Here is a 57,671-nt window from a genome sequence, read left to right as displayed (position 1 = left end):
TTCTGAATCATTGAGCACAAACTGCGTATGCATCGAAACAATAATCAGGATATCCCCCTGCCACAACTACCCATGATTTTGAATTTAGCGGCCTGGATACATCTGGCGAGTTTGTGCCTCCAGACTTAATTTGATTGGCAAGTTGGAAGCCACCCCCTACTAATGTGGTGCCATCAGGACATGAAGCTACCGCCTGAGTTTGAATGCACGTTCGGCCACCTGCAACGGTAATCGCTCTGGTTGGCCGCTGCCCCTTCCAAGTACCGGATTGGCAATTGCCAATCCGGTACGTGGAGGAAACCATGGAATGACGAGGCTGATATCGGGACTGACGGAAAGATAGTGTTCCCGAGCGGCGTGATTATGCAATGGGGTAGGCGTTATATCAGACCTGATTCTGCAATGGGGGAGTTCGTGCCATTCAAACATAAGTACCCACATTCCTGTCTAAATATCAACGTCTCGGCTGATGCTGGGAATAGTCCGTTACCAGATGTTGCTGACAGTTCCGCTTGCACATCTCAAGGATTTAATGGATGGGTTTCGAGTTCCTCTACAGGCAAGGTTGCAGAAGGATGGATTAATTTTTTTTCAGTCGGATGGTGATGTTTACTCACAAGTAAAACGGCGATCCACGCACATGCTGTGATCGCCACTACCAAGGTGGTTGGCACCAGCCATTGCATACAACTGAATTTGAAGCGTATCCAAGAAATGTTCGACTACCATCGCCATTTACCCTGAATTTACCTAACCACAACTGGCCCATGTAGCCATTGCTGCCGCCGCTACGGTTCGTGTAATAAATTTGGTATTCAGTATCATCTTTAACGGAACTATGCCAACTACCGGATTGGCAATTGCCAATCCGGTAGCTGGAGTGGGGCGTCAAAACCAAACCTATACCGGTATACTTTCACAGCTTCCGGTCAATGGGTCGTACCAAAAGGTGTGAAGTCTGGTTTTCTATCAATTGTTGGCGGAGGCGGCGGGGGCTACGACTCCGGCTCCGATGTTCAACCAGGACGGATGATTAGCGGATCAAGTGGGGGGTATTTATTATCATACCCTGTCAATTTCACAGAAAATGAAACAATAAAAATAACAATTGGAAAAGGTGGAGCAGCCAACAATCCTGGGGGGATAACAAGATTTGGAGACTATGTTTGGTGCGATGGGGGGCGTAGTAGTCACACAGGCTCACCTAACTATGGGGAATGTTCAACTTCTGGCTCCAGTGGCCAAGGCGGTAACTACATAGCTGTAGGCCCTGATGAAGGCGGTAATGCCCCCATTGGAGTATCCCCGTTAGGGTATGGTTCAGGTGGCAATTCCAGTAGATGCCAAGGGTGTTATTCTAGTTTTGGGTGGTATGATAAGACTCATGGTTCGTCTGGAAGAGATGGCTTTATTTCTATTGATGTAATGTATTAGCCTCTTCAATTACCTGTTGTATTAATAACTATTTACAATAGGCTCATGTTAAGCATGAGCCTCATTCTAGGGTTAATTTTCTTTCTTCCCAGTTGCCAACCATCCAAACCGGCTAATTGCCACACTGCTCCCTGCAATACCACAACCGGAACCTCCGGGGCTAGAACCACCGTACAGTCGGAATCCATTCTTTGTAATGTCAGATACTCTATATCCAAACCAATCTAAAACATTTTGGGAACATGTGGTTGCTGGGAATGGAAGCGAAAGTGATGCGGTTATATTTGGCGGTTCAGAAAAACTTTCATCAAAATAAATGTCCACATAGGGTTCGATTTTGCAAATGCCCTGTGAGGCATCAAGCCAGCTAACACAATTCGTCGTTGCAAACCCAGTGAGGACAAGACTTTTCTCAACTCCCCGCCACATACCGGATTGGCAAGGGGATCTTGTCCAGCGGACCGGTAGTGAGAGTGCTAAGGGTGAGGCTCTTTTTTTTGGGGCTTGCAAAAAGGCATCCTCATAACGTGGTTACTTTTTTTGATTCGCGCCGATCTGATACACTCACGCTCTCGTAAATGATCACTATTGACATCACTATGAATAAATTGCGTCAGCGACTAACACTGGAGTCTGCACTTCACCGATATCTCGAAAAAGTCTCGATACACAAAAAGGGTCACGTACAAGAAAAGTATCGTATGGCACCAATTTTTTCACATCCCATTGCAAAAATGTATTTGGATGATATCACTTCGGTTGACATTGCTGGATATCGAGATGATCGGCTTTCTGTCTACTCAGTTAGGACCAAGAGACCTTTATCGCCAAATACAATAAGGTTGGAATTGGCATTGCTTTCAGATTTATTTTCAATTGCAAAAATTGAATGGGGGGCTTGCACAGATAATCCTTTGTTATTGGTAAGAAAACCACGACTTCCTGATGGTCGCGACCGCCGTTTAAGGCCTAGAGAAGAAAGCAAATTGCTACGAGCTGCACAAAGTAAAAAAAACCCTCAGGTATATTCAATAATAGTAATTGCTATTGAGACGGGTATGCGGCAAGGAGAAATACTAGGTATGAGGTGGGAAAATTTAGATCTCAGACAAGGTGTCGCACATCTTTTGCAAACGAAGAATGGGAGCAAGCGAGATGTACCGCTTACCACTAGAGCGAGAGAAGCTTTCTCCAGGCTTGGGGTGCAGCATGAGGGAGCGATATTTAGTTATACAGCGTCCGGTTTTAAATCTATTTGGAAAACGATGATAAGAAGGGTCGGCATAAACGATTTACACTTTCACGACCTTCGTCATGAGGCGATCAGTAGAATGTTTGAGCTGGGGACCCTGGACATGGTGGAAATTGCATCAATCTCAGGTCATCGATCACTTCAGATGCTCAAACGGTATACGCATTTAAGAGCGCATAAACTTGTCGCGAAGCTAGAAAAAAACAGAAAAAAAATACGCCGCCAATTGCTAGGTTTCCCAGCATATCCGGCCTACGTCTTGAAGTGTGAGCAAAGCAAATCTTTCCAGGTTGAATTTGTAGATTTTGATGATTTGATTTTGGAGATGGACTCAAGGACGCTTGTGTTGCAAAATGCAAAAGATATTCTTTTAAGAGAGATTGCCAATACAATCCAAAGCGGAAAGTCATTGCCAGTGCCAAGTGATTTAGATGATGTAAAAGAGTTTTTATCACTTAGTGTCAAGCATGAAGTTGTTTTGATTAACCCACTTTAATTGCATTTAAATTGGTGTTTTTAATGTTAGTGCCGTTGTTATTTTTTCGCGGTTTTGCGCAATTGCAAAATTGTTTTTAACATGCTATGTTCATAGTAACGACATTTTTGGTGGTGGTGGCGATATGAAAGTTGAGGGTGTTGATATGGACTTGTTCGACCAGGTTGTATTGGTCAAAGAATTTCGTTCATATGTTTCAATGTCTGGGTTGAGTGGGTATCAAATACGCAAGTTGTTCAAATTGACAGTTGAGGACCTTGTTGAACTACTCAAACTCAAGGATGACGGTGCGGAGATCGACTTGTTGCACGTGCAACATCTCTTCCGTCTTTATCAAAAATTCCCGAAACTGATTCCTTATTTGCCGACTTATGAAGAAGATGCATTGGATCATGATTCGTTGGTTATGCAAATTCCCGCCACGCGGCCAGTAAGAGGGGGGGATGTCACGAAGTGGAGAACAATCCATCAGCTGACTGTTGACCAAGCTCGTTCTTACTATCGGATGTCGCCAAACTCATATGCGACTATGACGGGTAAGGCCGCGTTGGCTGCAGTTCTAAACCCGACAATTGCTCTGCTGACTAGGGCTTGGTCACAAAATCCTCTGTTGGTTCCTCACGAGCGAGATTGGACTTTTGAAGAACTTTGTAAAATCATACCAGATACTGCTAGGAACTGTGGGATCGCGCTGGGTAAACAGCAAAGTTCCGCAACTCGTTGGGGGCATGATGTGAGCATGACTCCTGTTGCTAAAGTTTGTGCGAATGTCATGGTTCAAATGACTATAGATCGTTCATACGATCACTGGCTTGAGTTTGTAAATCAAGAAGCGCTCAGTCGGGGTGTTGAGAACGTTTTTGCAAAGGGTCATTGGAATAAAGAACAGATCAAGGATGATCATCAAAATCAGGTTAAAAAGCTGAATCGCTGAACCGTAGTAACGTAGACTGCGTTTTGATAGTTTAAAAGGGGCCCGCTCGGGCCCCTTTTCCATTGTGGCTTTTATCATTGCACCACCATTCAAGTTACTTGATGGTGGTACGGGCAAAGGCTATGATGTGTTTAAACACTACTAAATAAAGATTGCGATATGAAGGTGTTCTTCGGCGAAGTAGAGAAGCTAAAAGAGTTTTTAGGTAGCAAGGCTGGCGTAATCGGCGGGTCAGTAATACCTATAACTGACGACAATGAAAAGTTGGCCAAGTATGGAGTTTTTCTGCCTGACGATCTGCTTGGGCCAGAGCTTAGTAGCTGGGTTGACACCTTCAATCACGACCTGGCGAAGTTTGGCCCAATACTGTTAAATAAGTGCTGGCCAGATAGCTACCCGATCGGTCCATGGGCGATGACTCATAAAGTGAGTGATGATCGACGCTATGGTATTGCTCTCAAGCAGCTTCGGTCCGGGCTTTCAGATTTCGATATGGGCGCTACTATTGCCAGATATCTACCAGAGCACGAAGCTGCGAGGGTTAAGCCTGTACGTGTACGTGCGATGTATAATAATCGATACCGTTCTTGGGAGGGGGCCCTCCTTGATTGGGCAGGAGGACGACGCTTGCCCTTCAGTCGCACGTTAGTCGAATTGCTTATGTTCCCCAATGCGGCGTTGCCAGACAGCCCATTATCAAGAACTCACAATGAAAAAGCACAGACAGGTACTGATGCAGATCCGCTTTCAATGCTTAATCCTCTATACCAAGAGCGCGTAGTGTCGTGGTTGATGCAAAACAAGCTTTTTGATTGGGCTGCGAGCAATTCAATAAGTGGAATTTTAGCAAGAATTGAACATAACGAACCGGACCTCGGGTGGAGTAGGCTCAAGGGGGCTTATGATACGGCAATAGGACTAGATGCAGTCTATAGGGCCATTCTTGACGATCAGCACCACATTAAGCTGTTTTGGTTTGATCAGCCAGTTGCCTATACGGCCAGGCTGGGTTCCCGAAGCTTCTACCCAGAGGGGCCAGGCAATTACTTGAATGACCTAATTTTGCGTTTGAACCATAGTGGAATAATCCACCCTTTGTTTGATGGTCTACTTCCTGAACGTCGACACGATATAAAGTTCGACATCCAAAATGAAATTGAAAAAATGGTAAAGACGGGGATGGTGACTGCTGATGGGCTCGGTCATCTCCGCGTGGTGTATCGACAGGATGCCGATGAGTTCTTGGATAATTATCAGCAAGCTACGATCCCGTATCCACTTGAAAAGCTTGATGATGACATACTTAAGAATGTGGTTTTAACCCGCATGCTCGATATTACAGAAGAGGTGAATAATCATCGTAAGTTATTGAGCTCTGGTATCGAGGTTAGTGCTATCACTATGCCAAATGTGTCTGGCATGCAAACTAAGTTTGCGGCCTCATTGCAAGCTGCGAACGATGGAAGTGTCAGAGTCATCCCGGCCTCTGGAAGTGACCCATTTAGCCACATTGTCAAACCCGGCATGGCTCTAAATATTAGCGGTGATGACCTCATGCCATTTGCAGAATGGTTGGGTATGAGGGCCTCTAAAGCTGCTGGTTTACGTACATCGAAGTTTGCATTAGCGTTGCTTTCAAAAGTTGAGATCGATGGCGTCAATCAGGAAGTATCTCAAGCGTTGGCTGATGCTTTTCTTGATGCGAAAGATTTATCTTCAAGTCGTACTGAAATGGAAGCCAAAGTATTGGCTCAGGTGTGGACATCTGGTTTACATGGCATGTTCATTAGCGAGCGATTTGATATCCCAGCACCTGGATCAAATACCAAGTCGATTGGTCTTGATATGGCGCAGATCCTTGGCGTGGATGTATTGGCCTCAGTCAACAATAAATACAGGTCATCATACGAAGAGGTCGCTGCAACAGTCAAAAAAGAAATGGAGAAGGTTAATGCTGATTGGGAGAGTGAGAAGTACGAATTGCTACGCCAGTTACTGCTGTCATGGATGATTGCGGATTCTGATTTGCACCTGAAAAACATTTCATTGCTCTATGTTCAACAGCTCGACCCGAAAGGGCATTTTATCAGTGAAACTCTGCAGATGGCTCCGGCATATGACCGCGTAACGGTCTTTGGTTTGCGACAAAACTTGAGCCGGGCACTTGCAATGCCGGTGTGTGGCACGATTGAAGCAAAGCTAGAGCACTGGCTTAGCTTTGCGCAGTCACAGTTGGGCATTCCTCCGCATGAGTCAAAAGACCTCATTTTTCAGATGGGGGCTGATGTGATGAATAGCTTCTATGAAGATTTGGTCACTCTTAGCTCCGGGCCTCTTCATTTTCTGATCAAGGACAGATGCACTCAGATTTACGATGAGTTGGTTGGTCATTTTGAAAATATCAACTTGCACATTCCTGGGTTAGAGGAACACAAGCGGAAAGCGAAGGCCGTTCGTGAGTCGATGAGTTTCGAATTTCCGCTGGAGCGGCCTGAGCAACGGGTGTCGTTATCTTCAATTCTTGATGCAGACCTTGAAAGGCGAAATAAGTTAGTTGCTGCGAGGCAAGTAAGGGAGGCTGAGCAAGATCAGTTGTCGAAACATGCAAAGGAAAGCCAAAGTGAGTTGGGGCTAAGTGATGATGTTGTTACTGCTAAGCCGATACGAAGAAATTATCGAGTCTAAGGGAAGGTTGTAAAATATGACTTTTGAGAACAAGTTGGCAGATGTCATTTCAAAAAATGCACGGTCATTGGATGAGCTTAATGCTGCAATTGCTACCTGTGAGCTACTGACTTTGCCTGACAAAGGGCGGTTTGTATTGGCAAAGACAGCGGAGAACCAACTCCGGTTTGGACGTTTACTGGTACTCATTCAAACGGAGGGTGGTCTACAAGATGTTGCCGGGCGAGCCATAACTGAAGAGGTTGTCGCAGCTGCAGATGAGGCTTCAGATAATGTTTTTGAAGCGCTTAAAAAATTCCGTGCTGACCTGGTTAAGGAGTGATCATGAAGCTTGAACCCACGCTTGAGGAGGTATTGGATGACCTCTACGAAAAAAATGTCGCCTTGCTGAATGGAGTGACGTTGCGGCTGGATGCGCAAACTCAACGCTACATCCTTCCTGCAGTCGCGACAGCAGCTATCGTTATGCTGACCGGATATTTGACTGCGGCCACGGTCGGACTGGCAGGGACGCCGCAAGAGGAGTTACAACATGCTTTTGAGGCGTATGCCAAAGTCAAAGATATACCAATCGAACAAGTGACTTTTGGCGCGGTTGTCAAAGCTGCAATAAGTGGTGATCTCAATAGTCTCGTAATAGCTGCGCCAGCGGGCGTTATTCTTGCGTCTGCAAGCGCAGGCGTTATGTTGGCAGCTCGGGGGGCATTGGCATCGGCAGACAAGCTTTTAGAGCGTATATCGGGTAGTTATCACGACGCCAAGGTAGAGCGCCTGGCAAATCTCTACGCAATTCTGAAAGAGGAGTTTCGTAGCTATCGAAATATGGAAGAAACTCAACATTTCCCAAAAAACACCCACGTCCCAGATCCTCAAGGGATGTTGAAGCATATCTTGCTTAATCGCGAAGGCTCTTTGCGCAATTATGATGAGGCAATAGCTAAGGGTGATATAATGCACAAAAAACTAAAAATGTAATTGAAGTGCAATTGTTTATGTTTCACAATTTGGTAATTGAATGTGTAATCCAATGCTGTGCAAGGCAACTGTTTTGTGCGGCATTTCAATTTTATGATAATGAGGTTTATTGAATGAATTTAGGACGTGTTTTGACTGAAGAGCAACGTGTTGGTGTAATTGCAAAGATCCATGATGAGCTGTCTGGGATTAAGCTGAAATTGCCAGAGCTTCGGGCTACAATTCGTGGCGGTGAAATTTATTCTGATGAATCCATGGTTGCAAGCAAGCATGAAGAAAACGCTAATGCTATGATGGAAATCAATCGACTGGTACACCGTCAGAGCCTGCTTGTCCACGCACTTAAGATGTCTGATGACATCGGTTTTTGTGAGGACTGTGGTAATGATGTGCCGTATCAACGTTACGTAAGCAATCCTGCTGCAACATGTTGTATGTCTTGCCAGGAAATAAGAGAGTTTAAAGCCAAACATGTCCGACAAGCCGCTTGATTTTGTTCCGTTCCCTCTTTTCAATGGGGATGCTGGTGAGCCGGTGTCCCTGAGTGACCAAGACTTCTTCCAACAAGCTGTATCTGGGCTTAATTTCGATTGGGAGCCCGAGTACCGGGTCGCATGCCAATTACTCAATAGCCTGCTGATTAGGCCAAACACTTTCCGCACTTACCGTCGAGACCTTGATAGATTTTTTCTATGGCGTTGGTTTAAGGTCGGTGAAAGTTGCCTCACCATGAGAAGCGCGGAAATGACGGCATTCGTGATGTTTGTTGACTCACCACCAGCCTCATGGCAAGGCGCTATTTGTCGTGGGCGATTGCAAAAAACAAAGCCTCTAAAAGATGGGAGTGCTGGAGAGATCATTGAAGGGCCTAATCCGGATTGGCGCCCTTTCATTATGGAGAGGCGGCAAGCAACTGGACTTGCTAAGTCCTCGAAAGTATCGATGTTCGGAGGGTTAAGCGCCCTATATGGCTCATTGATTGAGGCAGAGTTAATTGAACACAACCCGGTACTCACATCACGAAAGCGCAGCCTTGGAAAGGTTGGAAAGTTAGGTAAGGTTAAAGAGCGGATAATGTCAGATGCTCAACTGGAAGCGATCTTTCGTGCATCGGATAGGATTGCTGGTTTTAAAGGAGCTCGGTCTAGATACATTGTATCGATGCTCTATTACCTGGGGGTTCGAGTGTCAGAACTATGCGACAAAGTTGTGCCTGCCGGGGTTATTCCTTGCCTTACCAATCGTTTCCTTTGCCTGCCTGAAGGCTGGGTTTTTCATATTGATGATTCAGTGGGGAAGGGGGATAAGGGGCGGTACATTCCAGTCACAAATACGCTCCTGAGTGAGGTTAAGCGTTTCCGTGCGGCGTTTTCAGTTGAACTAGGCCGTAAGTTGACTACTCTGCCTAGCCAGGCGGAGCGATTGCCTCTCGTTCCACATAGCCACCGGGGCACAATGGAACATGAAGGGTTGGACTCCAACTCGATCAGGAATGAGATCAAAAGCGTGTTGGAAGTTGCCCGAAAAATGTTGGAAGAAGACTCAAATCAGCTGAAAGCTGCTGGCGATACGGATGGGGCTGATGCAATATCGCGCGAAGCGGAGGGGTTGATGGCCATTAGCCCTCACTGGTTTAGACATAAGTACGCAACCGACGATATCGCTGATGGTGGAAACATCGCTCATACCCAGGCCAACTTGGGCCACAGTGACCTTGCTACTACTTCCATCTATGTTCATGCGGACCTCAATACGCGTTTGGAATCCAGTGAAAAAAAACGTCGTGTAGATTAGCAGTGGTTTGTTTTCGTTGGCCAGCGCTATGCTTATTAGAGCATTAAACGCCAATTTATAGTGTGAGGTTTTTTGAAGGTATCGTATTGGAAATATGACCCTGAATTCATTGCTGAGTTGGCGGGGTTTCTACGTGGTAAAAAGGTGCTCGAGGTGTTTGCCGGGAATGGTCTTTTGTCTCATTACTTGCATGAGATGGGAGTTGATATTAAGCCGACAACACTTTTTGCCACACATGATGGACACCAGAGCTGGTGTAACCCTGCTGTAGAAGAGCTTAGTGCCACTGATGCCATACTCCGATTTGGAGAAAATAGTGATGTACTGCTGATGTCATGGCCTGAGGTATCACAAGATGCATTAAGAGCCGCCTTGGATTTCTTTAGCACAGAGAATGCCTCGCTTAAAAAGCTAATTTTTATCGGGGAGCGAACCCGTCTCGAAAGCGGTATTTTGGGTGGGTGTGCTACGGATGAGTTTTTTGCGTGTTTTCCTGAAGGTGTTGTTTATCAGCGATTGAGATACAAGGGAAACTTGATTGAGGTTGCCGAGGTTTTGTCTTGTCCGTCAAAAGAGAGTATCAGCCATTTCCGGAAGGTTGTTGAACGTAAAGGCAGCTCGAGGTTTGGCATGGATTTTCTCAGGCCTCGATAATTTATGTACTGCTTGAAAGTTGTTGTGGGTGGGTTTAGCGGTAATATATTGTTTTGCTGTGATTAATTCTGCACAATGCACAAGTGTAAGTTATCAACACCAAGGTGCTAGATGGGTGAAGGTGATGAATTTTCCAACTATTGTCTGCGAATTTGTGGGCTTGAAGCAACCGATGTCGCCATTCAATCTAAGGTGCCTCGCCGCACTCTGAATGATTGGTGGCACACTCGTAATCGAGTTGTTTCACTCATCGTTTTAGGCCTCGCAGCGGAGCGATCGCGTAAGCGACGCAAGCGTAACGGCGTGGATTTCGAAGAAGAGATGCTATCTAATTACTGCAAGCAAAAGTGCGGGTTTGATGCATCAGAGGTGGCTGTCCTGGTCAAAGTGCCGCGCAGAACCTTTTATGATTGGTGGGATAATAGGCGTTGCGCAGTTAAGTTGATGATCGTCGGTCTTGATTCGGAACTCATGAAAACAGGGGGGCGGTGAATTCATTCATTGATCCCCTGCTGTGGTTATATCTAGGTAGATTCACATTGTATTTATAAAGATAGATTATTTCGCCTCTCATTGGCGGTGCTACTTATTTCAAATCTACGGTTGTCAATTTTTATCGAAAGCTCCACTGATTGAATGGTTTGATAAACATCGAATAGGTTTTCATTTAAAAGCTTATCACCTAACGTGCTTGTATTCCCATCACACTCAAAACTTGTATCTAATGACAGTCCATTGAGTACGTTTGCCTGCCAGTAGTCTGAGGTTTTGTTGTTAAGGTTTTCTTTTGCGAAATTGGAAATAATGGGTTTCGTGTCCTTACATAAAATAATTAACGTCAGCAAAATATCAATTGAAGCTGTAGGGTTCATCGCTACATTAATTTGTACTTGCGGCGTGTCATTTACTAATTTCCTCATAACTTCTTGTGGCGTGCTTGAATTGGTAGCCACTTGAGCTCTGATGGTTTCACTTGCGGATGATGCTAGTGATCCCAGAGTTTCAGGGGGAGTCGAAAGGTGTTCTGCAACATATTTGCGAATCAACTCGGATTCATCTTGGGCTAAGTATGACAATGTAGGCCCGTCGGTAGCTTGATGTATTGATACCCCGATCCGTATTGAGTCTTCTGTGGCTCTGGCCAATAAAGCCAAACCTTTTGACGTCGTGTTGCCATGTCTTGTGATGCGAAGTTGCACAGCAGAATTATGAACGGTGGCCAAATAATCTAGTGTCGTAGGTAAACAGTTCGGATGCTCGGCGACATACATCCTCACATCTATAGATTCGTCACGCGAGAGGGCATCCAGAGTGCGCCCGGAACAACTTGGATTGACAGAGAGAGAGCGGCGCACATCTTCATGTGGATCACTTACTAACGCTTCCTGGGCTTCTTGAGGGGTATTGCTATTGAGTGCCGCCTTTTTCCTAACCAACCAATGAGCATCTGTGGCCAACACACTTAAAACGTGAGATGGCGTAAGTTGATTCCCGGCGACGACCGCCCGAACAGAGTGTTCGTTGTCCTTACTGAGCTGCTCTAATATGGATTCCGGGGTGGATGGGTGGCCTGCTGCTTCGGTTCGCACCCACACTACATCGTCTGATGCTAGGGCGGAAAGGATTGATGACGGCACACGGCTATGGGCCGCAACGCTGCTACGAACGGCCCATTCAGGGTCCTTAGCTAATTCGATAAAAGCATTTTCTGATACGTCTATTTTAGATAGTAGGTTTATTCGTCCCTGGACATTGAGCTGTTGCATGTTCACATCCTCAAGCTACGTGGAGTTAAATCAGGATTTTGTTCTTGAGTGGTATCTGAATGGTTTGCTTTATGTTCGGAAACCTTATTCTGAAGCTCCATTGCCAGGAGTTTCTGGTAAATCGATGTGAACCCCAGTTGTAGAAGCGCATCGCCAAAAGTTGTCGAACGAAAGGGCTGTTTGAGCTGCATACCGGTGGCAAACCAATCGTTATCACTTTTTCTGCGAAGTGAAAGATGTGCATCATTACGGACCATGTCTACATCATCATTGAGAGCCAAGGCTAAAAGTGTGTCGATGCTCGTTGATGAGTTAGCTGCGACTTCAGAGCGAACCTTATCATTCGTTGAGTTTGACAATTTCGTGAGGGTCGCAGGGGGGGTGTTGTCGTTGTGTGCAACAGCTTGCGGTATGTACCGATCCTGGATCTCCGATAACTGTTCAAGAACCGTTGGCGGTGTTCGAGGATTGTCAGCAACGGTCTCAAGCACTCGCATATCTTGATGCGTGGCTAAGTGGCATAACTGTGCATAGGGTAATGCCGGGTTTTTGGCTAGAGCGATGACTACATTGGTATCCGAATCTGCCACCAGCTCAAGTAATGATGCGGTAGGCGTGGTTTTATTGCCAGCAACAGCTTGGCGCACTCGCCAGCTTATATCTTCTGCGAGCAGGGCGAGGCTTGAAGAGGGGGTTGAGCCATTGCGGCCAACTTGAGTCCGAACCGTCTCATCAGCACTGCAAGCCAGTTTTTCGAGGTCTTGAAGTGGTGTTTTAATGTCTGATGCTTGCCGTAAGGCCTCTTCACGAGAGTGGTATTCAGCTAGCGTAAGAAATGTGGGTGACGACATATTAGAGCCTCAAGCTAGATGAGCGCGAAGCTCTATCAGTTTGTGCGTGTGTCAGGGGGATCCCGGCGCAGATCTTGTGTTCAAGCTCAATGGCTTGTATCCGCTGATAGAGCTCCGTCAACTGGAGAGACAGCAAGCTGTCGCCCACTGTTTTGCTGCGTGAGCTAGGGCCGATCTTGCTGCTTAATTGCAAGGAGCCGGTTGCGATCGCTTGATATAAGTCGTGGTCATTTAGCTGAGCCAGGGTTTTTATCGCTAAATCCTTAACCTGCTTGGCTGGATCTCGAGTCGCCAATTTTATCAATGTAGTTACTGGTGTCAGTGTGCATTCCGCAACAAACTTGCGGTAGTCGGCAGTATCATTTAAGTATGCTGCCCTGAGCTCGTCCTGCATTTGGCTTGGTGCATTAGGGTTCTTTAGAATACCTTCAATGATGGGGCGGCCCTCTCGCTTCCCATCTGCGGTGTAGTAAATGGAGTTACGATGTCTGCTCAACAAAGACTGTAGGCAGTCATGTGGTGTGGCGGGATGTTCCGCTACAAGAAAATGGACGCTTGAATATTGGCTTTCGGCTAAAGTGCTAAGAACGTCACCAGGGGTGTTTGGATTTCTAGCGACGTTTAACAACACTGCTTCAGCCTGATGTGTTGAGACCACCAGCTTCAGCATCTCACCGGTCAGATCTGGATTTTTGGCCATCGACATAATGACTGCAACATCCTGTACTGAACGCAGATTGGACCGAATGATAAGGTCGCATAACTCGAGTGTGATGTTTTTGCGTGATGCCAGAGATCTCAGAACATGAACGTTGTTTAGTTCGACGAGTTCAAGGAGTAGTGCTGGGGGCGAGTTAGGGTTCGCTGCAATATGGCCCATTAACTCACTACTGCTAGGCTCATTTGTCGCTCTAGCCATTCGACACAATGTTTCCTCGTTTATGCTGTGGTTTTTTGCTAGAGATTCGAGAACAGAAACATCATCTTGGCTAAGTATGCTTTGGACGGACAAGGGTAAATCGTTTCTTGCACAAATCTTTTCGCGAACAAATCGATTTTCGTCGATGGCCATTGAGGTAATTTGATCCGCCGTCAAGTTGGGGTGAGACGCTAGTCGGAGTCGCAGAAAGCGGTTAGGGTGTGTCAGATAGGGGGTCAATTCATCCGGGAGGGCATCCTTAAGACTGAGATAAATTTCATTAGCGCTTTGGCGGGGATCTTGGTCAGGTGACATTGGAGTGGTCTCTTGCTGTTGTGTTTAAATGATATCTTATAAGCGTTCCATGGCCAATGAGCTGTGATCGAAAGATGGGTTCGAGGGCATGACCGATTCAAGAATGATCTGCCGGTTGTCTGTATTATAAAATTAGTGCAGATAAAAATTAGGCATCCAGCATGTGTGACATGGCAGATGCCATTTATGTTAATTAACATTATTAGCAATGTGATTCGCCACAATTCAGACAGCAGCTACAGTTGTCACGGCGAACGACAGCCTTGTAGTGACATTTACTGCATAAGGTAGCGCTTTCTGGGAAGCTGGCTTGTGTACCATTAAGTGATGTCGGTGTTTCTCCTAAGAACTCAGCTCGTTTGGTTGCAATGAACGACTGTTGATGTGGGTCCATCTTTGGGGCATCGATCATTCCGATAGAAATCAAATGTGTTTCGATGACGTTACCAATTTCAGCGATAAGAGAGTGAATGTATTTACCTTTATTCCAATAGCCGCCTTTTGGATCGAACACAGACCTTAACTCCTCAACCAGAAAATTAATGTCCCCCCCTTTGCGAAACACGGCAGATAAAATCCGGGTTAAGGCGACAATCCATTGGAAGTGCTCCATGCTTTTTGAGTTGATGAAGATCTCAAATGGTCGACGAACCTCATTTTCAGTCCCTTCATTCAGAACGATATCATTGATCGTGATGTACAAAGAATGTTCAGATATATGTTCAGGTGTTTTTACTTTGTATGTTGCCCCAATCAATCGTTCTGGCCGAGCAACGGTTTCATGCATATGAACTACCGGAGTTGCTGACACGCAATGTTCTTCACCTGCAGTTGATGTCTTGACCTTGTAGCCAATAATTGGGCTATCAATTTTGAGTACCAATGCACTCCGTGCTTGATCAGAACTTCCCATAGTAACCTTCCTTCAATGCGTCATAGAGATTGGCGGCGGTATGAGTCTCACCGTCATATTCAATTTCATCGTTACCTTTGGCGGTGATCACCGTGCCATCTTGTAGGGTGAATTCATAAAGGGTGTTCTCCAGATCCTTCTCCTTCACCAGCACGCCCTGGAAGGCCTCCGGGTTGAAGCGGAAGGTGGTGCAGCCCTTAAGGCCGGAGTCCGAGGCATACATGTAGATGTCCTTGAACTGCTCGAACGGGAAATCGGTCGGCACGTTGGCAGTCTTGGAGATGGAGGAGTCGATCCAGCGCTGGGCCGCCGCCTGAATGTCCACATGCTGCGCCGGGGTGATGTCATCAGCAGTAATGAAGTAGTCCGGCAGACGACTCGCCTCATCATCGGCATAGGGCATGGCGGACGGATTCACCAGCTCGCGATAGGCCAGCAGCTCGAAGGAGTAGACATCCACGCTCTCCTTGCTCTTCTTGCCCGGCTTGATGACGTTGCGGCTGTAGTGGTGAGCAAAGCTCGGCTCGATGCCGTTGCTGGCGTTGTTGGCCAGTGACAGCGAGATGGTGCCGGTGGGCGCGATGCTGCTGTGATGGGTGAAGCGGCCACCGGCTTCGGCCAACTCGACGACCAGCGCAGGATCCACTTCGGCAACCTGTTGCATATAGCGGCTATAGCGTGCGTGCAGCACCTTGCCCTTCACCTTGTCACCCATCTTGATGCCATCAGCCGCCATTTCAGGGCGCAGACGCAGCATCTTGCCGGTCACTTCAAACTCCTGCTCCATGATGGGCGCCGGGCCCTTCTCCTTGGCCAGCCGCAGGGACTCCTTCCAGCCGGTCATGGCGATCTCTTGGGATACCTGTTCTGTGAATGTCACTGACTTGGGTGAGCCGTACTTGATCTGCAGCATGGTGAGAGTCGAGCCCAAGCCGAGGAATCCCATGCCGTGACGACGCTTGGCTGTGATCTCCTCGCGCTGCTTGGCCAGCGGCAGCTGGTTGATCTCCACCACGTTGTCGAGCATGCGGGTGAAGATGGCCACCACCTTGCGAAACGCCTGCCAATCGAACGCCGCGTTTTCAGTAAAAGGGTCGCGCACAAACTTGGTCAGATTGATCGAGCCAAGCAGACAGGCACCGTAAGGTGGCAACGGCTGCTCGCCACAGGGGTTGGTCGCGCGGATCTCTTCACAGAACCAGTTGTTGTTCATCTGATTGACCTTGTCGATCAGGATGAAGCCGGGCTCTGCATAGTCGTAGGTGGAGGTCATGATGACATTCCACAGCTTGCGGGCTGGCATGGTCTTGTAGATCTTGCAGGCGACCTGCCCCAGCTCGTTGAACACCACCCCTTCCTTGTTGGGCCAGTCGGCCCAGAGCACCTGAGCGGGATCGTCCAACGCAATGCCATCCTGCTCCACCTCTTTGGCGGTGTAAGGGAAGATCAGCGACCAGGGCGCATCCTCTTTCACCGCCTTGACGAAATCTTCGGTGATCAGCAGGGAGAGGTTGAACTGGCGCAGACGGCCATCTTCACGCTTGGCCTGAATAAACTCGATCACATCGGGATGGCGGATATCCATGGTGCCCATCTGGGCGCCGCGACGGCCACCAGCGGATGAAATGGTAAAACACATTTTATCGAACACATCCATGAAGCTAATGGGCCCTGATGTGTGAGCCCCAGCTCCCGCGACGAAGGCTCCTCGAGGGCGCAGGGTCGAGAAGTCATAGCCGATACCGCAACCTGCTTTCAGGGTCAGACCAGCTTCGTGCACCTTACCGAGGATATCGTCCATCGAATCTTCGATGAGTCCGGAGACAGTGCAGTTGATGGTTGAAGTGGCAGGTTTGTGCTCAAAAGCCCCCGCATTGGAGGTGATGCGGCCAGCCGGAATGGCACCATTGCGCAGCGCCCACAGGAACGGCTCATACCAGGCTTCCGGCTGCAGTTCCTGCTCTGCCAACGCACGGGCTACCCGCTGGTAAGTCTCGTCGATAGAGCTGTCGATGGGAGTGCCATCCTTGCTCTTGAGACGATACTTGCTATTCCAGATCTCGAGGGACGTTTCTTGTAACGGCATCAAATCTTGGGAGCTTTCAAGATCCGGAGTGTACGTTATATCAGTAGTCATTTAGTTCTCCTTACTTCATTGCAAAGCAGTGTTGTTGCTAAATAGATGTGATTTACAGGAACCTTCGTTTAGACCGAAAACCATCATGGCGCTGATTGATGCATTCGGCTGGTGGCGTTTGGTGTGGTGGGACCGCATGAGTGCAGATCTTTCGCTCAAGTTCTGCAGCTTGAATTGCCTGGTAAGCGCTGTGCATGTCATTGCGCAATAGGATGTCCCCAGTCTGGACATTCTGATTGTCTAATACCCAGTTTTGAGAAAGAGAGATGTTTTCACTGAGCCAGTAATCAAGAGGTTTTCGACGGGCTAGTTCTATTGCTCGAGAGCGAACGCCTTGTACCGGGTCGGCACAAAGTAATGAGAGAAGTGTGCTAGGAGGTAAAACCGCATTTTCCAAGAGCCCATATCTGACCCAACTAAATGTATCTTGGGCTAGGGTCTTAAACACCTTAGTTGAGAGTAATGGATTTGAGGCTAATGTAACGCGGACCTCAGCACTCTCATCATGTGATAGGATTTCAGTATGGTGAGCATTCAAATAACGATTGTTTGCAATTGCTTCTCTAACATCGTCGTCAGCATTAACAATCAGAGCATCAATCACTTCGGTTGATAGCGATTCTCGTTCGATCAGCGCCATTAGCACTTTTTGTGATTGGTCTTGAGCTTGAAGGATTAATGTCTCTGTTGGTGTATGTGGATTTTTGGCGACGGCCATCCTAACTGGGACATCAGGATCAGTGGCTAGAACACTAAGAGTTGATCGAGATGTGTTGTGGTTAGCGGCCACAGCAGCTCGCTCCCAATAAAGACCTTTCGATAGTGCGTCAAGTACAGCTATCGGGGCATTTGGATTCTCAGCCACTCTCACTCTGATTGCTTGTGTGCTGTCGCTTGCAAGCTGCTGGAACGTTTCTAAATTAAGGGATTCATTGCTGGCTAGGGAGGAACGGACGTCGGCATGATCAATTAACAGAAGATGCAGGTGTGAGGCGGTGAGAGTTTGGTATCTAGCCAAGCTACTTCTTACATATAGGCAGCTATCGTTTAACAGCATTGCTTTTACGTTTTCAGATAAATTTGTGTTCTCTGCTAGTGCGATGCGTACCATTTCGGTGTGATTGATCAATGCCATCATAATGGCTGGTGGGGTATCACCATCTCTGGCGATCTCGCATAACTTTGAAACCTGGAGGTTTTTCAAATCATCCGGACTTAAATCCATACACTAGGCCCTTTAAATTGAAGTCGGTGTTGTGAGCGCTCGTTGGATATCTGGGGAGCAAGGTTTGCGACAGATGGCCATTTATGCTTAAATGGTATCATAAAAACATTTCGTCAGGTGGTGGTATGTCACACGATTTGGGAATGTGCTGTGGAACTCTTTGTAACAAAGCTGGCAACCTTGCTTACGTCGATCAGCTTGAGAAGCAAACCAGGTTGATGCGCCAAACCTTGATTGCGATACATCGATCTGTTGGTGATGCAGAATTGAAGCTCAAGCCAACAGAGTTACTGCAGCGGATAGAGAATTCGTACCGGATGCAGTCATCCGAGGTTGCTGCTACGACTAGCAATGGTAGCGAGATCTCCACTGTAATCCATCCAACAACACAACTTTCCCTCCGGAGGATGCCATGAATCTCCTAACTGACGCCGATATTCCGGCTGTGATATCGCTGGCCAAGGAACGCGGCTTTAAGGGGTGGGGTGGACATTGTGCAAGCGCCGCGTTGTCTATCAATAGACAGATCTTCAACGGTAAGGGGCAGTACGTTGTGTCCTGTAATCGTGCATTACTGTCTAAAGGGTGTCTTGTGGGCCATGTTGCGGTTCAATTTGAAGGCTACTTCTATGATGCTGATGGAGAGCCGAAAGACTTTGAGGATATAGAGTCCTGGGGGATGCTTGATGAGCATACTGTGGACTTCACAATGTATTTTGATGAAGCGGACCCGTGGAATGAAGAAAAGGCCTTAGATGTCGCCATGTTCACAATACAGGAGGATGTGGTCACTGACTCGTTGGTAATGAATTTTGATATGAGCCATCTCGAAATTAATGTGACTTCAATGGAAGACGCGATCGATGAGTTCCAGCGGAACAAGAGTGAAGATAATCAGCTTGACGGGTGGGCGAGCACTTTCAATTATGGCTCCGCGCGAATGCGATTTTAGTTTCTCAAGCTGGTGGGTTGAACGAAGTTGATTTTAAAGGCCACACTCTAGTGTGGCCTTTAATTGTGACCAAAAATATTGGACATGAGAGCTAGTTATAGTTCTGAATCTGCGTAATCGAAGTCTAATCTTGTAAAGCCAGCATTGATCAGTTCTGCTTCCCTCAAATCTTCGGCTATACGAATAGCAATTAGAGCTTTTGTGTTTTCTTTGTTTTTGTTAGCTGCCGATCTGGCCATGCGGACTAATGTTTCTGGTTTGCTGGCTCTAGAAAAATGGTTGAGCCAGTGTCCATGAGACTGGGTGTCGAAACCAGGTTCCCCTGAGTTTGGGTGACTATTGTGGGTGTTATTTAAACCAATGCTGCTTTGCATATTCACTCCTTCAGTGAGCTATACATAATAGTTGAGGGTTGTTAATGATGATTTTATTCTTAAGGTGCTATTCTTCTGCTTCTGGGTTGGCTGGCGTCATCAGGATTTTGGGGTGGGGTCAGTTTTGTTTTGATTAGTTGATGTGTTGCTGTGCTAACAGTGCCATCAAATATGATTTCTCGTAGCGCCTGTTGAATTTGTTCCTGGAATGGAGAGTCGGGTGTGTTATGTGAGAGAAGAGTCTCCATTGCTTGCTCTAGTTGTTCTGCATTGTGTTTACGTAGTTTGTCCCGCTCAGATTGGTATTCGGTAATCTCACGCTTTTGCTGTAGCGATAGCTCGCCGAAACGTAGCTTGCTGTCAATATATGAGAATGCTTTAGGGTAATGCTGAGCCAAATGTTCTGGGTCGTCTAAGTAGATGGCAATGGATTCGGTTAAACACTCGTTAGGTGTGAACGTGCCATTTGGACCATGGCTAATTACGCCATCCTCTATGGGGCCAAAGCAGCCTAGATCGCTCATATCGAAAGCGAGCTGAATGCCAAAACTATCACTAATGAAGTGGCATAGTTCATGCACAAGAATATGACGCCGAGATTCCTCATCATACTCAAAGAATTTAGGTCCTAACTCAATCACGCTCTTATTAGTCAGCGCAGTAGCTTCATGCTTAAGTTCATGGTTTATGATCACTCCATCAATAATGGATGCATCATCCATAGATGAAGAAACACATTCTTCAATAGGGAGTTTGAGTGCGTGTGCTGGTAGTAAACGTGAGAGATCTGCAATAGTGGGGCGCTTGGTAATAATTCGATCGTAATTTATCAATTCATCGTAATTATTAAAGTTGGCACAAATTGTTGGGTATGAAGAAAATGATAGTTTATCAAGCCCTGATGGAAATATAGCATACCCCAAGTGCTCAAGGTGGTTGAAAGTATCAGAATTAACTCTGTCATTTATTATTACGCCATCGTAACCGAGTTCATTGGCACGATTGAAAAGCTCTACATTATTATAATCATAGCCAAAATCATCCCCAAGGCGGGCGTCATATAGATTAAGTTTGCTGCTCACCTTTGCTTCCAAGATTGAACCTTTTCTTGCTTCGCTGAACGGGATTATTTGGGTGCCTTTGATATAGCCATAAAATGTGTTTTCTGTGGAAAAATCATATTCATAGTGTGCTACCAATAGGTTTATAACATCGTGGTTTGATATTTCCGTTAAACGTCCATCATAAAAGGACATGTATTTAATACAGTGTGGATTGTGTATGTTTTCTGGCAATCTGAATGTGTAACCATGATTGCGGCATAAATGCATTGCTTCAGGAGAGTTTTCTACTCCTGCAATTTGATAAAATGACAATGGATCATGTAAGGCACTTGGGCACTGAGGGTCATAAAGACACATGCGTGACTGTGCTTGATGCCCGATATAGTGCTGTGCAATTGAAGGGGAGCTTGTGAACCACACGCATGGCACGGAGGATGGTCCTCCCTGCCTACTTCCGATAGGGCGATCAAATGTTGACCTGGTTCCATGGTAAAGGGTTGTGCCTTTGTCCAAAACAATGTTGGTGCTCATGTGTCGTATCTCTTACGGAGCCATTCTTCTAATGCTGTGAAGTTCCTGGTGGATGAACTTCCGGAACTGATCTTCTATCTCCTGGTTGCTTAGCCCGTTGAGAGCATTGATTGGCGGCATTTCGATAACTGGGGTTTCTGGTGCGAACTTCTGAATTAGCTCCAGAAGCTCTTTTCCGAACAGCTCAACCTTGCGAGGGGTAATCCCTGAAATGCTTTGAAGTGCGTCGGCAGAACGTGGTTTGAGCTCGACAATTTTTTTGAGGGCAACTTCAGTGAGAATTGAGAATGTAGGCACTTTATGGAGCTTGTGCATTTTGGTGCGAAAGCGGTTTAGCTCTTCCAGCAAAATCTCTTCTGTCTGTGCCTGAGATGGGCTCTTTGGTAGCCCATCCTGAACGAGCGTTAAGCTATGTTGCTTGCGTAAGCAGCTTGAGCAAGTTTTGCAATCTTGGGCACTTGCTTCGCCATAGTAGCTGGTAAGGAAGTTCGCCTTGCACTCAGGGGTTACTGCGTACTGATAGACCGTATCGAGTAGTTGGTTGGCATGAGCGCGTTGGTGATCAATTTGTACGTAATTGGGTCGACGTGATATGTCTGCGATTGCATACAATTTTGCTTCGTAGTTGAACTCAAGGAAGCCAGCCTCGACTAATCCATCAAGCATGGATTGGATTGTTTGTCGGCTTGCTTTGTCACCCTTGTCATTGTTACCAAGGATTTTTGACATTTGCTCAAGGTCGACAGGGATTGGTGTGTTGCCATTGCTTTGGTAGTAATGAGCAAACATGCGGATGAAGCGCTCGAACTCATCGGAAGTTGGGTGACTACTGTTGATCATCGCGCGACGTATGCGCATGTCTTCATAAGAGAACAGAAGGCTCGCGCTTGACTGTAGTCCGTCACGACCAGCTCGACCTGACTCTTGGTGATAGTCATCTACAGAAGAGGGTAGGGCGTAATGTATTACATGTCGGACATCTGCTTTATCAATCCCCATGCCAAAGGCACCGGTCGCAACCATTACGGTAGTGTCGCCATTCATCCAGGCCTGTTGTTGCTGGTTCCTTTCCCCTGCCTGCATGCTGCCGTGATAGGTTGAAACTTTGTATTGGCACATCCGTAGCCTGTTGGCCACATCCCTGATTTGAGCGACGGTTGCGCAATATATGATGGTTGAACCGCTGACGGCGCGGTCTTTGTTCATGATCTCGACAAGCTTGTCTAGCTTCTGCTTGTCATTGTCGATGGTATGGCAGTTGTAAACCAAGTTCTCACGTTTCGCCGACTGCAGATGCAGCGCAGGGGTACGGCCAGAAAACAATATTTTTATTAAGTCCTCACGGACCTTTTCGCTGGCCGTGGCTGAGAAGGCTGAAATAGGCACATGGACCGCTGTCTTGCTGTGCTTATTCAAGTACGAGATCAAGCCGTTGATAGAGTGAATAGCTTGTAGGTAAGCAGGTCTAAAATCGTGCCCCCAGTTTGAGACGCAGTGTGCCTCATCAAACACAAAACGGTTTATCGGTGTCGTTTTGCTCACGTTAGCCAGTTTCGCTAGGAACTCAGGTTTGCAGAGTCGCTCTGGTGTTACAAATAGGATTGGCAGCTGCCCTTTACTAGCGAGGTTCATGATGTTGTTTTGGGCTGACAAATTTGTCGTCCCATTAATTGCGGCTGCGTTTATGCCTATCGCAAGAAGCTTTTGCACTTGATCTGACATCAAGGCTATGAGTGGGCTGATTACAACTGTGAGTTGGTTAGGGTAAGCCAGGGCCGGTAACTGAAAACATAGAGACTTACCAGACCCAGTAGGCAGGATGGCCATGAGGTCTTTGCCCAAAAGCACGTCATCAATGATCTCTTTCTGTTTCGGGCGAAATTGAGATAACCCAAATCTGGTTTGAAGAATGTGATGCGGTTCCATGACGTTGATTCCCATTGCCTGAATGTTTTAATACTACTATATTTGCAATATACGCGAAACCAATACTGAAGGAAACGGTCATGGCCGATCATCAAGACATATCTGAGAGCCTTTTGGATTTAACAAGAAAGGAGGCTGCTTGGCGTGATCGCGTTAGTCGCAGTGAGGCATTGCTCCAAGATCGCAGGAAGCAGCACGAAGAGGCATCGAATAAAGCCATGGAGCTTTTTGGCACTAAGGACCCTGATGAGCTGCGAGCTATCGCTAAACAACGAGAGCAAGACCTTCACTCGATGATCACAATGTACGATAAGAGCATCACAGTTCTTGATAGCGTACTTGCGTCGTTATCTGCAGGGAAAAAAATTCCACAAGGTGTTTTGGAGGCGCTGCAAAGTCTACACACGGAGAGTGTTCATAACGGCGCAGGGGAACGTGAAGTTATGGCTGAAAGCATGTCAGCAGAGCCACAGGCGCTTCAGGGAGAATCAGACAGTAAGAAATCAAGTCGTTCGGATGACGAAGCATTAGAAGTGGCTCAATCCGTTTCTGCTACGGTAAATAATGAAACAGAATCGGCTGCTACACCTCTAATTGTTGATGCGGCTCCAACTTCTATGGCTCCAAGCACCTTACGCCAACAGCGGCCACAACGATTGATTCATACAAACAATGTTTCTGGCATTGACGATCGTCCTTCGGTCACCAATTCAAACGAATCCGGTCAGGGTCAGGCCGTAAATCGTCGGAAGATGAAAATATGATTGAAGATGCCCGGATCCCTCAGGTAGAAGGTTATGTCAGTGCGCTGGTGGACATGAAATCGCAACTGCTGATTGAGGATGAGGAACTCAAGGAAAGGCAGGCGATGCATGAGCCTATGACGGTTCTGATGGAACATCTTTCTGACAAAGTTGTGTCGCAGTCCAAGGGGATTTACTCTGAGCTGCTAACTGCGATAGTGCTGGATGTTATGGATGACAAAGATCAGCAAATTGAATTAGACGCCACTATGTCAGCCAAAAGCCGCCCAGAAGTGGTGATCAGCTCTATTAAAAAGGGAGTTAAAGAAGACATTGTCAGAGATCGTGGCGGCTCAATAAATAATCTGGTTAGCGCAGGCTTAAGAATCATTGCATTGGCGTTATCAGGCAATCGGAGATTTGTCATACTCGATGAAGCTGATTGTTGGTTGCGGGGGGACTTAGTTCCGAAATTTTCAGAAGTTCTTGGTCGCCTTTCAACGGAAATGGGGATTCAGTGTATTTACATTTCGCATCATGATCCTGATATTTTTAGAGCTCACGGCGATGTAGTCGATTTGTTTAAAAATGGTGGTTCTATATCATATAGGTTATTACCATCACATAATAAAAATGAACCTGAAGTCGTTCATCATCGTCTCAATGGCGATCTTATTGACTCGCACATAGCATCAATCTCTCTTGACAACATTGCAAACTTCAAAAATTTTCATTTGCCAATTGGTCCAGGGCTTACCGTCCTTGCAGGTGAAAATGATCTTGGTAAGTCCACAATTGTTCAAGCGATTGAAGCACTAATTACCGGGAATAATAGCAGTCATCTTATAACTCACGGAGAAAGTATTGGTCATGTTAGTGTCGGCCTAGAAGGCGGGCATCAATTATCGTTTGCGCTAACAGCTCGCAAGGGGGGTAAGCCGCTCTATACGCTTTCTGATATAGATTCCAATGTGGTTAAAACTGAAGAAATCAAGCGAACGGATAGCGCACCTGATTGGGTTCAATCAATCTTGGCTATGCCACTGACTGGAGGGTTGAATCTCCATGTCGGAAGCCAGAAGGATCCGCTTTTCATACTTAACCCAGCATACAGTCCGCAGAAGAGAGCTGAGTTGATAGATTTGGGTGAGAGTTACTATCAATTCTCATTGTTGTCTGAGCAATTTGCTCGAGATCAGCGTGATTGCAAACAACGTCGGGGCCAAATTGCTAAAGAGCTAGATAAGTTGAATGACAAACTGGAATTGTATCGGCCAATTGATATGGCTAAAAATCTTGCTGAAAAGCTTTCAGCTATTGCACAGGGGAAGTTGAAGGCGCAACAGGACGTTGCCTCGATAAATGCATTTGTCGAGGAGATTGAAATAGGTGTAGACCTAATTGATGAAATTGAAGCAATTGATAGGTTATTGAGCGATCGTCATCGCGACTCAGATTCAATATTAACACTTCATGAATTGTCTGAGTTAATTGATGCTGACTTAGAAGATGAGCTACTGAATGCAATCTGTTTGCATAAAATGAGACAACCTGAAGGCTCGAGTGCGGAGTTGTTAAAATCAGCAACTCAAATTGGAGAGTTGCGGCGTTATGCCGCTGCGCTGGAGCCAGATTTCGCTCAAGAAGATGTACTACATCTATTGGTGGACAAGGCAGCCGTGCTGGCCAGTCAGATTTGTGGTCTCGGTTCGATTGAAAAAGAGGTTCGTGATGTTTTGATGATGGCGAATCTGCTTGAAGATGGTGAGATCTACAAAAAACTTCATACTCAAATAAAAGAGCTTAGTAATTCTTCGGGAGCGATGTATCAAAATGATCCATTGGCAGTTGCCACCAACCTTGTAGCGTTAACTGCCGAAATTGAGGAGTACAGGACAGGTCTTGTTCAAGATCATCATGAGCTGGAGCATTTATCTGAGCATAAAGCTGCTTTGCTTGATGAGAATGATGGTGTCTGCCCGGTTTGTCAAACTATGGCATTAGGGAGAGTATTTTAATGAGCAAGATTTTGGTTGCAGCCAATTTGTTGGTTAGTAGTGAGACTCCTCCTCATCGTATGGATCATGATTATTTCTCATCATCAATTCAGTCTCTAACTGATTTTTTAGATGCCGCCAAACGGTTAGGTGCGATACCAGTAATGGTTGGCCGGGCTTTTGAAAAATTGAAAGTTAATGATGCCATTCAGGTGGCGATATTGCTGGCGAGACAGAGTCTGCCAGTTGTTGTTTGCGCGGAAAAATCGAACAGGGTCCTCGATACCTTGTCAGACTTTGCAGCCATCAAGATGCTAGGTGAAAAGGCTATGGTTTATAATGATGACCTAGTGTTTACATCTGATGATGCCAATATTTCACAGCTTGGTCTGTTAGACCCAATTGTGGTAGGAGTCGGAAGCGCACCGTGTAATATCCACCTCTGTTGGGGGGGGGCGTCCTATGTCCCCCTAAGAGACGACATCCAAAGATCTATCGCTCTCCCATATTCGATGCGTTGGTTGCCTGGGCAAGAAAATTCGCCAGCATTCGGTTTGCTCGACCTTGATAGTGGAGATTTCTCTCCTGTCTCGGCAAGTTACGATCATGAGGATATGCTTCGTGTAGATGTAGTACCATTGGTTGAGGTGCAGCCAAATGGGATGAACTCGGAATTTATCAACAGACTTAAGAGTCAGTTCGGTGATGAGCAGAAGCCCCAGGTTGATTTAATGCATGCCATAGATGAAGTTGTTGAAGAGCAGCGATTACCATCCAGTGTCGCTAACTATGCGAAAACACTGTTGATGAGGTGAGAGACCTTGTACCAAAAGCGAGCGATAGCTGATGCCGATGTTCCACGCTTCAATGTCAGTGATGACGCATTGCGCAAAAGTATAATTGAACACATTGAGAACAATAAGAGTCTTGATTCTATACCTGAGGGAGTTACTCCTTCTAGAATGCTCTCACTATCCCTTCAAGATTTACATCTGCCAATACACAATCAGATAGCGGATGATGACTATGTCCACCATAGTCATAAAATCCAGAAAGAGCTATTGCCTGTATTGCGTAAGTTAAGGGGGGGGCGGCTTGATCTTACAAATACCGAGACAGTTGAGCATCTTGGATATCGAGATAGCGGCATAGTCCATCCTCAAGAAAGCGTAGTTGAAAGTATTGCGATCTCATTGGCAAGCAATTCTGCTGTCCGCAAAAATATTGCAGCAAGACAGGGCGAGGTGATTGGCTTGCTTGAGAAGTACATGATTGAAGAAAATTGGTCAACAAATGACTTGTGTTATCAATCACGTAGAGATGAGCTGCTGATTCATAATGATCCATTACAAACCATCTATGAGCTACTTCAGCTAGCTCCTGAACCCCTGTTGCGCGACAACACTCCCCTTAGCGAATTGCTTGTGACACTGCATCGGAATGAGGAGCCTCGTATTTCCTCATTGGGTAATGCAGAAGATTCATTTAGGTTTCCACACTCATTTTGCCTATCTGGCGTAAATCTACTCAATGGAAATATCAATTGGGCTGTAAGGCACTTCAATGATCATGTCGGTAAAGCTCATTCATCTACCTTTGGTGATGCCTTCCTGACCGGGTTAAGCAAGCTTAGTGATGCTGGAGTGGTGGATTGGTATGTTGAACACATTCAGTTGGCAGCTAAAGTTGGCATGATTGCAAATACAACTCTAGTAACTGTTACGCCTGGAATTTTAGCAAAGGTCAATAATTTAGACGTCCTTACTGATGTTCAATGCCCTGGTGTCAGTTTTTTTACACTCGGCGATATACTTTTAAGTACCCATATAAACATATATCAATGTATTATGTCTGGTGAGCTTGAGCGGCGAGTTGCGTGCGAGATTGACGCTCAACACGACTCCACGATGACAAATGCCGCTATGGTGACCCCAAGAAAAGGCTTGCGCTTGTAAAGAGGGTTATCACAAACCAATCAGATAAGTAAGGAGTAAATGAGATGGGGATGAAAAGTGCGCTTATATCCACGTTCACACTTTGCCGAGTGAGTAATGTTCCGCCACACGACAAATTGGCCATTGCGTTAAGTAAGGCAGAGTTTAGTCCTTGTTTGGCAACTCAACTAGGACCAGTTTATGGCTGGGCCCCAGCTTTGCATGAAGAAGCCGATGAGCTAGTGCATTACCAAGATGGTTGTTTGTTGATTTGTCTCCAAAGTGAGAAAAAATCTTGCCCTTCAAGTTATTTAAAGGCCGCTGAAAAGCGCGAGCTGGCGGCCATGAAGGAGAAAGGTCTGGAAATCACAAAGGAGGCAAAATCTGCTGTCAAAGACCGTGTTAACACAGAGGCTGCAAAGTCCGCATTCCCTGTGAGCTCTCGGACCTTGGTCTGGATCGATACAAAAGCCAACCTTATGCTCGTAGGCTCAACAAATGAGAAGGTTGTGAAGAAAGTGCTCGATATGTTTGGGGTGGCGGCACCATCAGCATCTGTGAGCTTTTTGTCTGCAGATGAACGTCAAGTCTCGAATTTGATGACTGAATGGATCCAGTACGACCGGCTCCCCATGACCATGTCATTTGATGAATCGAATGAGAGCTGTTTTCGCAGCCGTACTGGTTTTTGTCCCCAAGCCAAGTTCAAACATGAATCTCTCAGGTCTGAAGCAGTAAAAAATGTCCTTCAAGATCAAGAGAAAAAGGCGGTGATGTTGCCGCTTCTGTGGGAGGAGAAAATAGCTTTTCGGATTAACGATAAACTTCAAATTAGCGCTATCAAATTTGATGTTGACACTAAAGAGCAAGAGTCAGACCTGGGTAGCACATCTAATAAGACTGGAGCTGAGGCTGATCCACGTGGGCCAAGTAAGGCGCTTCTGATGTCGGCTGCAAACTATGTCATTTTTACAGGTATGATGAAGATGTTCCTGCCTGATCTTATTAAGGCACTGGGTTCTGTTGTTACAGAAGAGAGTGCGCAAGAGCGGTATGCTGAGCAAGCCCGCAAAGAGGCCGAGAAAAAGTCAGGTAAAGGTAAAAGTGGTGGCGCGGCGGAACCCGCACCTGGACCGGCTACGGCAGACTAACTTGGATGCAAACTAACAAGAGTCGGGGACGCTAGATGGCGAAAATCTCTATCTTTGAAGATGGGGTGGCGTTAATGGACGCCACCTCGCTGCGTCAATTCAGTGCCTTCGAGTTGTATCCATGGACAAAAGGGACTGCAGCTGGCTTTGAGCGTTTGGTGCTACGAATGCTTGAGTCGCGGGATACGATAGCTCCAGGTCGATTCACGGATGATCTAGACGATGGCAGTCTAGATAATTCGGCCTGTTCATTCGAAGATCATGCTCGTCGTGTCGCCTGGTTTGTTCTTCATGGTCATGAACAGTTTCATTGTTGCGCATGTCTGCACCCCCAAACTCAAGTGAATCAACCTGTGGCTATCTATCCTCAGGACGGTAACCATAGATTGGCTGCAGCAGTTATTTCAAGCAGGCCGATCATCGTAAATTTTAGTTACGGTTCAATTGGGGACGTGGAGAGACTTGACGGTTTTATTCAGTGGGAGTCGAAACCGACCCCGGCACTGAGATTTGGCAGATCTACCATTTCGAATGAGAAACAGTGTTGGGAAGTAAGGTTTGATGAGTTTACTAAGCGAATGTATGTCAATGACATATATGGTCGTTGTCGTGTAAAACTGCAGTTGTCGTTCGGCAGCTCGATGATCCTATGGGATGATTGGAAGAACTCTTTGGAGCAGGAGACTTCGCTGATGTTAAGGGGGGCACAGTTGACACCTCAGTCGGTGATGGAATTGCTAAGCACTAGAGTGAGCACGATATTTTCTGAGGGCGATTTTCATACGTGGTTTGAACGGGTAGTCATGAAACATTTCAAGGTGAAGGCTGAGCCATTGAACCCTATGACTCTTTCTTAATGGTTGATATTCAGTAGGGCAACGCGAGTTAGCATGCGCGTTGCTTTTTTATCGTGATATTACTCACCCACGCTTTTAATTATTAATTGTAAGCTGCTTGAATTATTGAACCTATTTTCTGATAGCTCATAATTCATGATATATGTACGATCCTGAACTACAGGAATTACATCATCCTCAGTAGATAGAGCTGAGAACCAAATTCCAGCGTATTGAATGCCATGCTTATCTTGGATAATCAGTTTGAGATGGTTCTTTTTTGTTTTACCAACCGGGACGGATTGTATGATTTTGAAGCGAGATGTGAATATAGGGCTTTCAAATTCACGACCAAAAGGGCTCAGTTGAGAGATCTCGTAATAGCTGCTTAAAGATATTGGCCCGAGTTGTGTTATATCACCGTCGCTAATGACTGTTTGCTCGAGCTTGTCATTACCTAGCTGGTGCCTGACGGCGGAATCAAATAATTGCTTAAACTCTCCCAGTTTGGACGCATAGATGTGTGCGCCGCATGAAGCTTTGTGCCCACCATAACGGTTAAAAATGGAGGGGTCTCGATCATCTATGTATTGGAGAGCATCTCGGAGATTGATGCGGGCTACGGTGCGACCGCTGGCTGATAGTAGGCCATCCCGTGATGGTGAAAACACAAATGAAGGCTTCCCTGTTTGTTCAACGATACGGCTTGCAACAATGCCTTGTACTCCAGGGTGGAAACTTGGGTCATATGCGACAATAGATACGCAGTCAGGATCTTGTACCATGCAGTCCGAAATAAGTTTTTTGCAAACTAGGGTCATTTCGGATTCTTTTTCTTTACGATCTTCATTGGCTTTGGTCAGTTGTGCGTAATAGAACTCTGCTTCTTCAATATTACACGCCATCAAAAAATCAATACCGAGGTATGGACTATTCATTCTGCTACATGCATTGATACGAGGTCCGATTTGAAATCCGAGGGTCCCCTCATCAATAGAGGTTTGTTTATCTTGCTGGGCCAATTGGACTGCATGCCAGCATGGCCTGATGCCTGAGTTAATCATTTTCAACCCATGTCTGACAAATAGTCGATTTGTTTGGCTTGCAATGGATACGCAGTCTGCCACAGTGCCAAGTGCCACGAAATCCCATAATGATGTTGGGTTATGAAGGTCGGTCCATTTTTTCTTATATGAATAATCATATGCTGCCCACATAACCAACCAGGCCGTTGCTACTCCAGCAATAGACTTATCCTGATATTGGCAACCTTTTTGCCAAGGATTTACTACAGTTAGTGCGGAGCAAGGGACTCCTGATTTTGGTATGGCATGATGATCAGTCACAATGACCGAAATCCCATGCTTAGCCAGCAATTGGATCCGTTCTTCGTCAGATGAACCACAGTCCGCTGTGATAATTAACTCCGGTCTCTCGGGCTGAGGGATTGCAAGAATTTTCCCCGCCAAGCTATCACTGATGCCATAGGAATCGTGGATGCGATGGCCAACAAGGATGTATAAGAGGTCTGGAGGATAATGCATCATGTCACATAAGGCGTGCTGCATCATTGCGTTTGAGGTAATCCCATCTACGTCATAGTCTGTTAGCAACCCTATGCGTTTGCGGGATCTGACTGCTTCCGCGATCACTTCACCTGCATATGTTGCATTTAAGAGCTGTGAGTACGGCTCGATTGCCGACAAATCATTTGAGGCCATTTCTTTGGCAATTAATGGATTGTCAATTCTATTGGCTATTATGGTCGCCTGCACTGGCGTGTAGTTTGCAGTTAAGCAAGCTTTGAAAGACAATTCGTTGCGCGACCTATAGATGTTCATTGATGCAATTCCAAGTGGTATTGGATGGATTGTAATTGCACGATTGGCAATTGGCAACTATTGTCGTGAGGTTGTTTTGTGACATTTAATTGAAAACGCTTGCGGTTGTAGGTATATTGTTTTTATGCACCCTACAAACCATTGTCGAAGATTAACTATGCAAAAAGATAACCGCGCGCTGGCTGGAAAGCCAATCAAGACAACGATTATACAACCTATTGCAGATTTGGTCAGGCGGACCGGCGGAGGAGTTGACATCGAGGATGCGCTGACAAAAGCCCTTAGACGACATGGTAAATTGCAATATCTGCAATCGAGGTTGTTAACTCCGATTGGGATGTGGTCGATGATGGCCTTTGCTACATCTTTTGGAGTGGCCTTAACGTTAGCCGCCAATGCGTTTGCAACTGGAGGGAGCCTTTCTGATCAAGTTGAGCGGGGAAAAGAGAAGGCACCCATTCTTTCTAGCCAGGAGTCTGCTGGATTCCCGGTTGACGGAGCTACAGCAATTAAAAACGAACTGCTGGCTCGATTTGCCATCCCTGCCTCAGCAAAAATTACGGTAAAGCAACTGGAGAACACCGGTTTGTATGCGGTAACTATTGATAACAAGAGCTTTGGTGTCGATTCCAGTGGTCGGTTTATCATCCCACTCAAATGGATGGTGCCGATGGAAAAAGGCATGAGCATGCTTGGCATCGAGAGCAAAAACAATGTTGGGGGAAATCTATCCATCACAACCGAAACTGCTTCAAGTGATAATAAGTCGCGTCCTGCAGCAGTCGTTGATGAATCTGTTATTCCCAAGGAGCTAATCCTTGCGTCAAAACCGTTGAGTGAAAATACTCAGCCTGCAGTGGCATTCAGTCCAGTTTCAAATTCCGATAAAGTGCCTGTTCCAGCGATATCTGAAAGCAAAACATCGACTGCTGATAAAGAGACCTTGGAGACGGTTGCTACTGTTGTTGAAGTTCTTTCCCCATACGGCATTCACTATCAAGCCAAGGTGGCAAAAAAAGGTGCGTTGGTTGTTTTATTTGATGCGAAATGCCCTTACTGCCTAAAGTTTTACAATCAAATCCCCGCACTTCAAAATGCGGGGATCGATGTGAAGCTCGTTAACATGCCAATAAAATCAGGTGCTAATGATATGTTCCAGAGAGCATTTTGCTCTAAGGATCCATTGACTGCTATAGATAATGAAATCAAGGGTTTTGCTGAAAAATTTGATTGGAAGAAAGTGCCAAATTGTGTGGAAACAGAAAAGTTCACCCAAGTTGTAACCAAATATGTGAAAGTGCCGGGCACACCATACTTTTTCATTCCAAATGAAGGGATGGGGGGGATGGGAGCGGCAAGGACATATTTGAATACTCTGGGTGTTACTCTCAATTGAGGCAGTACACGATGAGTGAAAACCAATGCGCTGTTGCCGTGCTGGATAGCCAATTCTATCCGCGCGTAGGCGAGTTATGGTCTTGTGAAGGCAAAACTGCCGTGGTTGCGGGTAATTTTGCCGAGGAGGGCCGAACGCTATGGGTTATGGACTGGGAGACTGGTGAACGTGGGGATGCACCTCTGGCAAGCCTGTTGTTGCGAGCGGATCGCTACTCAGTCGATTACGAGGTTCTTGTCGAGCGTTATGCTGCATGGGCGCGAGAGGGTAATGCAAATGCAATGTGGTTTTTGGCGTGGTGGTATGAAGTCATAAATCATCGACGTTCAACTTGGTATTATGTGGCAGCATTGCGGGCGGCACCTGATCAACATAAGTGGGCATACAGTCGCATCGTTGCTGATGCTCATTCGCCAGGGAGGCGTATTTGTAATGGTGATGGATCTGTCACCGTCTACCCTGAACCAGAGCTCGATTTTTTGGCGAAAATTCCGGAGATGAAGGAGGCCAAGTTATATTGTGGCCAGTGGGCTGAAGCTGTGTTTGAAGCCGAATCCGCACCTAATATTGCCCCTCTTTTAGTGGAGGGTATGAATAATGTCGGTGTGGTTTAAGCAGGTAACTGCTGTTCAGTTCAATCAGCTTGATACCTGGTTCTGGTGGCGTGAGTATGGGACTTGTTTATGGTTGCATATCTGGCGTGTGTTTCGTGATGTGTTTAATGAATGGTATGACATCCGCAACTGGTTTATGTTGCTCATGTTGCCGCTTGCGGTGGTTTTATCCCCTCTCAGCATGCTGAATTCTATGCACCAAGCCAAGAAGGATAGAGAGAGGTTCGGTTTAACATTACACAATCAACGTAACATCGAATGGCTAAAATCTAAGCAACCTAAAGATAAATAGTGACCTCCTTCATTTATGCCGCCAGTGGCGGCATTTGTTTGACAGAAGAACGGTACTTTCTACCCCGCAGGATTACATTCGGAATCGCTTTGTCGTTGATAAATGCTGGGTTGGGTGCGGTAATTTAGCTTGAAGCTCGAGAGACTGAATCCTTTGGTATAGGGCAAGCATTCCTTCACTAAGCAATCTATTCCCCAATACCTCCCCCTGATGCCCATTGCCGACTCTGGCTGATAAAGATAGGCCCGTGGATATAGCATTTCTGATTGATTCATCAGTGACGCCACTGTCATTTGCACATGCTTGAGCTGAAATTCGAACTTGTGGAATTGGATCATGCAATGCTATTTCAATAAGACGGAGAAATGGAAGGTTTTCATGCTGAACGGCCATGTCTCTGACCCCTGGGTTTTGATCCTCACTGAGTGACAACAAGATATCAATGGGGCATTTTTCATTATTAGCGACCATGGCTCTGACATACTTTGAATGATTATTTGATAGATCGTCTAAGCAGGCTGGAGGTGTTCTGGAATTGGAGGCAACAGCGGCCCTTACGTCCTCATTTGGATCATTGGCAAGTCGCCATAATACATCGGTAGGTATATCTTTATGTATTGCGGTAAGGCGTCTCACATCAGGATTGACATCGAAGCTCAAAGCTATCAGCTGCTCACAAGTAGTGTAGTCATCACTCGCCAATCGTTCTTTTTCATCATCATTTAGCGTGTCAATGCTCATTCTGGATCCTTAATGTCGCACCCTTGTTTATTTTCCATTTCACATACTCAAAAGTGGCGTCTGGAAGAAGTGGGATTGACGCTCTGTGCTGTACTCGGTTGTTTACTGGATAAAGATCTCAGCCGAAGGTCCAATTCTGCCCCTTGTATGGCCTGATAAACTTGGTTTAGCCCAATGGCAAGCAGTCCATCTCCAAGACAAGCCTGAGGTGCCCCGGATTTGGTCTTTATGGGTTGGCATAAAGACAGCCCACCAGCCACTGCTATTTGCCAGTCGTTACTTGTCCTTGCCGCTAATGATTCTCGAGCGGCATCTCTAACCCACGGGCTTTCATCAAGCAGTATTCGCATAATGAGCATTTCAACTGGAGCAGATACGTTCTGGACGGCCTCTTTACGGATGCTCCATTCATCGGCCTCTGCGAGCTCCATGATTAACCCCTGTGGCAGGTTGGGGTTGTGGCATAAGGACTGTCTAACAATGTGTTGTGGGTCTGCCATGAGCTCTGAAAGCACCTCCACTGGGGTGTTCATGTGTTTTGCGACATTCGCCCGAATTTGATTGTGTGTATCCACTGACAGAATACGTAGTAGTGGAGGTGGGCAATTTGGATTTTGGGATAGGTGATCCCGGATATCGGGGCGTACATCATTGACGTGCTGGTGCTGTATATGTAGTGGGCAATTTTTATTCTTCAACGCAGCAGACAAGACCCACACACTTTTATCTGCAGTAAGTGAAACGAGCAGTTCTGGTGGGCAGTTTGGGTTCTGAGCTGCGCCGCGTCTAACCTCCCAAATATCATCAGTAGACAGTCTGCATAGTAGGGGGGGAGGGCATGCTTGGTTGGCCGCTACAGAGGTGCGCACACTGTCATCTTCGTCTTTCGCTAGGATGGCTAGGTGGTCAGTAGGGCAAGCGGCATGGCTAGCAGCTAAGCTGCGCAATTCATCATCCTCATTTGTTGAAAATTTGGCCACTACATCAGAGGGCGCTCGTTCATTAATGACCACCGCCCGGTGTACTTCCCATTCAGGCCGCAATGACAGCATGCGTAGTATATGGGGAGGGCAGTTTTGATTGTTGCCAACTGCGACTGCGACCTTGTTCACTTTATCTTGTGCTAAGAGCTCTAAGACATGTAATGGGCAATCGAGACGACTCGCGATTATAGAGCGGACATCATAATCAGGACCCCGTGCAAGGGCTTCTAGTAACTGATGAGTGCTATGCGGGTCGATTGCTCGTTGTTCGTTAGTGAGAGACATCTGAGATACCTTTTACATCCACAATTTATTAGCAGCATTTGAGGGACCAGGGAGCGATGCATTTGCCTTGTCCGAGTATCCTTCAATCCGAAATGCCAATTCAGTTGATTGGATTGATTGGAAGATGTCGGTAAGGCCTGCTGAAAGTAATGCATCTCCTAAAGTTAGTCCTGGTGACCCCTCGCAAGCTTGCGATAAAGTGAGTCCATTATTGATGGCCTGGACCCAGTCATCGGCAGTCTTTGTGGTAATTATTTCTACCGCTCTTTTCCTCACCTCTTCACTCACATCATTGGATGCAAGTGCGATCACAAGCCCGACCGGTGTGCTGGCGTTATTTGCTACAGCCAATCTAATGGACTTATCAGGCTCAGCATAGAACCTTACAAGGATGTGAGTGGGGCAAGCAGGGTTCCCTGCACAGCTATAACGCACGGTCCCCATGCTGTCATTAGCTAGTTGCGATAACAAATCTGGGGGGCAAGATTGATTAGCTGCCACCCCATGGCGTACCCACCATTCATCGTCATTAGCCAGTTTTTTTTGTAACTCAATAGGACAAGAGATATTGGCACCAACCGATGATCTCAACGACGAGCTTTTGTTCGCAGCCAATATTGAAAGAGTGGCAGGTGTTGCGCTGGGGTTTTTCGCGATAGCAGAGATTACTTGGATGTCTTCGTCATGAGCTAGGAAATGAAGAATAGATTCCGGGCATTTCCTTGCAGTGCCAACAGCCTTGCGCACCCGAATATGCTGGTTGCGTGAAAGAACTTCAAATAATTGTGTTGGGCAATGGGGATGCAGCGCGATAGCTTCGAGAACAGTTGTGCTATAGGCAGCTTTATTCAGCGCCATCAGCACATCTGGGGTGGTGCTGGCGTTTTTTGCGACTGCAACCTGTACGTCCTCATGATCAACTTGAGACAAGCTATAGAGGTCTTCTGCATCCGTATTAATGTCGCTGGCCATTAAAATTTGCTGTTTTCTGATTTGTTGCTTCGGGCTTAGCATGGTCAGTTCCCTATGGGATCTTTATGGTCAATCTGTAATCAGTTCTTCGGCAAGCGTTGCTGCGATCCTACCACGGGATCATGGCGGGTAACCTGTAACATGCACGAGGGTACGCCATGACGTATTTGGGACCATCTTACATTCTCATCGTGGTTGTGCTTTTGGCCTTCTGTGCTGGTGAAGGTGTCTCGGTTGCTTTATTGATTGCGAGAGTCAACTCCTCTGCCTGCATGGACTGATACCCACTGGATACATCGGATGAAATTAGTAGGTCCCCGCATGTTTGAGACCTTTGACTAATTGGGTTGATCAGTGTGGTGTCAAGTGACAGCCCGGAAGTTACCGCGAGTTGCCAGTAGTCAGTCGGCTTTGATTGCAATGAGACGATTGCGGCATTCTGGACATGCTTAACAGGGTCCATCGCGAGAAGCAGGAGATGATGAGGAAGAGTATTTTGGTTTTTAGCAACCTCTGCCCTAATGTACTCCTCATCATCGGTAGCTAAGTGGCCCAACAACTCTCCAGGGCAATTGATGTTTTCCGCGACTGCGATTCTGACTTCATCACTTTCATCTGCTAATAGGGTTTTCAGTAATTCTGCAGGACATGTTTTGTTGCTGGCAACGCAGGCCCTCACTGGTGCGAGGTCATCAGCAAGCACGTATAAATCTTTTTCAGGGCACTGATGGTGAGAGGCGATGTTGCAGAGAACATCCTCTTCATCATCTTGAGATAGCGTATTGAACAGATCTTCTTGTAGGTTTACGTTCGAAGCTAGGGCTGTTCGGACATACCAATGTTCATCATGGGCTAGTAACTGCTGGAGGTTTGGGGGGCATGCGGGGTTAGATGCAACGGCTGATCGTACAAGCTCTAAGGGGTCCGTCACCAGTGTTTCGAGCAGCTTTGGTGGGCACTTCGGGTTAGATGCTACGCCGTGGCGCAACATAGAATCCTCATGCTTTGAAAGGGCCTCAAGTGTTTCGATTGGAGTTGAGGTGCTTTGGGCGGTAGCAAGTAAAACCCGATCCGTTTGCTTAGCGACAAACTGATCACCTTCTTTTTCAAAAAACATATTTTAAACCTCCATTTCTCATTGCCAATGCCAACTTCTTGGATAATTCCTGAACCTCGACATGGTGGTCGAGTCAGGATCACATTATTCGGCTCGCGGTCTAGTCATCCGCTGGTTGGGACTCTTGGTACGATTGAGTCGATGTTGGGTTAGCCATTGATAAGCGAAATTAAGCTGAATTTGGTCTCGTTGGTGGTTATTTGCAGCCTTCTGCATTGCTAGTTCGCGATTCCAGATTGGAAGTTCCTCTTTCCTCTTGCAACCGGCATAGGTCTCCATGTCATGTAGTAGCCCAGTGAAGGTATCAAGCAGGACAAAGTGCCCTCCCAGGGAATGAAATTCGATACCTTTCATGCCATGAGCCTTAAGGTATGCTTCTGCGTTTCTTGCCGTCGGTCCGCAATTCATCGTACTGAGCTTTACAGCTAGTTGCGCGTGAAGCACTGAAGGTTCCCAGTCAGCAGCCTGCTTTTCGGGTAACGCTTCCATCAACACATGGTCAAAGGCTTCAGCGATCAACTTGGTGCGTTTTCGCTTGCCTCCAATCATCAGTAAGATCAGTTTTTTTACCATCATAGAGAAACCTATTATTTTGAGGGGGTTGCCGGTTGTTTACAGCTTCCGAAGCTTGGCACTGCTTGATTGCGGTGCTGGTGGTACTACTACATCTTCCAATATGTTGGAGCTGCAGATCCGATGGGTGAGCTCTGCAGCCTGGATGCTTTGATAGACCGAGATCAAATCCTTTGCGAGTAATGCATCCCCCAGCGTTTGCCGTCCTCTATTTTTACCTGTTGGCATTGTGAGTGATAAGCCATTACGGACTTCATTAAGCCAGTCCTCCGGTCCTTTGCTATTGATGAAGAGCCTTGCAGTAGTGCGGAGTTCTTCAGCTCGATCGCAACATGCCATAACAACTAAGGTTTTGAGGGGTGTTTTTTTGTGCAAGCACACTGTTCTACGTATGGGTAACGCGGCATCTTTGGATAACGCGGCCAAGGCAGTTGGTGTGCATTCCTGATGTGTAGATATCTCTTGCCTGATCTTGAGGATCTCATCCGTGGCAAGAGACTCAATAATTTCAGAAGTAATATTTGGTAGCCTTGCGATTTCAAACCGGACATCTGCAGATTTATCAGAAGCGAGAATAGAAAGGGTACTTGTTGGGGTTGCCCGATTTCGGCAAACGGATGTTCTGACTGTTGAACAGTCATCCTTGGCCAGCAATACGAGGATTTCAGGAGTGGACCGAAAGTGGCTAGCAGCACGAGCTCTAACAATATCACTAGGGTCGCTTGTGAACGTTGCTAGACACTCCTGAGGGCATGCATTATTGGCTGCAACTGATAGGCGTACACTATCGGCCTGATCGCCACTAAGTATTTTCATTATGTCTGCTGGCGTCGAGGGGTGGCCAGCTATTAACCGGCGAATATGTTCTGCCGGGTCTTGAGCCAAAGCCTGAAGTACATCGATTGGACAATTGGGATTTTGAACTACTGCTGCCTTTAACGAGTTTTCCATTGCTAACGAGCGGAGTAGTTCAGATGAACATTTTGGATTTTTAGCAATGGCCGAACGGACGTGTTCATCGGTATCATTTGACAGTGAAAGTAGCTGTGCGGCTGGCAGAGAACTGTTCGATGCGGCCTGAGAACGCACCCATGCACTTAGGTCCTGAGACAGCGCTATCAGTTGTTCAATGGGGCATGCTTTGTGCCTAGCAACGCCACCACGCACTAATTCGTCATGATCTGAGCTCAAGCTCTCCAAAACTGCTGTGGAGACGTCTTTGGGTAAACATTGTTTTTTTTCAAGAGGCCATTTTCGTGCGTCCATCCTCATTATCTCCCTTTCAGTACGCTTTGGATTTTTTAAGAGAGGAGGGCTGATTAAGGTCGATGAAATCAATCATCACTTCGCTGCAATCAGTGCTCTCCCACAGTTCTAATGCCTGGAGAAGAGTTCTGGGCGTCGCTGAAAGCTGTTTGACGACTTTTGCGAAGTCTGTCAGAGAGGGGGAGGCGCTTTTGAGTAGAGTGCCATCAGCTCTCATTGCTAGGTCTTGCAATGTCTCCTCTATGAGGTCCAGTCTGTCTACAGATTTGAGTGCGTCAATGAATGGAGCGATTTCTTCAGGGGCAACCGTGATCTGCTTGCAGTTTTGGGTGGGGCGGCTGCCACACCCTATGAATGTAAAAGCTTGAAATACAGCAGGTAGGTCCAGTCTTACATCAGCTATTGTGGACATAATTGATCGCTCTTGGTTACGATTCGTTGTGAAATCAAGTTAATATTTGCACTCAATTTAGGGGAGAGGAGTGCCTTTAATGAGTTCATCATCTACAATCCAGTCGCGAGATATAAATGCTATCGTAGATTCTGAAGTCGGATCGTTGTTGAAATTGTGGTCCAATAAACATCTTTTAATTTCAGAGGCTAGCTCACTATAACTCTCTCCATTCCCCATAATCGCTGTGAATCCGGCTGGCTGTTCACCTTCTGTAAGATATGGGCATGTTGTTGTACAGGCGTCAAAGTCCTCTACATCATCAAGACATTTATTGCCAGGGCAGTTCGGCTCATCAAAGTATTCATCGTGACACGGCGGAACTATTGCCCGTCGGTAATGAAAGATACTCGCGCCTGTTAGATACCCATCTTCATCGAAATTTATGCTTATTTCTTTGTCATCTACCCTTGCACTAAGAGCGTTTATTTTGTTATCTATGAAAACGATTGGTTGTGCAATGTTACTGTTCATTCTGGCCTCACTATGTTAAGTAAGTGGATGTTATTTTTTGCAATTAAACTCATCAATGGCGTCAGTGTAACCTTTTAAAAAAAGTGATAAATCATTAAGACTAGGTAGATGTAGTCCTGAAATCTTAATGAAATATGTTGACAGTGATTTTCCCAGTGCTAACTTCCATTCCGTTAGTGTTGATGGAAGTTTTACCTCGGTGATTTTTTCTGTTTTGTGATGATTCGACTCTAGTGGTGAGATAGCCTGTTCTTTGTCTGTTTGCATAGTTTTGGCGTTACTGGAGAGCAACTCGGCAATGGCAGATATTGTGTATATGGCAGATGCTTCTTTCGAGGTTGTAACGGAGTTTGTTATTCGCGAGCTGGGTAGTGAGTCGCAGGGCTTGGCGACGTATTCATGAATAAAGTGCTTTATCGAACTTATTGCTGCCTCTTTATCACTTATGATAAAACTTGGTTTCTCAGCAATTATTTGACAAGCGATGTTGATGATTTTTTCTATATCACCCATGTGTTTAGGCGCCGTATAATCATGAGAGAAGGGGATGTTTATTGACGCGGTAGGAATTACACCGCCGATTAGATAAATAGCAGATGCCAAGTGGTATTCTGTCAATCTCCCTTTGTCAAATGATGGCTTTACAATAAGGATTCTTTCGATGGCATCTTGAAAGCAATCACATTTCATCAAGTCGGAATCCAAGGTGGCAGCCTTAAATGAATCTGCAGCAATTCTTATCCATGAGCAAACTGTGAGAGTTTCATCATTATAATCAAAATGAGACTGATATCTGCCATTCGATGAAGTGTAAGCCCTTATGGATGCATAACATTTGGATAGCACTGCTCCGCTCTCCCATAAAGGGTTTGGGTGGCTTGTTTGAAGTGCTTTAGCTACATGTGAAAAACAGAATAGACCTTTTTGTTTGTCTAGCAGGATTAGTGCATGTGTTTTAAGGTTTGGATTTATCATATCGCCATTCCTATTTTTTAAAGTGAGAACGTTGAGGGTTTTCTTGTGTGAGTATAATTTTCGCTTGATGTCGTGCTGGTGGATATTAGCAATTGAATCGTCTCAGCCTGAATGGTTTGATATGCATCAAAACACTCTATCTCTATGAATAGATCTCCAATGTTTTTGCTGGTGGATGATGCATCAAGAGATTGACTTAATGACAGCCCGTCAGCAACGGCTTGTATCCAGAACTCACGTTTTTTGGACTGCAATATTTTTATAGCGTCATCGCGCACTAATTTATGTGGGTCAATGCACCCGTTAACAACTAGCAATATTGGGCATTCATGATGGTTGTATGCATTAATGCGGACACGATAATTATCATCTTGAGTTAGCGAAACTAATAAGTCTTTTGGACAATTTGGGTTAGCTGCAACGCATTCACGAATAGATGCATAATAATCGGATGCGAGCAGTTTCAGAATTTCATCTGGGCATGCTGGGTTTGATGCTACAGAGTGGCGGATACCTTGGTCTTTCTGTATGGCTAGTATCGAGATTGTTTCTTTTGGGCAATGCGGATTCTCTGCGGCAGCATACTTCACCTCATCTTCCTTATCATGTACCAACGCCTGCAGCAGATGCCCAGGGCAATCTGGATTGGCCGCGACTGCAAGGCGAACTTCACGCTCATAATCGCGAGCCAGGTCATCCCATAACACACTCGTCACGGTAGATGAACGAGCTACAGCGATCCGCACAGCTTTAGAGTTGTCCTTGCTCAACTTGGCGAAGATGGGGGAGGGGCACTCACGGTTTTCTGCTACCGCACTTCTTACCCATTCATGAGGGTCATCTGACATAGTGTTGAGCAATGTGGGATGGCACATCGGATTATGTGCGACCTCGCAGCGGACTGACATCTGACCATCATTAGCTAAACGGGAAAGCAATTCTGGGGTGCAATGAATGCTGCCTGCCACAGTGCGCCTAACCTGATGCTGGGCATCATGTGAAAGCTTAATAAGCAGTTCCTGATCGCAAGCTGGATGAAGAGCAACTGCAACACGAACAGCCCAGTCACAATCCTGTGATAAAAGAAATAGTTCGTCGGCAGTGGTGTTTTCTGCTTTAGCGAGAATTCTTTTCTGGCTTGACGTAAGGTCATGAAGGTTCATTTTTACAACCTCAACGCATTGCTATTAAGAGAAGTTGTCCCTGCATGTGGTGCTCTGTTTGATTTTGAGGCGTTCTCTGTTGCTGATGCGGATAATTTATTGAGCAAATTCTTGCTGGTGTGTGGTTGGCTAATGGCACGCTCGATCTGGAGCTGCAACTCTGCTGACTGGATCAGTTGATAGCTATTGCTCAGACCATTGGCAAGCAGTGCTTCGCCTAAAACTACATGAGCATCTTCAGATTGGAACCGCATAGACAGAGACAAGCCATCTTTTACGCCTGATATCCAATCGTTCGATTGGAATTCGGATATTCGCCATAAAGCCTCTTCTCGTATATGACTAAGGTCATCGGAAAATGCCATTACAGTAAGCGTGTAGCAGGGTGTCTGGGGGTGCTTGGCTACAGCAAGGCGGATGCTTTTTTCTGAGTGGGAACTTAGCTCAACTAGCAGTTCTTTTGGGCATGCTGGGTGACAAGCAAGAGCCAAGCTGATGATGGTGTCGTGACAACGTGCATGCATCAGTTGTAGTTCTTTGATAGGTAATGACGGGTTGTTTGATGCGGCCCTCTGCACGTAGAGGTTATTGCCTCTCGCAAATGCCGTGAGGATATCTGCTCTGCAATTGGGGTTTCTCGCTAACGCCATCTGAACTTCATGAGTTTGATCTGATGCCGCAACGTTTTGTAAATCGCTCTCGCGCGGTAAGTTGCGTGCCAACGATGTCCGGACTAACCAATCAGGATCTTTGGCTAGCTGAGTCAAGAGCTGTTCAGGGGCGTTGGGGTTTGATGTGACCCCGGCTCGAACTATGTTACTTTCATCAACAGCTAACTGTTTGAGAGTATCTACAGTGGTTGTTTTGTTGATCGCCACGGCTCTGCGCACATCGGCAGCATCATCGCTAGACAGTCGGGCAAGTGTGATAGGTGCAGTGCTCGGCGCTGAGGCTAAATCAACTTTCTGCTGAACGGTTAGTGTACAGGAGCTCATTGTTGCATCACCAATCTCAATGTATATGCTTATATACTACCAAATAAAAATTGAGATGGCTTTATGTGCTTCGCTTGCTGGCGTCTAAAATCGACTGCCAAAGCAGTCTATTTTGTACTAAATCATTGGTGTTGCTAGGTGTGGGTTACTCATAACGATTAGGCCTGTCTATTAAATGTCTGGAGTCGGCGGCTCGGGAAGGGTTTTGTCTTTTTTGTGCTCTTCTTGGTGAGCTGCTACTAGGACAATCTGGAGGTTATGCTGCTCAGCAGCCAGCTCGGGAGCATCTGCAACACGCTTTATGTGGTGTATATGAGTGGCTTGGCCGTTGATTGGGGCTTGTGAAAGCTGACACACTTGGTCTAAACCTGCATCTTTCAGATCCTTTCGTTTTTGTTCTTTAGCTTTTTTGGATTTTTCTGGCACTTTTGCGGCGGCGATTGAACGTTCCTGCATGGCCATCGGGTCTGCGATTGCTTTGCAAGCTAATTCATGAAAAGTATGCGCTAGTCCTGCTTTGTCAGGATCATCGCTTTGTAACTTGGGTAGATTCCATTTCGCAGCGGTAGGCAACCTAACAAGCACTTCATCATCCAATGAGACGATTTTGTCTTCAGGGGCGTTAGCCACAAGTTCTCGAACCTCGGACTTTGACAGCCCCGTGATTTCATCGAGTTTGCTGACATATACATGCAGGCGGTGATGGATCACCTGAGTGTCAGTTTGCAGCCTAATAAACGTGATGGGGGACGAACTACCTTCAGTGATACTAACTACAGTTTCAGAGCCTTCTTTTAATGTTATTTCTAATGGAAATTTATTGGATTCAGTCATAAAAACTCTCACGAATCAGAGTCCGTCGGATGGATTGCTAATCTTATTAACGATATCCGTGTAACTCAATGGGGCCACTTTGTTTACTGTGTCAATTGTGCTTTTGGTCAGGGCTTGTTGGCTGGTGTCTCTTGGTTGCTCGAGGCGTTCTAATAAGAATTCCACTGTGACGTCTTGTCTCAAGTAAGGCTCGTTGTTTTTCCAACGTCTCTCATCCTCGTCGGCGTTGGCTAACACTTCTTTTAGCGGCCTCATGTCTGTGCCAATGGCCTGCGACAAAGAATGAAGGTTGTAAAAAGGCATGTGAGTCTGATTGGCATGGTCCAGCTCAGTGAAAGACGTTGCCAATAGGGTTTGACTGTTTCTGTCAATAGTATCATCCAGATCTATTGCGACGTCACTGGCGGGGAGGGTGACAAGCTCAGACAGAGGCACCTGGAGAACGGGGAGTTTCTTATCGCTCATGTGGCTAGCACCATTAAAGTGTCATCATGGTGTACAGCTCGTTGAGCTTATCAAATGCTTTTGCTGCGTTCTCGTTGCCAGGATTTTTGTCTGGATGAACTTGCATAGACAATGACTTGTACCACTTTTTAGCTGCCTGGCTATCTTCATACATATTCGCTGTAATGCCCAAAAGTTGATTGCGTCGTTTTCCATCGACTTCAAGCAACAAGAACATCAGCTTGTCTTTGTGTGATTTGAAGTAATCAATGCCTTCTAATGGTTCCTCAACAGAGGTGTGAGATATTTGAGGGGGCTGCAGTTTTGCCAACTGAGACTGAACTAAAGACAATTTCTCAGTCAATGCAATGCGCTCGGCGCGGGCCTTTTTTAGCTTGAAGAACAGAGTGGCACTGAGTGCTGCCAAGCCTACGGTTGTGATAATAAAGAGAGTATTCATAAGAGACCTTTAAGTTGCAAACAATGTGGGGCTTATGAGGGGTGTAAAAAGTGCGGTGCATTGCTATTAAGATGCATTAGGGCTGATCTCATCCTCAATCTCTGCATCTTTAAGCTGTGGCTGTAGAAGCCCTGCCATTCCGGCAGCCATTATAGCGTTGTACTTATTTGTTGCACCTAGCTTTTTAATGGCCTTTGTTAGGTGAAAGTTAACCGTTGCTTCTGCCAAGCCTAGTATCGCAGCGGTGTCTGCAGAGGTTTTGCCTTCACTACACCAGAAAAGGCATTCAATTTCTCGACCAGTTAGAGATGTTTTTTCACGCTTCCCATATGCGACCCTCAACGCCGCATCCAAAATCATGTTGGCCATTAGAAACAACTGAGCCTTGTGCCTATCAATGCAGGTGTCGTTTTTGTCAGTTATAAATGAGAGAACGCCAAATTCACTACGGGGCCCCCTCAGCGGGAAAGATATGCCGTCAACAAGTCCAAAATCTTTGGCTTTCCCCATGACCTCCTGAGCGCCTATAGGGAGCCCGTTGTATTGCTCAATTGAGTTCCAGGTGATCGGCGAGTTTTGCTGCATCGCTAAGTAGAGGATTGGGTCTTTACTGGCGAGTTTGTTTATCCTGTAGTTTTCGACCCAATCTGGGTTGCAGTTTGAAAAGATTAGAAGGTGTGGTCTTCCCAGGTGTTGGGTAGGCATCATGAGTCCCAGCCGATACTGAGTGAACCCTGCTGATAGCGATAGGTCATCGAGGATCTTGATCAGCTCCATCGACGTTTTTACATGACTGAGTTTTTCTGCATACCTGTCGAACATCTGGCTTATCTCGATTCACCTAATTGGTACAACTTACGTCATTGGCTACGTCCGTCAAGGTTGTAGCATTTAGGCACAGGCAATGCAGTTACGCACTGATTGGAGACTGCAGTTCTGCACTGATGGCCGTGTCCATCATACTGCCCTGTAAACTGATTCAGTAAGGTTACCCAGCCTGTCTTGGAGTCTCACAAGCGCCTTGGCCACTATACTCGATTCATTTACGCCTTCTGGTTTTTTTAGGCTGGTAATCAGCCTTAATCCTGGTGATGAGGTCAATCAATAGCGCCCGGTCCTGTTCTTCAAAGCCATAAATCTGTTGTTCTTCTCCTCCCCAAGGGGTGAGCGGCAGCAAATGCTGAATTGGGATGCCGAGGTGATAGCTGAGCTCCGCCATACCCAACAGATCGATGCTAGTCGGATCATCATCGCGAAGCCACCGTCTGACGGTTGCTCGGTCAACGTTGAGTAGTCGTGCTACAGAGCTATATGAGAGGTTGTGATCATCAAAAATGGAACGAAGATGTCTTTTAATGTCCACTAAAAGTGATTGCGCAACTGTCGAGCTACTTCTCATACGCACCTCTTACAACGCAACGAATGACTATTAGATCTTATAGTAGTTTTGTTGCATGAATGTCGCAAATCACTGATTTGCGGGTGAGATTTGTCATGGCTGATTATGGTAAAATGAATAAAGTCAAGTATGGTTATGCGGGAGCTATGTGGTCTATGGCGCAAGGTTATGCGATGACAGATGTAAATACCTTGTGGTGCAAGCATCGCGCTGAGGTTTGCAAATTAAAGGATGAAAAGAATCAATGATGGTTTTTGTTAGTCCTTCGGGTTTAGTAAATATGGTATTTGCCGTTTAGAGTTTTGATCGTTACTTGGTTTTAAATAATTAGTGGGCATCAGCTCAGGGCTGATCGCATTCTCAAAAATGCTAATTTTTATTTTCCTGTTTTACTTGTTCTTTAAAAATTAGGTATGGATCCCTTGCGGAAAACATCTCGCCTGGTGGTTATGGTGGCGTAGCCTATGTGGTGGAGGGGTGTACCGAGCTTGAAGCAGTACACCCCTTTAGTTCAAATATGATAAGTGCGGCGCTTCCGTGACGTATCTTCCACCTTCGGAACTATCTCTGATTGTTTGCCTAGGGGCTGGTCTTGATTGCTGCTAGTTGAGTCTAAGAGTGCAATCCAGTCTTCATCCTTAAGTTGTATATCCGCTGGATCCGAGTTGGTGTTTTGCTCTGTGAGCCCATCATGATTTACGATTTTCAGTAATGGTTTGATGGTGTCGAGAAAAGTCAGCTCTGAGTTTTGTCTGAATTCACCATTAATGAGCCGTGACGCAGCGGTTGTCATATACAACTGTTTTTTCGCTCGAGTCATTGCGACATAAAAAATCCGGCCTTCTTCAGCTAAATCCTCGGTACTGTAATCTTCAGAACGTAAGAAGTTTTCTTGCTCAACGCCAAGTAAGAACACGTGGTCTGCTTCAAGTCCTTTGGATGCATGCATTGTCAGTAGCCGGACTGAGTCGCGGTCGTTTTCTGTGGCATTTTCAGTGCGGAGGGTTAGTTCGGATACGACATCATCCAGAGCTACTCCTGATTCTAAAGTCCTAGTTATGTGCTCTAAAACAATGTTGATATTGTTTTGTCTGCGTCCCCAGGCTTCATCTTGTTCTTGTTCACTCAATCCTTTTTTTTCCCATGACTTAGACTCTTGGGCTTTTAGCAGTGGAGCCATATAGCCATGCCAGAACGACCTAAGCTCCTTGATCAGTGGGAGTTCATCATGAATTGACCGGTAGCCTTCGTTAGGGTCAGTAAAGGTCGCCCGATATCTATCCAGCTCTTCAGGTGTCGCAATGCGTAGGATCTCCGCGAGGTATTGTCGAGCTTGATCTTCTGTATCGCCGGTCTCCATGAACATGCGAACAGCAGAAGATTGAAGCCACTTCTCCCAGTCAGCATCGACCAAGGCCCGCTCACGATGCTCTTTGAGGGCCGATACAAACTCTTTCAGCGATTGAGCTCGTTCTGACTTGCCTCCTGTAACCCGAGATTCCAGTGCTGCCCAGGCAGGCAATGCTTTCTCATGCATTACCTTGCGAAAGTTGGCCCCGGTCATTCCGGAGTTGCTGTTGTCTATAACCCGAGCCATCGCCATCGCATCTTGACGCCTGGCGAAGACGCGCAAGAGAGCGGTAATGTCTTTGACCTCGCGAGTTTCCCAGAACGAGATGTTTCCGATGATTTGGAATCCCAACCCCTGAGCAGATAGGGCGCTCTCCAGTTCACGGAAAAGGCCTTTGTTACGGTATAGGAAGTAAATGCCAGAAGGGGCTTGTCCCTGGTTGATCAGCTCTTGCGCTTTGGTAACCATCCACGCTGCTTCAGTACGGTCGTTACGGAAGTGATGCAGTTCAACTGGGTTGGGGTCGCTGGCATTAGCTCCTTTGGCTTCAAGGACGCCATCGGTGATTTGCTCAGCCATTGTCACGCCAAAGGTGTTTGCTGTTGTGATTATGTGGTTGCTACTACGATAATTTTCTATGAGATCGATAACCTTGCAGTCTTCAAACTGCTTTGGATAATTCGTCATTATCGTGAGGTCTGAGGCTCTGAACTTATAGATGCTTTGCCGAGCATCGCCCACACAAAATATGTTAAATGGGTTTCTCTGTTTTGATGCAATAGAGCAAATCATTGAATACTGAACGGGGTTTGTGTCTTGAAACTCGTCAAGCATGATGTAGTCAAATCTGGAACCAAGTGATCTAGCTACCCTAGGGTCGGCTTTTAAGAGTTGATCTGCCATAACCAGCATTTCGTCGAAATCAACACCATCAACTTCTTGGCAAAGCTCATTATAACTACGCCACACTTTGTTTATGGCACCATCAATGAGATAGGGCTGTTGGTTGACCAGTAGCTTTAAATCATCCTTCTCACGAGAATGCTCTTCAGGATGTTCGATCGATGCGGCTAAAGACATTGCCTTGGCCCAAGTCTCGTTGACGTCACTGTAATTGGCCATGATTGTTCTGGCCATGTCCATGACTGTCAATCCTCGAGCTCGATTGATCGATAGTTTTGATGATATTTGTTTACGCTTATACCCAAGCGCATCAAGCAGATTGCGGACTGGCAGCTCTTGCGATTTGATCGCTTCATCGAGCAGCTTTGTTGCATTGTCCTCATCGAGAGTCAGTACCCCATTGGGATATCCGGCTGTTTTAAAAAAATCATGTTTCGCATATGGCTTAAGAATGTAGCGGAGTACAAAGCTATGAAAAGTGCCAACGACAACGGGATAGCAAGATTCTCCTCCAACATCGTGAACTCTTGTTCGCATCTCTTCAGCTGCAGCATTTGTAAATGTGAGCGCGAGGATGCTCCGAGGGTCAAGGTTGTTTTTTACTAAATGGGCGACGCGATGGGTTACCAACTTGGTTTTACCCGTTCCAGGTCCGGCGTTAACCAATGCTGGCCCATCAATGTGTTGTGCTGCCAGGCGCTGGCGTTCGTTAAGACCATCAAGCATACCCATACCCTCGCGAAGTTTATATGCGTATATATTAGCATTATTGCGCTAAATGGATAGTCTGTAAGGGGAGTGCGGCTAAATGTTACTTTTCAGCTCTAACGTAGAAAGGGTTGCTGGTGGGTCTATTTCTGGTTGATTTTGTTGTTTCCGTATGGGGCACCGCAGGTCGGTTTGTAAGCTGCAATTGGGGCCGCCACTCGCTGTTTGCGGCATGGCAAGATTCAAATGGGGAGACCTTTGCATTGCGACTTAATTGGCATAATTCAATTGAGCCCGGTAACACATGTTTTGAATCCTGATTACGTAACAATTTGAATTTTCTGGGGTTGGCTGTTTTGTATGCTGGTTGGTTTTGCCTAGGGCAGGGTTTCTGTGATGCATGGCGCATTAACAATGAGGGATTGTGATTACAATGAGTTGCCAAATCCAACTCGCATAGCCACCCAGTAAATATTCAGGTTAGCTTTTTATCTTCTAGATGAATTGATGCAACCTGACATGGTTGTTTGCTCTATGAACAAATGTGTAAGATGTGGTATAAAAGCAATCTACCTGAAATTGATTTTTTGAGTTGATAACTATGAGCACTTGGGGTTGGGATGGATACTGATGATGCAGTGAATTTGTTGGCCAGGTGGTTTAACTCGGCAAATATTATTAATTCAATCCATTTGTGCATTGATGACCCAGGACATGGTCCGAGGGCCTTCGTATGGGTCCCTTATAGTCAAAATAGGAATGGAAAACCGGACTGCATAGATGCAATCCCTCGGGAGCAGGCTGATCATCTTTTCAGATTGGTAATTAGCCACTTTAATTACGCCAGACCCATCTATAAACGCGATGAGATTTTCGAGTCAATTGTCATAAAAGAAGGGGTGGTTTTGGATGGCACAAAAATTCACGGAATCTATCAGCCTATGCGTTCAAGCATGGCCAGGCGAATGTTTTTGACGAAAGACCTTAGTCGGCATGAGCGGGGAGAGTTCAACTCTCAGGCAGATGACATCGATCACTCTCTCAGTAAAGTGTTGGATGCAGTGGAAAGTGGCGGCAATAATACTCAAGGCTGAGGTATAGCTATGGAAATTTGGGATAGTATTGAGCTTGGCAATGAGTCTGTTGATGCGTTGATAAGTGGCCTGCATCGGTTTTTTGATGAACATACACCAGATCAAATCAATTTCAATCCAATGATTGATATCTATCAGTCTTGTGAAGATCCGGTAGTCAGGAAAAAGCTTTTGAAAGTTGTGTTGGGTTACCCTCAGTTTGCCCACAAATGTCACCATGAGGGTGAGCCTCCACATGACTTCTCTAGCTGGCTCCTTTCCAGGATCGGTACTGTCGGCATCCCATATTTGCAAGAGTTGGATTGGAACTTCTCATGGGTCGATGCAAATGGTTGTGGTCTCCTGCACAAAATTCATCAATTTAGCTTGAGTGATGAAACGTTGACTGTGTTCATAAATCGATACCCGGATTTGCTTGAACAAAGAAATGTCATGTCTCACACACCGATCGAAACGCATTTGCAACTTGGAAATTTAGAGGAGCTAAATCGCTTGTTGGTGTTGGGTGCAACCTTGCCAAAGTTTGATGATGTGCGGATGGGGCTCCTGCCTGAGATTTCTAAAAATTGGTTGAGCGAAGCTCAGCAGAATGGTTCATCGATGATATACCAAGTGATGCAATGCATTCCTGATAATGTTAAGCGGGTGCTCAATTGATTCGATTGGATTTCGTCAAAATTGCGTTGTTTATCGCGGCCTGTCCATCATTTTTGACTGCGGCAGAGGTTCTTCCTAATTGCTATAAACGCGCGGGTATTGAATTGCCAGCGACAAATTCGACAATCCTGCTGGTGGACGGGAATGTTCAAGCTGATTTTTCTGGCCGGAAAATGGCAGGGAAAGTGCTGAAGGAAGTGGAGGGGGGCGATATGCTTGTGCTTGCATCGTATCGCCAGGGTAAAGTTTCAATCGATCTCTTGGGTGTTGTTCCGAGCGTGGCACCGGAAAAGTTAGATCACGTTGAGTTTCCTTCTGAATTTTCAAAAAACACCTATAGTCGATGTGTAAAAAAAAGTAATTTTGAATACCCACTAAAAATAAGATCTGCGCTGGGAAAGGTGATGCCTTTTGACTCACACAGCTCTTATCCTGGTGAAGACCATCTGAAGATATTGACATCGCTGTTGAATCAGTATGTACCTAGTGATGCAAAGGGGTTGACGTTATATTGGTTTAGTGATGGTTCATATAATGAAACGCAGTTCAATAGGATTGCAGCTCAGCTCGAGTATCCTGAACAGGTTATAAATAGCATTGAATCCACCGGAATGGGTATTCCATCAATGCCTAAGAATAGTCGCGTGGTGATGTATAGCAAAACAACCTATCAGCCCCAAAAATCCGGTTCGCCATGGCAAAGTTATTTCGATGCCATAGGTATTAAGTTTGAGCAAAAATCTTATTGAAATTTATAGTCTGAAATTGTTTTTTGTGGGTGTTTGAATCGTTTCTTGCTGGTGTTGATTAAGCTTTAATTCCAGCTCTACAGATTGAAGCGCTTGATAAATATCTATAAATCCAGCAGATAATAATGAATCACCAAGGCTGCGCCCAATTGATCTTTTATCCACTGACATATCCAAGCTAATTTTTTCTTCAACAGCCTTTATCCAAAAGGTTCTATCGCTTACATCTAGCTGGTCTTTTACTTCATTACGAACATCATCATCATGATCTACTAATAGAAGGATTTTCACTGCTAAAGGACAGTTTCGATTACTAGGTACACAGCCACGAACATCGGAATTCTTGTCTTTCGCAAGCAGAGTCAGTAACTCAACGGGGGCGTTCTGGTTTATGGCCACACTACCCCGGACGTTGCTGGAACCATCTGAGCTCAGAATTTGAAGCAATGATATTGGACAGTTTGGATTGGCGGCAACATTGCTTCGGACGGGCTCAAAGTCCGTGGACAACTTAACCAGAATGTCTGTTGGGCAACTAATGTTACCTGCGACGAAAGACCGTACATCAGTGCTTTCATCATTGCTCAATGTGCCTAACGTGCTTGCCAGGGTCTTAGGATTTAGTCCGACACTTCGCCTGACTAATCCTGATGCATCCTGTGCGAGAGCATCTAGTGATTGGGTAGGTGTACTGTAGTTGCTTGCAACAAGGGTCCTCACATGGCGAGATTCATCTAACGCTAAAATGGACAGGGCAGCTGCACAGGTTTCAGTGTCACGAGCCGAATTGAGCCGAATAGTGAGGGGTTGCCGATTCCAGTCCATCATTTTTCCTCAGAATTATTTTTCAATACTACATGTGCCAACTTGGAATCGTTAATTTTACCACTGGCGGTTCTATATCTATCTTTGATATTTTTTTATGTAGCTCTGTTGAAAGTATTTTTTGGTAAGCATTTGGATTGCTTTGGATGAGTAGATTACCTAAAGTTTCCTGTTTGTTGGATGTAATAAATAGTGGGTCATTAAGCGCCAATATATTTTGGCGTGATAATTCATTCAACTCGTCATTCGATAGCGTTGCTATTAATTCTAGAATTAGTTCTGTTCGATATCCAGAGCATGCACCTCCATTGCGAAGGTGGTTTAATCCATTGGTTACGCCATTAATTGATAGGCGTTCTTCTCGGCGTAAATATTTGATGCACTCATACCTTGGGACATGCATTGAGAAAATGGCATCCCAAGTTGATTTTTTTATTTCAGGGTTTTTTATTAGTGTGTCTATTGGGTCTGGTTCGTATGCACCCAGCTTGTACTCTGCTTTCAATATTAAGCATGCGGTAGATGCGGAAATGTTATGGTGCTTGGCCATGCAATTCCAAACATGAGGGTTTTTGTCTTGATGTTTTAGGGTTGAAAATTTAAGGTGCATAGATTCCGTGCTAGCTGGATGTTGAACTATTAGCCCATAGATGCTTCGATATTTCCAATTTGTAGTGGAATCACTTGAAGTTTCGTAACGTTCTTTATAAAAAGAGAACGCAGCATTTAATTGCTCAGTTGTTAAGTCTGGGTCTTTTAATGTGTCAAGAACCTGCCCTGGATTATAGTAACCAGGAAGCCGAGGATTCGACAGCAGCTCCTTGTAGATTAAAGGATCAGTCTCCCGCTCTAGCCATAAGAGCAGATCATTAAGTGGGAATTCATGCTTACCTGAAATTAGATGAATTGCCACCGCGAAACGCACCTCGGCTGCATGATCTTTTGAGGCTTCAATCAGTTGGTTTAATGTCGGGGTACGTATCTTTTGGATTGCTTTTGCACGGATAATGGGGTCACGGTGCCTTAATAAGGTAGCTCGATCACTATCCTCGCCCTCCAAAATAAGGCGAAAGGCTTGGTTTTGACTCAAACTCATAGGGGTTACATCCGTGGCCGTGTTGGTTGATGGTTGCAGCTAGCATCATCTGCATTGAGCTCTCTCTCTGAGGCGGCCATGGTTTTGTTGGCTAAGGCAGTAAATTGTTGAATTGAAGATCGTAAGCTTGCTCGGTCTGATAGGACCTGAACCGGGTCACCAGAAAGCAGTAAATTTTTCGCCAGTTGATCTCCAAAATCTTGCGCTACAACACTGAGTGTCATGATGAGTTCTCGTCGGTCCTTTTCCGTTAACTGAATGGAATCTGCCGAATGAAATATTTGGTCAAATGTCATGCCAGACTCGGCTTTATGCACTACAGCTTGAAGTAATGCACAGTCAGGGTTACGTAGCCGCATGCGGTGGAAAAGTTTTGCTTCATTAGTGGACGACATTTCATTTTTGAGATCGCGAAATAATTCGTTTTGAAGTCCATTACTACTTGACGAAATTTTAGATAAAACTTCATCTCCATACCCGGTTAAAAGACGAGAGCGAATTGAGACATTCTTTTTGGGAGAGCTTAATGCATTCGAAATTGAATCAGGCAATGAACTGGGAGTGAACGATGCTAAAACCGTCTTACCTTCAGCATGAAGTTCATCATGAGGCATTTTGCTATAACGAATCATCCACTCAGTCATAGCTTGCCCGAGTTTGCCAGTTGTAGATTTCAGCTTATGTGCTTGAAGTTCTTCTTTTCGAATCAACGCATCGGTGATTAGTTTGCTATTTTCTAGGTTGCTATTCATTAGAGTGGCTCCAAATCAAATTTTATAGGTGCGACGATTGGTGCGAATTACATTTCCGCAATCGTTGTTGTTGGTATTGATTAGGGTCGCATTATGATTTGAGGTCGATTGGTTTGTAGCAATCTCGCGAGCCTCTGCGATCGTCTTTTGGTTGAATGTAACTACATTTTGAACCTGATGACGACGGACTCTGGCTTGATCTGGCGCAACCCTTGTGGGTGTGGGTGTGGGTGTTGCTTGATCTACGACTAATTGTGATGCCTGGGCCTGAGCGCGGGCTGACCGGCTTAAGTAGTCATCAGTCCAATGCGACTCAACTGATGACATTTGTTTGTCCAGTTTCGCAAATATAGCATCCATCTGTTCTCGGCAAACTTCATTCATCGCTTGGGAAATGCGCGACCCTGCGCCAGTTTTTTTCCTGGTTAGTTGTACCTGCGTTGTGGTTTGAGTCATTTGGCAGTCGTTAATCAACGTGTCAGCATCTTTTCCGTTTGCTCGTAGTTTATTTGATACTGCTGTACGCATCGCCTCAAGGTCATAATCGTACTTGGTCTGCACAATGAATTTTTTTGGGTCGAGACCGGACTCAGTGCAAACAGCTAACAGTTTTTGTTCGTTGATGACCGTTTTGGTTCGGCGAGTGTATTCGACGGGCCCGAGACTTACATGTGTGGTTGCTTCAGTCGGGTCGACTGGTACGGTAAGCGAGCCTTTAAGCTGTTCAGATGCCTCTGTCTCAAGTTTTGTTGCATAGTCTCTGATGCCCTTTGCTAATGTGAAACGGCGAACGGCTTCTATATCGTCGATGCTTAGCTGGGGATACAGCCGATTCAAATCTTCATAATCCCACTTGTCCGGGTAGCAGTTTTCGACAACCCTGCGCCACCCATCATTCAAAGCTGGCCCGACTTCATTCATAATTGCTTGGTTGGGAGCCGTCTGATGCTCAATGAACGAGTGCGCCAGCATGTTGTAGTTGCAGACGATAACGCCAGCAAGAGGGTAGCCAGCAAGCTCAGCGGCCTTCATGACTACTTGATGCTGGCATTGTTTTGAGAATGACAGTTGACTGTACAACGCTGACTGGGGATCGCTTGGAATGCGTGTAAAGATCCCATACCGTTCACCATTAATTATGAATACATCATGAGGATGAGTGCTTAGACTGGGGATCTCGGCGTTACGATAAGCTGATATTGCATCGGCTGCTACCAGATCCCGCTGGACGTCCTTTCCTTGCTCATTGAGGTACTCAATATAAAGGTCACGAATATGTGATCGGAAGGTCATTTCTCGCTTGAGCTGAGGACTCAAAATGAAGGGGGGGGCAAGCAGCATTTTCTGATCGATTACTTTGGCTGAATCGAAATCTGAATAGTCGAGTTGAAAGTCTGGATGCTGGCGCTGACAGAGCCATTCACGAAGCATGACCCCACCTTCAGCATCACTGAATCGAGAGAGCGAACTAGCAAGCTTATCAGGTGACAACGGCATCTTGTCATTGGCTAGATAGACCTGCAGCCATGCATCTAACCGCTCCTTGGTGATATGGCTCGCTTGTGGAAGCCCTTTGATTGCCTCTATGTAGGCATCATGCATAACGCCCCCTTACTCTTGGTGTTTTAATGATAGTATTAAAACGATGATAGCATGTTTATAATGCCGTCTACAGTAGATTTGTAGCCTTCAAGAGTTGAAGACGGTGACATGGTGTAAGCTATGCCAGCATGCAAAAGTGATACCTAACGAGGTAAAAATGAAAGAAGACGCGGCCCACCATCTAGACGCCTCATTAACCCTATCGGACCTCCAGGCTTTAGCTGTAGATAGCAAGTCATCTGTAGAGGTACTCAAGGATATTGAGGCAATGAACATCAACAGCTTGAGCCGACTGGTGGCTGCCAACCCGAATTCACCACCAGAGCTTCTCGAAGTTATACGATGCCACAATGGATACTCGGCAGATGTGTATGAGGCCGCCCTGATTAACCCCAATGTGTCGCTTAAAAGTATTCAAAATGAAGTTGCTCGAGCGGTAGATGGGAAGGCGTATGTATTGAAGCAGATTTTGAATAGTCATAGCATTACATCTCACGTTCTTTGCCTTTTTGGTTCTGCAATTAGTGCTCTAAACGAGAATGTGCCACAGCGCACAGAATTACTCTCCGATGTAATTAAACACCCATGTCTTGTTGATGACGATTTTCATCGACTGGCTGGTGAGATTTTGGTCGATTTTGGCCATAACCGAAAATTTGCGGAAGGTGTTCATTCGCTAGCTGCAAGCAAGAGAGAGCTTGCTCATGATCAGCTTGAGAAATTGGCATCATTTCAAATCGAATCACTGAACACTAGACTTGCCAGTCGCCCTGACATTTTTAAAAGCTCGTCTGTTGTGAG

The 57,671-nt window shown here is 46.0% G+C and carries 55 protein-coding genes (1 of these 55 running past the window's edge); 24 read left to right on the top strand and 31 right to left on the bottom strand.

All coding sequences use genetic code 11. From position 1 onward, the window contains the following. Positions 1-2,033 precede the first annotated feature (2,033 nt). The 9 genes from AAHA41_RS07805 to AAHA41_RS07765 all read left to right on the top strand — a co-directional run bounded on the left by AAHA41_RS07805 (position 2,034) and on the right by AAHA41_RS07765 (position 10,716). On the top strand, positions 2,034-3,182 hold the full coding sequence (locus AAHA41_RS07805) for a site-specific integrase (RefSeq protein ID WP_136502082.1): 1,149 nt from the start codon (positions 2,034-2,036) through the stop codon (positions 3,180-3,182). Between the two features lie 124 nt (positions 3,183-3,306). Next, complete coding sequence (locus AAHA41_RS07800) at positions 3,307-4,116, top strand: hypothetical protein (protein ID WP_136502081.1); 810 nt, start codon at positions 3,307-3,309, stop codon at positions 4,114-4,116. Between the two features lie 159 nt (positions 4,117-4,275). Beyond that, the gene (locus AAHA41_RS07795) at positions 4,276-6,801 is read left to right on the top strand and encodes a HipA domain-containing protein (protein ID WP_323069313.1); all 2,526 of its coding nucleotides are present in this window, start codon (positions 4,276-4,278) and stop codon (positions 6,799-6,801) included. Positions 6,802-6,817: 16 nt separating this feature from the next. Then, positions 6,818-7,123, top strand: a complete 306-nt coding sequence (locus AAHA41_RS07790; protein WP_136502079.1) for a hypothetical protein — start codon at positions 6,818-6,820, stop codon at positions 7,121-7,123. Positions 7,124-7,125: 2 nt separating this feature from the next. Continuing rightward, complete coding sequence (locus AAHA41_RS07785) at positions 7,126-7,776, top strand: hypothetical protein (protein WP_323069314.1); 651 nt, start codon at positions 7,126-7,128, stop codon at positions 7,774-7,776. Positions 7,777-7,889: 113 nt separating this feature from the next. Continuing rightward, positions 7,890-8,267: a TraR/DksA C4-type zinc finger protein gene (locus tag AAHA41_RS07780; RefSeq protein WP_136502077.1), complete on the top strand. Its 378-nt coding sequence runs from the start codon at positions 7,890-7,892 to the stop codon at positions 8,265-8,267. Beyond that, a complete protein-coding gene (locus tag AAHA41_RS07775; RefSeq protein ID WP_323069316.1) occupies positions 8,248-9,570 on the top strand; it encodes a site-specific integrase in 1,323 nt (440 codons plus the stop codon). The genes AAHA41_RS07780 and AAHA41_RS07775 overlap by 20 nt, the downstream gene beginning before the upstream one ends. A gap of 72 nt (positions 9,571-9,642) precedes the next feature. Further along, entirely contained in the window at positions 9,643-10,224 is a 582-nt protein-coding gene (locus AAHA41_RS07770; RefSeq protein ID WP_323069318.1) for a hypothetical protein, read from the top strand. Positions 10,225-10,335: 111 nt separating this feature from the next. After that, entirely contained in the window at positions 10,336-10,716 is a 381-nt protein-coding gene (locus AAHA41_RS07765; protein WP_136502074.1) for a hypothetical protein, read from the top strand. A gap of 53 nt (positions 10,717-10,769) precedes the next feature. Here AAHA41_RS07765 and AAHA41_RS07760 read toward each other — a convergent pair whose 3' ends face one another. The 6 genes from AAHA41_RS07760 to AAHA41_RS07735 all read right to left on the bottom strand — a co-directional run bounded on the left by AAHA41_RS07760 (position 10,770) and on the right by AAHA41_RS07735 (position 18,350). Continuing rightward, complete coding sequence (locus AAHA41_RS07760; RefSeq protein WP_136502073.1) at positions 10,770-11,990, bottom strand: hypothetical protein; 1,221 nt, start codon at positions 11,988-11,990, stop codon at positions 10,770-10,772. Between the two features lie 2 nt (positions 11,991-11,992). Beyond that, positions 11,993-12,841, bottom strand: a complete 849-nt coding sequence (locus AAHA41_RS07755) for a hypothetical protein (protein ID WP_136502072.1) — start codon at positions 12,839-12,841, stop codon at positions 11,993-11,995. A 1-nt stretch (position 12,842) separates the two neighbouring features. Further along, positions 12,843-14,075, bottom strand: coding sequence for a hypothetical protein (locus AAHA41_RS07750; protein WP_136502071.1), 1,233 nt, complete (start codon positions 14,073-14,075; stop codon positions 12,843-12,845). A gap of 202 nt (positions 14,076-14,277) precedes the next feature. Continuing rightward, positions 14,278-14,958 carry an NrdJb gene (locus AAHA41_RS07745; RefSeq protein ID WP_323069374.1) on the bottom strand — a complete coding sequence of 227 codons (681 nt, stop codon included), beginning with the start codon at positions 14,956-14,958 and terminating at the stop codon, positions 14,278-14,280. 16 nt (positions 14,959-14,974) lie between these two features. Then, positions 14,975-17,125 (bottom strand): adenosylcobalamin-dependent ribonucleoside-diphosphate reductase, encoded by a 2,151-nt coding sequence (locus AAHA41_RS07740; RefSeq protein WP_323069320.1) that lies wholly within the window; start codon positions 17,123-17,125, stop codon positions 14,975-14,977. Between the two features lie 52 nt (positions 17,126-17,177). Then, complete coding sequence (locus AAHA41_RS07735; protein WP_136502069.1) at positions 17,178-18,350, bottom strand: hypothetical protein; 1,173 nt, start codon at positions 18,348-18,350, stop codon at positions 17,178-17,180. 412 nt (positions 18,351-18,762) lie between these two features. Here AAHA41_RS07735 and AAHA41_RS07730 point away from each other — a divergent pair, with 412 nt between their 5' ends. After that, positions 18,763-19,302 carry a hypothetical protein gene (locus tag AAHA41_RS07730; RefSeq protein WP_323069322.1) on the top strand — a complete coding sequence of 180 codons (540 nt, stop codon included), beginning with the start codon at positions 18,763-18,765 and terminating at the stop codon, positions 19,300-19,302. A 95-nt stretch (positions 19,303-19,397) separates the two neighbouring features. On the opposite strand, the gene AAHA41_RS07725 is transcribed toward AAHA41_RS07730, so the two are convergent. From AAHA41_RS07725 to AAHA41_RS07715, 3 genes are read right to left on the bottom strand one after another with little or no spacing between them, the layout of a single operon-like run. Then, on the bottom strand, positions 19,398-19,676 hold the full coding sequence (locus AAHA41_RS07725; RefSeq protein ID WP_136502067.1) for a hypothetical protein: 279 nt from the start codon (positions 19,674-19,676) through the stop codon (positions 19,398-19,400). Positions 19,677-19,735: 59 nt separating this feature from the next. Continuing rightward, a complete protein-coding gene (locus AAHA41_RS07720) occupies positions 19,736-21,271 on the bottom strand; it encodes a hypothetical protein (protein ID WP_323069323.1) in 1,536 nt (511 codons plus the stop codon). A 12-nt stretch (positions 21,272-21,283) separates the two neighbouring features. Further along, entirely contained in the window at positions 21,284-23,197 is a 1,914-nt protein-coding gene (locus AAHA41_RS07715) for an ATP-dependent DNA helicase RecQ (RefSeq protein WP_168797161.1), read from the bottom strand. A gap of 80 nt (positions 23,198-23,277) precedes the next feature. Between AAHA41_RS07715 and AAHA41_RS07710 the strand changes: the two genes are divergently transcribed. Genes AAHA41_RS07710 through AAHA41_RS07685 form a run of 6 tightly spaced genes read left to right on the top strand, consistent with a single transcriptional unit; the run spans position 23,278 to position 29,879 of the window. Beyond that, positions 23,278-23,961 (top strand): hypothetical protein, encoded by a 684-nt coding sequence (locus AAHA41_RS07710; protein WP_136502064.1) that lies wholly within the window; start codon positions 23,278-23,280, stop codon positions 23,959-23,961. After that, entirely contained in the window at positions 23,958-25,958 is a 2,001-nt protein-coding gene (locus AAHA41_RS07705) for an AAA family ATPase (protein ID WP_323069327.1), read from the top strand. The genes AAHA41_RS07710 and AAHA41_RS07705 overlap by 4 nt, the downstream gene beginning before the upstream one ends. Beyond that, a complete protein-coding gene (locus tag AAHA41_RS07700; RefSeq protein WP_323069330.1) occupies positions 25,958-26,752 on the top strand; it encodes a hypothetical protein in 795 nt (264 codons plus the stop codon). The genes AAHA41_RS07705 and AAHA41_RS07700 overlap by 1 nt, the downstream gene beginning before the upstream one ends. A gap of 6 nt (positions 26,753-26,758) precedes the next feature. Continuing rightward, a complete protein-coding gene (locus AAHA41_RS07695; protein ID WP_136502061.1) occupies positions 26,759-27,892 on the top strand; it encodes a hypothetical protein in 1,134 nt (377 codons plus the stop codon). Positions 27,893-27,942: 50 nt separating this feature from the next. Continuing rightward, positions 27,943-29,022, top strand: coding sequence for a recombination-associated protein RdgC (gene rdgC / locus AAHA41_RS07690; protein ID WP_168797160.1), 1,080 nt, complete (start codon positions 27,943-27,945; stop codon positions 29,020-29,022). 35 nt (positions 29,023-29,057) lie between these two features. Continuing rightward, complete coding sequence (locus tag AAHA41_RS07685) at positions 29,058-29,879, top strand: hypothetical protein (protein WP_136502059.1); 822 nt, start codon at positions 29,058-29,060, stop codon at positions 29,877-29,879. A gap of 59 nt (positions 29,880-29,938) precedes the next feature. On the opposite strand, the gene AAHA41_RS07680 is transcribed toward AAHA41_RS07685, so the two are convergent. Next, on the bottom strand, positions 29,939-31,699 hold the full coding sequence (locus tag AAHA41_RS07680; protein WP_323069336.1) for a DHH family phosphoesterase: 1,761 nt from the start codon (positions 31,697-31,699) through the stop codon (positions 29,939-29,941). Between the two features lie 157 nt (positions 31,700-31,856). Between AAHA41_RS07680 and AAHA41_RS07675 the strand changes: the two genes are divergently transcribed. Genes AAHA41_RS07675 through AAHA41_RS07665 form a run of 3 tightly spaced genes read left to right on the top strand, consistent with a single transcriptional unit; the run spans position 31,857 to position 34,001 of the window. Beyond that, the gene (locus tag AAHA41_RS07675) at positions 31,857-33,095 is read left to right on the top strand and encodes a thioredoxin fold domain-containing protein (RefSeq protein ID WP_168797159.1); all 1,239 of its coding nucleotides are present in this window, start codon (positions 31,857-31,859) and stop codon (positions 33,093-33,095) included. A gap of 11 nt (positions 33,096-33,106) precedes the next feature. After that, positions 33,107-33,709, top strand: a complete 603-nt coding sequence (locus AAHA41_RS07670; RefSeq protein ID WP_136502056.1) for a hypothetical protein — start codon at positions 33,107-33,109, stop codon at positions 33,707-33,709. Then, a complete protein-coding gene (locus tag AAHA41_RS07665) occupies positions 33,693-34,001 on the top strand; it encodes a hypothetical protein (RefSeq protein ID WP_136502055.1) in 309 nt (102 codons plus the stop codon). Before AAHA41_RS07670 ends, AAHA41_RS07665 begins: the two co-directional genes overlap by 17 nt. A 72-nt stretch (positions 34,002-34,073) precedes the next feature. On the opposite strand, the gene AAHA41_RS07660 is transcribed toward AAHA41_RS07665, so the two are convergent. From AAHA41_RS07660 to AAHA41_RS07585, 16 genes are all read right to left on the bottom strand, one after another. Then, positions 34,074-34,742 (bottom strand): HEAT repeat domain-containing protein, encoded by a 669-nt coding sequence (locus AAHA41_RS07660; RefSeq protein ID WP_136502054.1) that lies wholly within the window; start codon positions 34,740-34,742, stop codon positions 34,074-34,076. Positions 34,743-34,789: 47 nt separating this feature from the next. Continuing rightward, complete coding sequence (locus AAHA41_RS07655) at positions 34,790-36,010, bottom strand: hypothetical protein (RefSeq protein ID WP_136502053.1); 1,221 nt, start codon at positions 36,008-36,010, stop codon at positions 34,790-34,792. A 12-nt stretch (positions 36,011-36,022) separates the two neighbouring features. Beyond that, positions 36,023-37,024 carry a hypothetical protein gene (locus AAHA41_RS07650; RefSeq protein WP_136502052.1) on the bottom strand — a complete coding sequence of 334 codons (1,002 nt, stop codon included), beginning with the start codon at positions 37,022-37,024 and terminating at the stop codon, positions 36,023-36,025. Positions 37,025-37,160: 136 nt separating this feature from the next. Continuing rightward, positions 37,161-38,099, bottom strand: a complete 939-nt coding sequence (locus AAHA41_RS07645) for a HEAT repeat domain-containing protein (protein ID WP_136502051.1) — start codon at positions 38,097-38,099, stop codon at positions 37,161-37,163. A gap of 84 nt (positions 38,100-38,183) precedes the next feature. After that, positions 38,184-38,675, bottom strand: a complete 492-nt coding sequence (locus AAHA41_RS07640) for a hypothetical protein (protein WP_136502050.1) — start codon at positions 38,673-38,675, stop codon at positions 38,184-38,186. A gap of 36 nt (positions 38,676-38,711) precedes the next feature. Beyond that, complete coding sequence (locus AAHA41_RS07635) at positions 38,712-39,938, bottom strand: hypothetical protein (protein WP_323069339.1); 1,227 nt, start codon at positions 39,936-39,938, stop codon at positions 38,712-38,714. Between the two features lie 16 nt (positions 39,939-39,954). Then, positions 39,955-40,350, bottom strand: coding sequence for a hypothetical protein (locus AAHA41_RS07630; RefSeq protein WP_323069343.1), 396 nt, complete (start codon positions 40,348-40,350; stop codon positions 39,955-39,957). A gap of 57 nt (positions 40,351-40,407) precedes the next feature. Next, on the bottom strand, positions 40,408-40,863 hold the full coding sequence (locus AAHA41_RS07625; protein ID WP_136502047.1) for a hypothetical protein: 456 nt from the start codon (positions 40,861-40,863) through the stop codon (positions 40,408-40,410). Positions 40,864-40,893: 30 nt separating this feature from the next. Then, on the bottom strand, positions 40,894-41,838 hold the full coding sequence (locus AAHA41_RS07620) for a hypothetical protein (RefSeq protein WP_323069347.1): 945 nt from the start codon (positions 41,836-41,838) through the stop codon (positions 40,894-40,896). Between the two features lie 17 nt (positions 41,839-41,855). Further along, entirely contained in the window at positions 41,856-43,001 is a 1,146-nt protein-coding gene (locus AAHA41_RS07615; protein ID WP_323069350.1) for a hypothetical protein, read from the bottom strand. Between the two features lie 2 nt (positions 43,002-43,003). Continuing rightward, positions 43,004-43,996 carry a HEAT repeat domain-containing protein gene (locus AAHA41_RS07610; RefSeq protein ID WP_323069353.1) on the bottom strand — a complete coding sequence of 331 codons (993 nt, stop codon included), beginning with the start codon at positions 43,994-43,996 and terminating at the stop codon, positions 43,004-43,006. 171 nt (positions 43,997-44,167) lie between these two features. Further along, positions 44,168-44,830, bottom strand: a complete 663-nt coding sequence (locus AAHA41_RS07605) for a hypothetical protein (RefSeq protein ID WP_136502043.1) — start codon at positions 44,828-44,830, stop codon at positions 44,168-44,170. 15 nt (positions 44,831-44,845) lie between these two features. Continuing rightward, on the bottom strand, positions 44,846-45,295 hold the full coding sequence (locus AAHA41_RS07600) for a hypothetical protein (protein WP_323069355.1): 450 nt from the start codon (positions 45,293-45,295) through the stop codon (positions 44,846-44,848). Positions 45,296-45,308: 13 nt separating this feature from the next. Continuing rightward, positions 45,309-45,734: a DnaJ domain-containing protein gene (locus AAHA41_RS07595; RefSeq protein ID WP_136502041.1), complete on the bottom strand. Its 426-nt coding sequence runs from the start codon at positions 45,732-45,734 to the stop codon at positions 45,309-45,311. Positions 45,735-45,800: 66 nt separating this feature from the next. Next, complete coding sequence (locus AAHA41_RS07590) at positions 45,801-46,556, bottom strand: LuxR family transcriptional regulator (RefSeq protein WP_323069357.1); 756 nt, start codon at positions 46,554-46,556, stop codon at positions 45,801-45,803. A gap of 217 nt (positions 46,557-46,773) precedes the next feature. After that, complete coding sequence (locus AAHA41_RS07585; protein ID WP_323069360.1) at positions 46,774-47,133, bottom strand: helix-turn-helix transcriptional regulator; 360 nt, start codon at positions 47,131-47,133, stop codon at positions 46,774-46,776. 95 nt (positions 47,134-47,228) lie between these two features. Here AAHA41_RS07585 and AAHA41_RS07580 point away from each other — a divergent pair, with 95 nt between their 5' ends. Next, positions 47,229-47,381, top strand: coding sequence for a hypothetical protein (locus tag AAHA41_RS07580; protein ID WP_323069363.1), 153 nt, complete (start codon positions 47,229-47,231; stop codon positions 47,379-47,381). Positions 47,382-47,644: 263 nt separating this feature from the next. Here AAHA41_RS07580 and AAHA41_RS07575 read toward each other — a convergent pair whose 3' ends face one another. Beyond that, the gene (locus AAHA41_RS07575; RefSeq protein WP_323069365.1) at positions 47,645-50,113 is read right to left on the bottom strand and encodes an ATP-dependent helicase; all 2,469 of its coding nucleotides are present in this window, start codon (positions 50,111-50,113) and stop codon (positions 47,645-47,647) included. 602 nt (positions 50,114-50,715) lie between these two features. On the opposite strand from AAHA41_RS07575, the gene AAHA41_RS07570 reads away from it, so the two are divergent. The 3 genes from AAHA41_RS07570 to AAHA41_RS07560 are packed head-to-tail and all read left to right on the top strand — an operon-like array spanning position 50,716 to position 52,595. Beyond that, positions 50,716-51,189 carry a hypothetical protein gene (locus tag AAHA41_RS07570; RefSeq protein WP_136502037.1) on the top strand — a complete coding sequence of 158 codons (474 nt, stop codon included), beginning with the start codon at positions 50,716-50,718 and terminating at the stop codon, positions 51,187-51,189. A gap of 9 nt (positions 51,190-51,198) precedes the next feature. Further along, on the top strand, positions 51,199-51,846 hold the full coding sequence (locus tag AAHA41_RS07565) for a hypothetical protein (RefSeq protein WP_136502036.1): 648 nt from the start codon (positions 51,199-51,201) through the stop codon (positions 51,844-51,846). Beyond that, the gene (locus tag AAHA41_RS07560) at positions 51,843-52,595 is read left to right on the top strand and encodes a hypothetical protein (RefSeq protein WP_136502035.1); all 753 of its coding nucleotides are present in this window, start codon (positions 51,843-51,845) and stop codon (positions 52,593-52,595) included. Before AAHA41_RS07565 ends, AAHA41_RS07560 begins: the two co-directional genes overlap by 4 nt. Before the next feature lie 3 nt (positions 52,596-52,598). Here the strand turns inward: AAHA41_RS07560 and AAHA41_RS07555 are convergent, their stop codons facing one another. From AAHA41_RS07555 to AAHA41_RS07540, 4 genes are read right to left on the bottom strand one after another with little or no spacing between them, the layout of a single operon-like run. Then, a complete protein-coding gene (locus AAHA41_RS07555; protein WP_323069369.1) occupies positions 52,599-53,423 on the bottom strand; it encodes a hypothetical protein in 825 nt (274 codons plus the stop codon). Between the two features lie 25 nt (positions 53,424-53,448). Continuing rightward, complete coding sequence (locus tag AAHA41_RS07550; RefSeq protein WP_323069371.1) at positions 53,449-54,516, bottom strand: hypothetical protein; 1,068 nt, start codon at positions 54,514-54,516, stop codon at positions 53,449-53,451. Positions 54,517-54,521: 5 nt separating this feature from the next. Further along, positions 54,522-55,268, bottom strand: a complete 747-nt coding sequence (locus AAHA41_RS07545) for a hypothetical protein (protein ID WP_136502032.1) — start codon at positions 55,266-55,268, stop codon at positions 54,522-54,524. Positions 55,269-55,283: 15 nt separating this feature from the next. Then, complete coding sequence (locus AAHA41_RS07540; RefSeq protein WP_323069372.1) at positions 55,284-56,870, bottom strand: hypothetical protein; 1,587 nt, start codon at positions 56,868-56,870, stop codon at positions 55,284-55,286. Between the two features lie 157 nt (positions 56,871-57,027). Here AAHA41_RS07540 and AAHA41_RS07535 point away from each other — a divergent pair, with 157 nt between their 5' ends. Further along, positions 57,028-57,671, top strand: partial view of a hypothetical protein gene (locus AAHA41_RS07535; RefSeq protein ID WP_136502030.1) — the 5' portion only. It continues 385 nt past the right edge of the window; the window shows 644 of its 1,029 coding nt (coding positions 1-644); it begins with the start codon at positions 57,028-57,030; its stop codon lies off the right edge, out of view.

Origin of the sequence: Aeromonas sp. SER (assembly GCF_038739615.1) — a bacterium.
Taxonomy (GTDB): Bacteria; Pseudomonadota; Gammaproteobacteria; order Enterobacterales; family Aeromonadaceae; genus Aeromonas; species Aeromonas jandaei.
This window is presented reverse-complemented; position numbering and strand designations above follow the sequence as displayed.

What these genes read in the sequence shown, in the direction of transcription:
- AAHA41_RS07805 (WP_136502082.1), top strand. Translation starts at nt 2,034, where the DNA reads ATGAATAAATTGCGTCAGCGACTAACACTGGAGTCTGCACTTCACCGA.
- AAHA41_RS07800 (WP_136502081.1), top strand. Translation starts at nt 3,307, where the DNA reads ATGAAAGTTGAGGGTGTTGATATGGACTTGTTCGACCAGGTTGTATTG.
- AAHA41_RS07795 (WP_323069313.1), top strand. Translation starts at nt 4,276, where the DNA reads ATGAAGGTGTTCTTCGGCGAAGTAGAGAAGCTAAAAGAGTTTTTAGGT.
- AAHA41_RS07790 (WP_136502079.1), top strand. Translation starts at nt 6,818, where the DNA reads ATGACTTTTGAGAACAAGTTGGCAGATGTCATTTCAAAAAATGCACGG.
- AAHA41_RS07785 (WP_323069314.1), top strand. Translation starts at nt 7,126, where the DNA reads ATGAAGCTTGAACCCACGCTTGAGGAGGTATTGGATGACCTCTACGAA.
- AAHA41_RS07780 (WP_136502077.1), top strand. Translation starts at nt 7,890, where the DNA reads ATGAATTTAGGACGTGTTTTGACTGAAGAGCAACGTGTTGGTGTAATT.
- AAHA41_RS07775 (WP_323069316.1), top strand. Translation starts at nt 8,248, where the DNA reads ATGTCCGACAAGCCGCTTGATTTTGTTCCGTTCCCTCTTTTCAATGGG.
- AAHA41_RS07765 (WP_136502074.1), top strand. Translation starts at nt 10,336, where the DNA reads ATGGGTGAAGGTGATGAATTTTCCAACTATTGTCTGCGAATTTGTGGG.
- AAHA41_RS07760 (WP_136502073.1), bottom strand. Translation starts at nt 11,990, where the DNA reads ATGCAACAGCTCAATGTCCAGGGACGAATAAACCTACTATCTAAAATA.
- AAHA41_RS07755 (WP_136502072.1), bottom strand. Translation starts at nt 12,841, where the DNA reads ATGTCGTCACCCACATTTCTTACGCTAGCTGAATACCACTCTCGTGAA.
- AAHA41_RS07750 (WP_136502071.1), bottom strand. Translation starts at nt 14,075, where the DNA reads ATGTCACCTGACCAAGATCCCCGCCAAAGCGCTAATGAAATTTATCTC.
- AAHA41_RS07740 (WP_323069320.1), bottom strand. Translation starts at nt 17,125, where the DNA reads ATGACTACTGATATAACGTACACTCCGGATCTTGAAAGCTCCCAAGAT.
- AAHA41_RS07735 (WP_136502069.1), bottom strand. Translation starts at nt 18,350, where the DNA reads ATGGATTTAAGTCCGGATGATTTGAAAAACCTCCAGGTTTCAAAGTTA.
- AAHA41_RS07730 (WP_323069322.1), top strand. Translation starts at nt 18,763, where the DNA reads ATGAATCTCCTAACTGACGCCGATATTCCGGCTGTGATATCGCTGGCC.
- AAHA41_RS07725 (WP_136502067.1), bottom strand. Translation starts at nt 19,676, where the DNA reads ATGCAAAGCAGCATTGGTTTAAATAACACCCACAATAGTCACCCAAAC.
- AAHA41_RS07720 (WP_323069323.1), bottom strand. Translation starts at nt 21,271, where the DNA reads ATGAGCACCAACATTGTTTTGGACAAAGGCACAACCCTTTACCATGGA.
- AAHA41_RS07715 (WP_168797161.1), bottom strand. Translation starts at nt 23,197, where the DNA reads ATGGAACCGCATCACATTCTTCAAACCAGATTTGGGTTATCTCAATTT.
- AAHA41_RS07710 (WP_136502064.1), top strand. Translation starts at nt 23,278, where the DNA reads ATGGCCGATCATCAAGACATATCTGAGAGCCTTTTGGATTTAACAAGA.
- AAHA41_RS07705 (WP_323069327.1), top strand. Translation starts at nt 23,958, where the DNA reads ATGATTGAAGATGCCCGGATCCCTCAGGTAGAAGGTTATGTCAGTGCG.
- AAHA41_RS07700 (WP_323069330.1), top strand. Translation starts at nt 25,958, where the DNA reads ATGAGCAAGATTTTGGTTGCAGCCAATTTGTTGGTTAGTAGTGAGACT.
- rdgC (WP_168797160.1), top strand. Translation starts at nt 27,943, where the DNA reads ATGAAAAGTGCGCTTATATCCACGTTCACACTTTGCCGAGTGAGTAAT.
- AAHA41_RS07685 (WP_136502059.1), top strand. Translation starts at nt 29,058, where the DNA reads ATGGCGAAAATCTCTATCTTTGAAGATGGGGTGGCGTTAATGGACGCC.
- AAHA41_RS07680 (WP_323069336.1), bottom strand. Translation starts at nt 31,699, where the DNA reads ATGAACATCTATAGGTCGCGCAACGAATTGTCTTTCAAAGCTTGCTTA.
- AAHA41_RS07675 (WP_168797159.1), top strand. Translation starts at nt 31,857, where the DNA reads ATGCAAAAAGATAACCGCGCGCTGGCTGGAAAGCCAATCAAGACAACG.
- AAHA41_RS07670 (WP_136502056.1), top strand. Translation starts at nt 33,107, where the DNA reads ATGAGTGAAAACCAATGCGCTGTTGCCGTGCTGGATAGCCAATTCTAT.
- AAHA41_RS07665 (WP_136502055.1), top strand. Translation starts at nt 33,693, where the DNA reads ATGTCGGTGTGGTTTAAGCAGGTAACTGCTGTTCAGTTCAATCAGCTT.
- AAHA41_RS07660 (WP_136502054.1), bottom strand. Translation starts at nt 34,742, where the DNA reads ATGAGCATTGACACGCTAAATGATGATGAAAAAGAACGATTGGCGAGT.
- AAHA41_RS07655 (WP_136502053.1), bottom strand. Translation starts at nt 36,010, where the DNA reads ATGTCTCTCACTAACGAACAACGAGCAATCGACCCGCATAGCACTCAT.
- AAHA41_RS07650 (WP_136502052.1), bottom strand. Translation starts at nt 37,024, where the DNA reads ATGCTAAGCCCGAAGCAACAAATCAGAAAACAGCAAATTTTAATGGCC.
- AAHA41_RS07645 (WP_136502051.1), bottom strand. Translation starts at nt 38,099, where the DNA reads ATGTTTTTTGAAAAAGAAGGTGATCAGTTTGTCGCTAAGCAAACGGAT.
- AAHA41_RS07640 (WP_136502050.1), bottom strand. Translation starts at nt 38,675, where the DNA reads ATGATGGTAAAAAAACTGATCTTACTGATGATTGGAGGCAAGCGAAAA.
- AAHA41_RS07635 (WP_323069339.1), bottom strand. Translation starts at nt 39,938, where the DNA reads ATGGACGCACGAAAATGGCCTCTTGAAAAAAAACAATGTTTACCCAAA.
- AAHA41_RS07630 (WP_323069343.1), bottom strand. Translation starts at nt 40,350, where the DNA reads ATGTCCACAATAGCTGATGTAAGACTGGACCTACCTGCTGTATTTCAA.
- AAHA41_RS07625 (WP_136502047.1), bottom strand. Translation starts at nt 40,863, where the DNA reads ATGAACAGTAACATTGCACAACCAATCGTTTTCATAGATAACAAAATA.
- AAHA41_RS07620 (WP_323069347.1), bottom strand. Translation starts at nt 41,838, where the DNA reads ATGATAAATCCAAACCTTAAAACACATGCACTAATCCTGCTAGACAAA.
- AAHA41_RS07615 (WP_323069350.1), bottom strand. Translation starts at nt 43,001, where the DNA reads ATGAACCTTCATGACCTTACGTCAAGCCAGAAAAGAATTCTCGCTAAA.
- AAHA41_RS07610 (WP_323069353.1), bottom strand. Translation starts at nt 43,996, where the DNA reads ATGAGCTCCTGTACACTAACCGTTCAGCAGAAAGTTGATTTAGCCTCA.
- AAHA41_RS07605 (WP_136502043.1), bottom strand. Translation starts at nt 44,830, where the DNA reads ATGACTGAATCCAATAAATTTCCATTAGAAATAACATTAAAAGAAGGC.
- AAHA41_RS07600 (WP_323069355.1), bottom strand. Translation starts at nt 45,295, where the DNA reads ATGAGCGATAAGAAACTCCCCGTTCTCCAGGTGCCTCTGTCTGAGCTT.
- AAHA41_RS07595 (WP_136502041.1), bottom strand. Translation starts at nt 45,734, where the DNA reads ATGAATACTCTCTTTATTATCACAACCGTAGGCTTGGCAGCACTCAGT.
- AAHA41_RS07590 (WP_323069357.1), bottom strand. Translation starts at nt 46,556, where the DNA reads ATGTTCGACAGGTATGCAGAAAAACTCAGTCATGTAAAAACGTCGATG.
- AAHA41_RS07585 (WP_323069360.1), bottom strand. Translation starts at nt 47,133, where the DNA reads ATGAGAAGTAGCTCGACAGTTGCGCAATCACTTTTAGTGGACATTAAA.
- AAHA41_RS07580 (WP_323069363.1), top strand. Translation starts at nt 47,229, where the DNA reads ATGGCTGATTATGGTAAAATGAATAAAGTCAAGTATGGTTATGCGGGA.
- AAHA41_RS07575 (WP_323069365.1), bottom strand. Translation starts at nt 50,113, where the DNA reads ATGCTTGATGGTCTTAACGAACGCCAGCGCCTGGCAGCACAACACATT.
- AAHA41_RS07570 (WP_136502037.1), top strand. Translation starts at nt 50,716, where the DNA reads ATGGATACTGATGATGCAGTGAATTTGTTGGCCAGGTGGTTTAACTCG.
- AAHA41_RS07565 (WP_136502036.1), top strand. Translation starts at nt 51,199, where the DNA reads ATGGAAATTTGGGATAGTATTGAGCTTGGCAATGAGTCTGTTGATGCG.
- AAHA41_RS07555 (WP_323069369.1), bottom strand. Translation starts at nt 53,423, where the DNA reads ATGATGGACTGGAATCGGCAACCCCTCACTATTCGGCTCAATTCGGCT.
- AAHA41_RS07550 (WP_323069371.1), bottom strand. Translation starts at nt 54,516, where the DNA reads ATGAGTTTGAGTCAAAACCAAGCCTTTCGCCTTATTTTGGAGGGCGAG.
- AAHA41_RS07545 (WP_136502032.1), bottom strand. Translation starts at nt 55,268, where the DNA reads ATGAATAGCAACCTAGAAAATAGCAAACTAATCACCGATGCGTTGATT.
- AAHA41_RS07540 (WP_323069372.1), bottom strand. Translation starts at nt 56,870, where the DNA reads ATGCATGATGCCTACATAGAGGCAATCAAAGGGCTTCCACAAGCGAGC.